Source organism: Mycobacterium sp. SMC-16 (genome assembly GCF_046250085.1).
In the GTDB taxonomy this organism is placed as follows: Bacteria; Actinomycetota; Actinomycetes; order Mycobacteriales; family Mycobacteriaceae; genus Mycobacterium; species Mycobacterium phocaicum.
Map to the genome: position 1 here is coordinate 1,761,667 of NZ_CP176427.1, position 57,671 is coordinate 1,819,337.

General features: G+C 67.6%; 50 protein-coding genes (2 of these 50 only partly in view). 29 read left to right on the forward strand and 21 right to left on the reverse strand.

The features are described from left to right. The 3 genes in view from ACJEIK_RS08520 to ACJEIK_RS08530 are tightly spaced (at most 30 nt apart) and all read left to right on the forward strand, a layout consistent with a single transcriptional unit that may run on beyond the window. A protein-coding gene (locus tag ACJEIK_RS08520) for a ComEA family DNA-binding protein (protein WP_061009371.1) crosses the window boundary here: on the forward strand, positions 1-316 show its 3' end. It extends 503 nt beyond the left edge of the window; 316 of the gene's 819 nt are visible here — the last part of the coding sequence; its start codon lies off the left edge, out of view; the stop codon is at positions 314-316. Next, a complete protein-coding gene (locus tag ACJEIK_RS08525; RefSeq protein ID WP_061009369.1) occupies positions 313-1,782 on the forward strand; it encodes a ComEC/Rec2 family competence protein in 1,470 nt (489 codons plus the stop codon). The genes ACJEIK_RS08520 and ACJEIK_RS08525 overlap by 4 nt, the downstream gene beginning before the upstream one ends. 30 nt (positions 1,783-1,812) lie before the next feature. After that, on the forward strand, positions 1,813-3,168 hold the full coding sequence (locus ACJEIK_RS08530) for a glutamine synthetase family protein (protein WP_060999241.1): 1,356 nt from the start codon (positions 1,813-1,815) through the stop codon (positions 3,166-3,168). Positions 3,169-3,263: 95 nt separating this feature from the next. On the opposite strand, the gene ACJEIK_RS08535 is transcribed toward ACJEIK_RS08530, so the two are convergent. The 4 genes from ACJEIK_RS08535 to ACJEIK_RS08550 form a co-directional block, all read right to left on the reverse strand. After that, positions 3,264-4,577 (reverse strand): IS256 family transposase, encoded by a 1,314-nt coding sequence (locus ACJEIK_RS08535; RefSeq protein WP_052536990.1) that lies wholly within the window; start codon positions 4,575-4,577, stop codon positions 3,264-3,266. 141 nt (positions 4,578-4,718) lie between these two features. Next, positions 4,719-5,087 (reverse strand): hypothetical protein, encoded by a 369-nt coding sequence (locus tag ACJEIK_RS08540; protein ID WP_131808811.1) that lies wholly within the window; start codon positions 5,085-5,087, stop codon positions 4,719-4,721. Between the two features lie 219 nt (positions 5,088-5,306). Continuing rightward, the gene (locus ACJEIK_RS08545) at positions 5,307-6,020 is read right to left on the reverse strand and encodes a hypothetical protein (RefSeq protein ID WP_060999240.1); all 714 of its coding nucleotides are present in this window, start codon (positions 6,018-6,020) and stop codon (positions 5,307-5,309) included. A 23-nt stretch (positions 6,021-6,043) separates the two neighbouring features. Beyond that, on the reverse strand, positions 6,044-6,937 hold the full coding sequence (locus tag ACJEIK_RS08550) for a hypothetical protein (RefSeq protein WP_060999238.1): 894 nt from the start codon (positions 6,935-6,937) through the stop codon (positions 6,044-6,046). Positions 6,938-7,059: 122 nt separating this feature from the next. Here ACJEIK_RS08550 and holA point away from each other — a divergent pair, with 122 nt between their 5' ends. Beyond that, positions 7,060-8,001 carry a DNA polymerase III subunit delta gene (holA, locus tag ACJEIK_RS08555; protein ID WP_409431672.1) on the forward strand — a complete coding sequence of 314 codons (942 nt, stop codon included), beginning with the start codon at positions 7,060-7,062 and terminating at the stop codon, positions 7,999-8,001. Between the two features lie 78 nt (positions 8,002-8,079). Here holA and rpsT read toward each other — a convergent pair whose 3' ends face one another. Next, on the reverse strand, positions 8,080-8,340 hold the full coding sequence (gene rpsT / locus ACJEIK_RS08560; protein WP_020102146.1) for a 30S ribosomal protein S20: 261 nt from the start codon (positions 8,338-8,340) through the stop codon (positions 8,080-8,082). Positions 8,341-8,568: 228 nt separating this feature from the next. On the opposite strand from rpsT, the gene ACJEIK_RS08565 reads away from it, so the two are divergent. From ACJEIK_RS08565 to ACJEIK_RS08585, 5 genes are all read left to right on the forward strand, one after another. Beyond that, complete coding sequence (locus ACJEIK_RS08565; RefSeq protein ID WP_110783675.1) at positions 8,569-10,224, forward strand: circularly permuted type 2 ATP-grasp protein; 1,656 nt, start codon at positions 8,569-8,571, stop codon at positions 10,222-10,224. Next, positions 10,224-11,195 carry an alpha-E domain-containing protein gene (locus ACJEIK_RS08570; protein ID WP_212812280.1) on the forward strand — a complete coding sequence of 324 codons (972 nt, stop codon included), beginning with the start codon at positions 10,224-10,226 and terminating at the stop codon, positions 11,193-11,195. The genes ACJEIK_RS08565 and ACJEIK_RS08570 overlap by 1 nt, the downstream gene beginning before the upstream one ends. A gap of 1 nt (position 11,196) precedes the next feature. Beyond that, positions 11,197-12,036 (forward strand): transglutaminase family protein, encoded by an 840-nt coding sequence (locus tag ACJEIK_RS08575; protein WP_061009367.1) that lies wholly within the window; start codon positions 11,197-11,199, stop codon positions 12,034-12,036. Positions 12,037-12,103: 67 nt separating this feature from the next. Further along, the gene (locus tag ACJEIK_RS08580; RefSeq protein ID WP_060999228.1) at positions 12,104-12,535 is read left to right on the forward strand and encodes a CBS domain-containing protein; all 432 of its coding nucleotides are present in this window, start codon (positions 12,104-12,106) and stop codon (positions 12,533-12,535) included. A 161-nt stretch (positions 12,536-12,696) separates the two neighbouring features. Next, entirely contained in the window at positions 12,697-13,305 is a 609-nt protein-coding gene (locus ACJEIK_RS08585; protein ID WP_267325208.1) for a GNAT family N-acetyltransferase, read from the forward strand. A gap of 118 nt (positions 13,306-13,423) precedes the next feature. On the opposite strand, the gene ACJEIK_RS08590 is transcribed toward ACJEIK_RS08585, so the two are convergent. Next, on the reverse strand, positions 13,424-14,038 hold the full coding sequence (locus tag ACJEIK_RS08590) for a type II toxin-antitoxin system PemK/MazF family toxin (protein ID WP_226521277.1): 615 nt from the start codon (positions 14,036-14,038) through the stop codon (positions 13,424-13,426). Here ACJEIK_RS08590 and lepA point away from each other — a divergent pair. From lepA to ACJEIK_RS08620, 6 genes are all read left to right on the forward strand, one after another. Continuing rightward, positions 14,025-15,992, forward strand: a complete 1,968-nt coding sequence (gene lepA, locus ACJEIK_RS08595) for a translation elongation factor 4 (RefSeq protein WP_234785356.1) — start codon at positions 14,025-14,027, stop codon at positions 15,990-15,992. The two genes, ACJEIK_RS08590 and lepA, sit on opposite strands and share 14 nt — an antisense overlap. 137 nt (positions 15,993-16,129) lie before the next feature. Then, the gene (locus tag ACJEIK_RS08600) at positions 16,130-17,452 is read left to right on the forward strand and encodes an NtaA/DmoA family FMN-dependent monooxygenase (protein ID WP_061006478.1); all 1,323 of its coding nucleotides are present in this window, start codon (positions 16,130-16,132) and stop codon (positions 17,450-17,452) included. Further along, the gene (locus ACJEIK_RS08605; protein WP_061006477.1) at positions 17,449-18,828 is read left to right on the forward strand and encodes an LLM class flavin-dependent oxidoreductase; all 1,380 of its coding nucleotides are present in this window, start codon (positions 17,449-17,451) and stop codon (positions 18,826-18,828) included. Before ACJEIK_RS08600 ends, ACJEIK_RS08605 begins: the two co-directional genes overlap by 4 nt. Before the next feature lie 111 nt (positions 18,829-18,939). Continuing rightward, a complete protein-coding gene (locus tag ACJEIK_RS08610; protein WP_061006476.1) occupies positions 18,940-20,517 on the forward strand; it encodes an APC family permease in 1,578 nt (525 codons plus the stop codon). Continuing rightward, on the forward strand, positions 20,514-21,509 hold the full coding sequence (locus ACJEIK_RS08615) for an N-acetyltransferase (protein WP_267325207.1): 996 nt from the start codon (positions 20,514-20,516) through the stop codon (positions 21,507-21,509). Before ACJEIK_RS08610 ends, ACJEIK_RS08615 begins: the two co-directional genes overlap by 4 nt. Continuing rightward, a complete protein-coding gene (locus ACJEIK_RS08620; RefSeq protein WP_409431337.1) occupies positions 21,506-22,726 on the forward strand; it encodes an acyl-CoA dehydrogenase family protein in 1,221 nt (406 codons plus the stop codon). The genes ACJEIK_RS08615 and ACJEIK_RS08620 overlap by 4 nt, the downstream gene beginning before the upstream one ends. Before the next feature lie 19 nt (positions 22,727-22,745). Here the strand turns inward: ACJEIK_RS08620 and mddA are convergent, their stop codons facing one another. From mddA to ACJEIK_RS08635, 3 genes are all read right to left on the reverse strand, one after another. After that, positions 22,746-23,507: a methanethiol S-methyltransferase gene (gene mddA / locus ACJEIK_RS08625; RefSeq protein WP_409431338.1), complete on the reverse strand. Its 762-nt coding sequence runs from the start codon at positions 23,505-23,507 to the stop codon at positions 22,746-22,748. A 267-nt stretch (positions 23,508-23,774) separates the two neighbouring features. Further along, the gene (locus ACJEIK_RS08630; RefSeq protein ID WP_409431339.1) at positions 23,775-25,580 is read right to left on the reverse strand and encodes a family 2A encapsulin nanocompartment cargo protein cysteine desulfurase; all 1,806 of its coding nucleotides are present in this window, start codon (positions 25,578-25,580) and stop codon (positions 23,775-23,777) included. Then, a complete protein-coding gene (locus ACJEIK_RS08635) occupies positions 25,567-26,490 on the reverse strand; it encodes a family 2A encapsulin nanocompartment shell protein (protein WP_064860926.1) in 924 nt (307 codons plus the stop codon). Before ACJEIK_RS08635 ends, ACJEIK_RS08630 begins: the two co-directional genes overlap by 14 nt. Before the next feature lie 316 nt (positions 26,491-26,806). Between ACJEIK_RS08635 and ACJEIK_RS08640 the strand changes: the two genes are divergently transcribed. Then, positions 26,807-28,048 carry a thioester domain-containing protein gene (locus ACJEIK_RS08640; protein WP_409431340.1) on the forward strand — a complete coding sequence of 414 codons (1,242 nt, stop codon included), beginning with the start codon at positions 26,807-26,809 and terminating at the stop codon, positions 28,046-28,048. A gap of 61 nt (positions 28,049-28,109) precedes the next feature. Here ACJEIK_RS08640 and ACJEIK_RS08645 read toward each other — a convergent pair whose 3' ends face one another. Next, positions 28,110-30,146, reverse strand: coding sequence for a glycoside hydrolase family 15 protein (locus ACJEIK_RS08645; RefSeq protein ID WP_110767782.1), 2,037 nt, complete (start codon positions 30,144-30,146; stop codon positions 28,110-28,112). Between the two features lie 111 nt (positions 30,147-30,257). Between ACJEIK_RS08645 and ACJEIK_RS08650 the strand changes: the two genes are divergently transcribed. The 6 genes from ACJEIK_RS08650 (at position 30,258) to ACJEIK_RS08675 (ending at position 34,630) form a co-directional block, all read left to right on the forward strand. After that, positions 30,258-30,452 (forward strand): hypothetical protein, encoded by a 195-nt coding sequence (locus ACJEIK_RS08650; RefSeq protein WP_020102126.1) that lies wholly within the window; start codon positions 30,258-30,260, stop codon positions 30,450-30,452. Positions 30,453-30,573: 121 nt separating this feature from the next. Continuing rightward, positions 30,574-30,666: an Ms4533A family Cys-rich leader peptide gene (locus ACJEIK_RS08655; RefSeq protein ID WP_353651654.1), complete on the forward strand. Its 93-nt coding sequence runs from the start codon at positions 30,574-30,576 to the stop codon at positions 30,664-30,666. Positions 30,667-30,785: 119 nt separating this feature from the next. Then, positions 30,786-31,826, forward strand: a complete 1,041-nt coding sequence (locus ACJEIK_RS08660) for a sulfate ABC transporter substrate-binding protein (RefSeq protein ID WP_061006468.1) — start codon at positions 30,786-30,788, stop codon at positions 31,824-31,826. Beyond that, the gene (gene cysT / locus ACJEIK_RS08665; RefSeq protein ID WP_064860924.1) at positions 31,823-32,701 is read left to right on the forward strand and encodes a sulfate ABC transporter permease subunit CysT; all 879 of its coding nucleotides are present in this window, start codon (positions 31,823-31,825) and stop codon (positions 32,699-32,701) included. Before ACJEIK_RS08660 ends, cysT begins: the two co-directional genes overlap by 4 nt. Before the next feature lie 31 nt (positions 32,702-32,732). Continuing rightward, complete coding sequence (gene cysW / locus ACJEIK_RS08670) at positions 32,733-33,545, forward strand: sulfate ABC transporter permease subunit CysW (protein ID WP_061006466.1); 813 nt, start codon at positions 32,733-32,735, stop codon at positions 33,543-33,545. Positions 33,546-33,568: 23 nt separating this feature from the next. Further along, a complete protein-coding gene (locus ACJEIK_RS08675; protein ID WP_061006465.1) occupies positions 33,569-34,630 on the forward strand; it encodes a sulfate/molybdate ABC transporter ATP-binding protein in 1,062 nt (353 codons plus the stop codon). Between the two features lie 151 nt (positions 34,631-34,781). Here the strand turns inward: ACJEIK_RS08675 and epsC are convergent, their stop codons facing one another. The 7 genes from epsC to ACJEIK_RS08710 form a co-directional block, all read right to left on the reverse strand. Next, positions 34,782-35,378 carry a serine O-acetyltransferase EpsC gene (epsC, locus tag ACJEIK_RS08680; RefSeq protein WP_064860923.1) on the reverse strand — a complete coding sequence of 199 codons (597 nt, stop codon included), beginning with the start codon at positions 35,376-35,378 and terminating at the stop codon, positions 34,782-34,784. 34 nt (positions 35,379-35,412) lie between these two features. Next, positions 35,413-36,348 carry a cysteine synthase A gene (cysK, locus tag ACJEIK_RS08685; RefSeq protein WP_409431341.1) on the reverse strand — a complete coding sequence of 312 codons (936 nt, stop codon included), beginning with the start codon at positions 36,346-36,348 and terminating at the stop codon, positions 35,413-35,415. A gap of 150 nt (positions 36,349-36,498) precedes the next feature. Continuing rightward, positions 36,499-38,415, reverse strand: coding sequence for a potassium transporter Kup (locus tag ACJEIK_RS08690; RefSeq protein WP_064860931.1), 1,917 nt, complete (start codon positions 38,413-38,415; stop codon positions 36,499-36,501). 302 nt (positions 38,416-38,717) lie between these two features. Next, a complete protein-coding gene (locus ACJEIK_RS08695) occupies positions 38,718-39,419 on the reverse strand; it encodes a sirohydrochlorin chelatase (protein ID WP_409431342.1) in 702 nt (233 codons plus the stop codon). Positions 39,420-39,426: 7 nt separating this feature from the next. Continuing rightward, the gene (locus tag ACJEIK_RS08700) at positions 39,427-40,128 is read right to left on the reverse strand and encodes a phosphoadenylyl-sulfate reductase (protein WP_409431343.1); all 702 of its coding nucleotides are present in this window, start codon (positions 40,126-40,128) and stop codon (positions 39,427-39,429) included. A gap of 8 nt (positions 40,129-40,136) precedes the next feature. Further along, positions 40,137-41,801 (reverse strand): nitrite/sulfite reductase, encoded by a 1,665-nt coding sequence (locus ACJEIK_RS08705; protein WP_135355820.1) that lies wholly within the window; start codon positions 41,799-41,801, stop codon positions 40,137-40,139. Between the two features lie 123 nt (positions 41,802-41,924). After that, positions 41,925-42,161, reverse strand: coding sequence for an Ms4527A family Cys-rich leader peptide (locus ACJEIK_RS08710; protein WP_409347417.1), 237 nt, complete (start codon positions 42,159-42,161; stop codon positions 41,925-41,927). Here ACJEIK_RS08710 and hemW point away from each other — a divergent pair. From hemW to ACJEIK_RS08730, 4 genes are all read left to right on the forward strand, one after another. Then, positions 42,121-43,263, forward strand: coding sequence for a radical SAM family heme chaperone HemW (gene hemW / locus ACJEIK_RS08715; protein ID WP_267325196.1), 1,143 nt, complete (start codon positions 42,121-42,123; stop codon positions 43,261-43,263). The two genes, ACJEIK_RS08710 and hemW, sit on opposite strands and share 41 nt — an antisense overlap. A gap of 95 nt (positions 43,264-43,358) precedes the next feature. Then, positions 43,359-45,161 carry an ABC transporter ATP-binding protein gene (locus ACJEIK_RS08720; protein WP_267325195.1) on the forward strand — a complete coding sequence of 601 codons (1,803 nt, stop codon included), beginning with the start codon at positions 43,359-43,361 and terminating at the stop codon, positions 45,159-45,161. Between the two features lie 2 nt (positions 45,162-45,163). Next, positions 45,164-46,918, forward strand: coding sequence for an ABC transporter ATP-binding protein (locus tag ACJEIK_RS08725; RefSeq protein ID WP_064860918.1), 1,755 nt, complete (start codon positions 45,164-45,166; stop codon positions 46,916-46,918). Positions 46,919-46,970: 52 nt separating this feature from the next. After that, positions 46,971-48,314 carry a salicylate synthase gene (locus ACJEIK_RS08730; protein ID WP_061010458.1) on the forward strand — a complete coding sequence of 448 codons (1,344 nt, stop codon included), beginning with the start codon at positions 46,971-46,973 and terminating at the stop codon, positions 48,312-48,314. A 1-nt stretch (position 48,315) separates the two neighbouring features. Here ACJEIK_RS08730 and ACJEIK_RS08735 read toward each other — a convergent pair whose 3' ends face one another. Then, on the reverse strand, positions 48,316-48,804 hold the full coding sequence (locus ACJEIK_RS08735) for a MarR family winged helix-turn-helix transcriptional regulator (RefSeq protein ID WP_061003796.1): 489 nt from the start codon (positions 48,802-48,804) through the stop codon (positions 48,316-48,318). 92 nt (positions 48,805-48,896) lie between these two features. On the opposite strand from ACJEIK_RS08735, the gene ACJEIK_RS08740 reads away from it, so the two are divergent. Then, on the forward strand, positions 48,897-49,610 hold the full coding sequence (locus tag ACJEIK_RS08740) for a hypothetical protein (protein WP_226521291.1): 714 nt from the start codon (positions 48,897-48,899) through the stop codon (positions 49,608-49,610). Here the strand turns inward: ACJEIK_RS08740 and ACJEIK_RS08745 are convergent. Genes ACJEIK_RS08745 through ACJEIK_RS08755 form a run of 3 tightly spaced genes read right to left on the reverse strand, consistent with a single transcriptional unit; the run spans position 49,597 to position 53,341 of the window. Next, positions 49,597-50,937: an acyltransferase family protein gene (locus ACJEIK_RS08745; protein WP_061010460.1), complete on the reverse strand. Its 1,341-nt coding sequence runs from the start codon at positions 50,935-50,937 to the stop codon at positions 49,597-49,599. The two genes, ACJEIK_RS08740 and ACJEIK_RS08745, sit on opposite strands and share 14 nt — an antisense overlap. Positions 50,938-50,980: 43 nt before the next feature. Then, a complete protein-coding gene (locus ACJEIK_RS08750; protein ID WP_133427301.1) occupies positions 50,981-51,643 on the reverse strand; it encodes a VC0807 family protein in 663 nt (220 codons plus the stop codon). 51 nt (positions 51,644-51,694) lie between these two features. Beyond that, positions 51,695-53,341 carry a (2,3-dihydroxybenzoyl)adenylate synthase gene (locus ACJEIK_RS08755; RefSeq protein WP_133427262.1) on the reverse strand — a complete coding sequence of 549 codons (1,647 nt, stop codon included), beginning with the start codon at positions 53,339-53,341 and terminating at the stop codon, positions 51,695-51,697. A 96-nt stretch (positions 53,342-53,437) separates the two neighbouring features. On the opposite strand from ACJEIK_RS08755, the gene ACJEIK_RS08760 reads away from it, so the two are divergent. Continuing rightward, positions 53,438-56,926, forward strand: a complete 3,489-nt coding sequence (locus ACJEIK_RS08760; RefSeq protein ID WP_133427263.1) for a non-ribosomal peptide synthetase — start codon at positions 53,438-53,440, stop codon at positions 56,924-56,926. Continuing rightward, on the forward strand, positions 56,923-57,671 hold the 5' portion of the coding sequence (locus ACJEIK_RS08765) for a thioesterase II family protein (RefSeq protein ID WP_409431344.1). 10 nt of this gene lie beyond the right edge of the window; only the first 749 of its 759 coding nucleotides appear in the window; it begins with the start codon at positions 56,923-56,925; the stop codon falls past the right edge of the window. The genes ACJEIK_RS08760 and ACJEIK_RS08765 overlap by 4 nt, the downstream gene beginning before the upstream one ends.

Below are 57,671 nucleotides of genomic sequence, written 5' to 3' on the forward strand. Positions count from 1 at the left end.
GCAGATTCTGGTCGGCATCACCGCACCGTTGGGCGCGCCCGCGGTGATGCGCAGTTCGGCCGGTGCGACGTCCGGGCCGCCGGAGAAGGGGCCGCCCGGCGACGGGAAAGGTGCTGGAGCACAGGGGCCCGTTGATCTGAACACCGCGACGGAGGAGCAGCTCGACGGCCTGCCCGGCATCGGACCGGTGATGGCGAAAGCGATCGTGGCGTGGCGGGAGGCCAACGGCCGGTTCGCGAGCGTCGACCAGTTGGGCGAGGTCGACGGCATCGGGCCGAGCCGGCTGGAGAAGCTGCGTGCCCTGGTCAAGGTGTGACGGCCAGTCCCGCGCCGGATGCGCCCGGTATCGACTTGCGGTTGGTACCGGCCGCCGTGACGTGCTGGACGGTGACGGCGGTCGGCGTGTGGTGGGGGCCGTGGGCAGCGCTGGCATCGGTGTTGATCGCGGTCGCGGCCGTCGTGGGTGTCGGGCTACGGGTGGGCTCGGTGCGCTGGCCCGCAGTGCTCGCGGTGGCGGCGGTGGGAGCGGCGTTCGCGATCGTCGCGACGGTGCGTGTGCACGCGGTCGACACCCATCCGCTGGCGTCACGCTTCGGCACGACGGTGGCGGTGACGGTCACGCCCACCGAGTCGCCCAGGACGATCCAAGGCGGCCGGCTGATGTTCACGGCGTCGCTGCAGAGGCTGGGGAATGCCGAATCATCCGGGAGGGTCATGGTTTTCGCGCCGGCCGTCGGATACTCAGAGGTCGGCGTGGGCCGCCCGATGGCGTTCCGGGCCCGGGTCACCCGGCCGAAGCGGCGCGATCTGTCGGTGGCCGTGCTGGCCGCTGTGGGCACACCCCGGTTCGGAACCGCCTCGACCGGGCAGCGCGCGGCGGCACACGTGCGCGCCGAATTCGGTGCGGCCGCTCGACTCGCGTTGCCGCCCGATCAGGCTGCGATGCTCCCGGGACTGGTGCTCGGCGATGTGTCGGCGGTCGAGTCGGATACGACGGCCGCCTTCCGCCGGGCGGGGTTGACGCATCTTACGGCGGTGTCTGGCGCGAACGTGACCATCGTGTGCGGCGCGGTGCTGCTCAGCGCGGCGGTGGTGGGACCGCGGATCGCCGTGGCGCTGGCGGCAGTGACGCTGTTCGCGTTCGTCGTCATCGTCCAGCCCTCGCCGAGCGTATTACGCGCTGCGGCAATGGGTTCGGTGATGTTGATGGGCATGCTGGTGCATCGGCGGCGGCAGGCGATCCCCGCGTTGGCGGCGAGCGTGCTGGTGCTCATGGTGATCTCCCCGGTGCTCGCGGTGGACGCCGGTTTCGCGCTGTCGGTGGTGGCGACGGCCGGGCTCGTGGTGATCGCGCCAGGGTGGTCGCGCCGACTGGTGAACCGCGGCTGGCCGAAGTTGATCGCTGACGCCGTGTGTGTGGCCGTTGCCGCGCAACTCGTGACGGCGCCGTTGGTGGCTGCGATCTCGGGCAGCCTGAGTCTGGTCGCGGTAGCGGCCAATCTGCTTGTCGCTCCGGTGATTCCACCAATCACGATCCTCGGCACCGCGGCTGCCGCGGTGGCGTGGTGCTGGCCCGCGGCGGCGCAACTGCTCATCCGGTTCACCGGACCTGAGCTGTGGTGGCTGTTGCACGTCGCACGGTGGAGTGCCGCGGTTCCGGGCGCGGCGGTCCGCGTCCCGTCGGGCTGGGGCGGCGCGTTGCTGCTCGGCGGGGTGACGGTTGCAGGGGCGCTACTGCTGGCCGTGTGGCGCCGACGACGAGGAAATGCGATCCGGCCATGAACTCGCGCGTCGAGTTGCAGAATTATTGACGTGAATGACGAACCGGCCGGGTCCGCAGCGAAGGTGGCGGCGCTCGAAGCGGCCGGCGTCCGGACCCTGATCGGCACTGTCGTCAATGCCGCAGGCCTGACGCAGGTCAAAGTGGTATCGCTCGATCGGGTGGCGGTGTTCGCCGACCATGGGCTGGGTACCAGCCCGACGTGGCATGTCTTCGCCATCGATCAGGCGGGCATCGTGGTGAGCGATGAGATCGGTGTGGTCGGGGACCGGCGGGTGTGCGCCGACCTGGCGGGTGTGGCCCTACTCGGTGACGGGGTCGCCTGGGCGCCATGCTCGTTCTTCACTCAGGACGGTAACCCGGACCCGCACTGCGGTCGCGGTGTGCTGCAACGGGTTACGCAGCGATTGGCCGCCGCCGGCCTGACGGCCGTCGTCGGGCACGAGGTGGAGTTCGTGCTCGTCGGCCCGGACGGCGCGCGATTGCCGTCCGATCTGTGGGCGCAGTATGGCCTGGCCGGCGTGCTGGAATTCGAGGGGTTCGTCCGGGACGTGATGGAGGCGTCCGCAGCTGCAGGGGTGTCCATCGAACAGTTCCATCCCGAGTACGGGGCCAACCAATTCGAATTCTCGCTCATGCCCCGCGATCCGGTCACCGCCGCGGACCAGCTGGTGCTCGCGCGAATCATCATCAGCCGGGTCGCCCGCCGCCATGGGCTGCGCGTCAGCCTGTCTCCGGTGCCGTTCGCGGGCAGCGTGGGTTCCGGCGCGCATCAACACTTTTCACTGAGTCGCGACGGCGCGCCGGTGTTCTCCGGTGGCTTAGGAGAGCGCGGTATGACCGAGGCCGGCGCGTCGGCCATCGCGGGGCTGCTGGCCGGTCTGCCTGGCGCACAGGGCGTGTTGTGCGGCTCGATCGTCTCCGGGCTGCGCATCCAGCCGGGAAGCTGGTCCGGCGCCAACGTCTGCTGGGGCACCGAGAACCGGGAGGCCGCCGTCCGCTTCGTCAGCGCGGCATCCGGAAATCCATACGGCGCCAACGTCGAGGTCAAGATCGTCGACCCGTCGGCCAACCCATACCTGGCGTCGGCGACCATCCTCGGCCTGGCACTTGACGGCATCAGCCGGGAACTGTCGCTGCCGCCCGAAGTCACCGTCGACCCGGTATCCCTGACGCTCGCCCAACGCGAGCATGCCGGAGTGGTGACACTGCCGTCGAAGCAAGCCGAGGTGCTCGACGCGTTACGCCACAGCGCTGTGGTCCGCGACATCCTCGGGGACGCGCCGGTCGACGCCGTGCTGGGTGTGCGCGGCTACGAACAGCAGAACTACGGCGGCCTGTCCGACACCGAACTGGCCGAGAAGTTCCGGCTGGCGTGGAGCGTGTGACGGGTTAGGCTGCGGAACCTCTTGCTCCCGTGGGTATTCGAGCGCTTCCGGCAAGTCAGGACGAGGAATTGTCAATACCTGTGGATCGGCTTGTTTCAGGCGACCTCCGTTCCAGTTGATTCGGTCGGTGCCGAGTCCGCCGACGGGGTGATGTCGGTGGGTCGCTCGAGCAGTTTGCCTTTGTGGAAGATCGCGCCGGCCCGGACCAGAGCGACCAGGTGCGGTGCGTTGACGGCTCGCCAGCGGGCTTGCGCGGCGTCGATCAGCTTGTAAGCCATGGCCATTCCGGCGACGCGTGAACCCGGCCCCTTGGTCACCTTGGTCCTCAAACGTACCGTGGCAAACGTTGATTCGATCGGGTTGGTAGTGCGCAGATGGACCCAGTGCTCGGCCGGGTACTTATAGAACTCCAGCAGCACATCGGCGTCATCGACGATCTTGGCGACCGCCTTGGGGTACTTGGCGCCGTAGTCCACCTCGAACGCCTTGATCGCCACCTGCGCGTGGTCGATATCCTCGGCGTTGTAGATCTCCCGCATCGCCGCGATCGCCCCCGGATGAGCCGACTTTGGCAGGCAGGCAAGAACATTGGCCTGCTTGTGAAACCAGCACCGCTGCTCGCCGGTGGCCGGGAACACCTCACGCACGGCCTTCCAGAACCCCAGGGCCCCATCGCCGACGGCCAGCACCGGTGCGGTCATCCCGCGACGTCGGCACGACCGCAACAGATCAGCCCACGACTCGGCCGACTCCCGGTACCCGTCGGTGAGCGCGACCAGCTCCTTGCGGCCGTCAGCGCGCACACCGATCATCACCAGCAAACAGAGCTTCTCCTGCTCCAGGCGCACCTTGAGATGGATGCCGTCGACCCACAGGTAGACGTAGTCGGTGCCCGACAGATCACGGGCCTCGAAGGCCTTGGCCTCGTCCTGCCACTGCGTGGTGAGTCGGGTGATCGTCGTGGCCGACAAGCCGGCACCCGAGCCCAGGAACTGCTCCAACGCCGGACCGAAATCACTGGTCGACAAGCCATGCAGATACAGCAACGGCAACACCTCGGTCATCTGCGGCGACTTGCGCACCCACGCCGGCAGGATCGCCGAGGAAAACCGTTGCCGCTCACCAGTGTCCGGGTCAACACGTTTGTCATTGACCCGCGGCGCGGTCACACTCACCGCGCCCGCCGCGGTGAGCACCTCGCGCTCGCGGTGATAGCCATTGCGCACCACCAGCCGGTGCCCGTTCTCATCAAGCTCACCGGCATGAGCCTCGATGTAGGCGGCGACCTCAGCCCGCAACGCTGCGGCCAGCATCTGGCGGGCACCGTCGCGGACAATCTCATCGAGCAACGACCGCGACGAGCCAGCATCCTCGTTGGATGAATCCGCATCGTGAACTACCGTGAGCATGGGCGTACCTTCCCGAACCAGCGCGCCAACGCCGGCTCTTGATCAGACCTTCGACATTCAGATCATCCTCGGGAAGGTGCGCCCTTTCCTACGCCGCCTCGCCGAGGCTCATCCACAGGTTCTGATCATTGCTCGTCAGGACTAACTGGGGTTACAGAGCTTCCATGTCCTGTTTTCGCGCTTTAGTTTGAGGGTCACCATGGCGGAGGGAGGCCGGGTGACCTCAACGGTAGCCGTATTGTCCTTGACATTGATGGCACCGATATTCACTGGTTGGCGTGTTGCGGGCGCGATGGGACCGTCGTTCGGTTGGCCTTCGAAGCCGTCGACGAATTGAGCTCTTTCTTCTTCGCACATCATCGAAGCCAGTTTTGTTGTGTCAGCCGTGTCGGATGCTTCAGCGAACGCCTCCACAGTGTTTCGGATACTGGCGAGCTGTTGTTTGCTCTGATACCGGCTGTACCCCCAGTACCCCAATCCGCCGATGCCTACGGCAATGGCCAACAGCACAGGCAGCAGCCATGTTCGCGGTGCACGCCTCGGCTCGTGGGGCTGCCACCCGTAGGGTGGCAAGTTCGGGGGTATTGGAGGTCCGCCCCAGCTAGACGGTGCGCCAGCCCAATTGGGTTGCGGTGGCCCGCCCCACTGCGGCTGCGGGCCAGGCACCCACTGCGCTGGCGGCATTGGACGGTTGGGCTGCGGCGGCCACGGTCCGGGGTTAGTCATGGCTCAGTTATCCAACGGCCGGGTGATGAAGTCGTCCAACGCTTCACCAAATGGTGCGATTTCGAAGTCGGGTTCGTAGTAGGTAATTGCTTGTCCTGCCGGGAGATCCGGAGAGAAATACAAGGCAGTTTCGTCGTTGACGCCGGTGACGAACATCAAACGTTGGGTGCCGGGGAACGGCAGGTCTTCGAACCATTCGATGATCTCGTTGGTGTCTGGATCGCCCCACCGAGCGGCGAGGGTAGTCATGTTGGCAGGCGTGGCCAACCCGTATGTTTCATCATCGAAGGTGGTGTAGCCGGCGTGTACCTGCCTCAGAAAGGTCTGCACCGGTGTGGGTAGGGCAGCGAAGAAGGGGGGTTCGGCATTGTCGAAGGTGCGCGGGTCCTCGCCCGCCCAGACGCAGAGTCCGCCCTCATCGGTGCGTAGCACGTAATCGAGTGAGGCCGTGGTCAGGTGTCCATGCCTTGCGACCCGAACGTCAACCAAGCTTGTTTGCAGCGCGTGGGCGTAACGGGGGATCAAGGCGAGGAAGTCGGCGTTCCACAGTGCCAATGCGGCGTGTTTACGTTCTTCGGGATCAGTGGATTCAGCTACGGGCCACCAATTTTCGGGGATGATGGCTCGCGTTTGTGAACTTGGTTCGAGGATGGTCACATCTTTGACCAGCCAGTCGTCGACTGCCGCGGTCAGAGCCTGTTGATCGATTTCGGCCATCGATGTTGTCGTCCTTGCGTGAGTTAGCGAACCTGGCTGTCAGCCAGTTGGGCGATCAAGTCTGTGAGTTCTTTGCGCTTCCGGTCTTGCAATGCGATCTGTTCCTGCTGCCAGTCCGAGTCGACGCCCTTCATGTCTTCGGCTGATTTGGAGTTTTTGTTCTGCGCGTTGACCTCTGACGGCAGCCACTGCAAATTTATTGGCGCATTGAGCACTTCCCACTGATTTTCGGGTGTCAACTCCAGAAATCTAGGCAGATACAGGATTTCGACTTTCGGGACGATATGGTCAGGTGAGATCGCGGGCACATTTTCGCCCTTGACCACTCTGGTCCCCACTTCGTAGCCGGAAGCGTGTTTTGCGTCGGGCTTCGGCGGCTGCTCGCCTTGTAGTGGAACTAGAGGGTAGTCGGCCATCGGATTCTGCAGCTTCTTGACGATGTCCCATAGTGGCCGCAGCGGATGATTCCGGGGAATCGTCACTCGTCCGTCGGACATCTTGACCGGCGGAGTTGGGTTCTGCCATCTTGGCCGTGCAGCTGCGGTGGCCCGTGCCATGGCCTGAGAGTTTTTCTCACTCAAAGGTTTCGGTGCAGGACCATTGTCGCGCAGCTTGTCGACTACCGCTTCGCATCGCGCGAGGCTTGCGAGCAGCCCGTCCTTCTCTGCGTTGAGTTGGTCAGCTTCCCTGTTGACGGGGCCCGCTACCTCGGGCGGCGCGACGCCGCTCGGCGGTAGGAGCTTGTTGTGGGCGGCGATCTTGGCCTGGTTTGCATCCAGCGCTGCCACCTGTGCCGGGCACGCAGCGGCATCGGCATAGGCGATCGCCGACGACGGCAATGCCAGCAATAACGTCGAGAGAAGCAGTACCAGTACTGCGAGTAGCCCCCGTACGCGCATGTCCCGCCCCACGGTCATGGGCCCCCTCCCCGGCATCACCAATCGCGCATTGCAACCCTAACCCGGTATTCGCAACCCGCACTGCGCTGATTGTCTGCCCGCCATGAAACGATCAACAGGTGAGTGGATCGACCGAGGCGTTGCATCTGGTGCTGGGCGACGAGGAACTGCTGGTCGAGCGTGCAGTCGCAGACGTACTGCGGAACGCGCGCAAGCTGGCCGGCAACGACAACGTCCCCGTCGACCGGCTGCGGGCCGGTGATGTGTCCACCAGCGAGCTCGCCGAACTGCTGAGTCCGTCGTTGTTCGCCGAGGAACGTGTGGTGGTCCTCGAGTCTGCCGCCGAAGCCGGCAAGGATGCCGTCGCCCTCATCGCCGACGCGGCGGCCGACCTGCCTGGCGGCACCATGCTCGTCGTCGTGCACTCCGGCGGTGGCCGGGCGAAGGCCCTGGCCGATCAGCTGAAAAAGCTTGGCGCCGAGGTGCATCCGTGCGCGAAGATCACCAAGGCCGCCGAGCGCGCCGACTTCGTGCGCAAGGAATTCCGGTCGCTGAAGGTGAAGGTCGGCGACGACGCCGTCAACGCCGTCCTCGATTCCGTCGGCTCGGATATCCGCGAGTTGGCGGCGGCGTGCTCGCAGCTGGTGGCCGACACGGGCGGTCAGATCGATGCGGCGGCCGTGCGTCGCTACCACTCCGGCAAGGCCGAGGTGAACGGCTTCGACATCGCCGACAAGGCCGTCTCAGGTGACGTCAGTGGCGTCGCCGAAGCGCTGCGCTGGGCCATGGCCGGCGGTGTCCCGCACGTGGTGCTGGCCGATGCACTGGCCGAGGCCGTGCATTCGATCGCGCGGGTCGGTGGTCAGTCGGGTGATCCGTACCGGTTGGCGGGGGAGTTGGGGATGCCGCCGTGGCGGGTCCAGAAAGCGCAGAAGCAGGCCCGGCGCTGGTCCCGGGACACCGTGGCCGAGGCGCTGCGGGTGGTCGCGGCGCTGAACGCCGACGTCAAGGGTGCCGCAGCCAATGCCGACTACGCGCTGGAGTCGGCCGTGCGTCGGGTTGCCGAGCTGGCCGACAGCTGAGCCGCCAGCTATTCACGCACACAACAAAACCGCGGCCCGATCATCGGGCCGCGGTTTCGCGAAAACTACCGGCTCAGATCAGAGCTTGTTGAAGGCCAGGGTCAGCGCCGACTTCTTGTTGGCGGCCTGGTTCTTGTGGATGACACCCTTGGTGGCGGCCTTGTCCAGCTTGCGGTTGGTGGCGACGAGCAGCTCGCCGGCCTTTTCCTTCTCGCCCGCCTCGACGGCCTCACGGAACCCGCGGATGGCCGTACGCAGCGCCGACTTCACCGACTGGTTGCGCAGACGTGCACGCTCGTTGGTGCGGATGCGCTTTTCCTGCGACTTGATGTTGGCCACGCGTGTCGTTCCTTCTAAATCTCAATTTGGGCATGCTCTGAGGCGAGCGTGCTCGGTCTTAAGTCTGTGCTCTTCGCCCGTCAACGGGCAGCGACTGTTCAGGTTACCAGCGTCCATGCGAAATCCCCAAAGCGCGGCATACGCGCGCTGGCCGGCGACGACCCCGAGCATATCCGTGAATGCCAAGTTGCCCTGCCGAAACTGCCAGGTTGATGCAGCATGTCTGCCATGAGCCCACGGACATCGCACAGTGGCCCCGCGCGGACGCGGCCCACCTCCCCAGGGAATCGCTATGACGGTGTTTTCAACGGCTATGACGACGTCGACAGTTATGCCGCCGCGTACGACGAGATGTTCGACGCCCAGGGCGCCGTGCGGGGTCTCTACAAGGGCGTCTTCGCCGAGTTGGCGCCGTCGGACACGTCCGAGCTGGCGGCCCGGTCCGAAGCGCTCGGCCGCGCGTTCACCGACCAGGGCATCACGTTCTCGCTGTCGGGCCAGGAACGGCCGTTTCCGCTGGATCTGGTGCCCCGGGTCATCTCGGCCGCCGAGTGGTCGAAGCTGGAAAAGGGCATCAAGCAGCGGGTCAAGGCGCTCGAGATGTACCTCGACGACGTCTACGGCGATCAGGAGATCCTGCGCGACGGGGTCATCCCGCGCCGGCTGGTGACCTCGTGCGAGCACTTCCACCGCGAGGCGGCCGGCATCGTCCCACCCAACGGCGTCCGCATCCACGTCGCGGGCATCGACCTGATCCGGGACGACAAGGGCGACTTCCGCGTGCTCGAGGACAACCTGCGCTCGCCGTCCGGGGTGTCCTACGTCATGGAGAACCGGCGCACCATGGCCCGCGTCTTCCCCAACCTCTTCGCGACGCACCGGGTGCGGGCGGTCGGTGACTACTCGTCGCACCTGCTGCGGGCACTGCGCAACGCCGCGGCATCGAACGAAGCGGACCCGACCGTGGTGGTGCTCACCCCGGGCGTCTACAACTCGGCCTACTTCGAGCACTCCCTGCTGGCCCGGCAGATGGGCGTCGAACTGGTCGAGGGCCGCGACCTGTTCTGTCGCGACAACGTCGTCTACATGCGGACCACCGAGGGCGAGCGCCAGGTGGACGTCATCTACCGCCGGATCGACGACATGTTCCTCGACCCCATGCAGTTCCGGCCCGACACCGTGCTGGGCGTCGCCGGCCTGCTCAACGCGGCCCGCGCAGGCAACGTCGTCATCTCCAGCGCGGTGGGCAACGGCGTCGGTGACGACAAGCTCGTCTACACCTACGTGCCGACCATCATCGAGTACTACCTCGGCGAGAAGCCGCTGCTGGCGAACGTCGACACCTACCGCTGTTGGCTCGAGGACGAATGCGAGGAAGTACTCGACCGCATCCGCGAGCTCGTCATCAAGCCGGTCGAGGGCTCGGGCGGCTACGGCATCGTCTTCGGGCCGGACGCCTCCGAGAAGGAGATCGCGGCGATCTCGAAGAAGGTGCGCGCCGACCCGCGCGGGTGGATCGCCCAACCGGTGGTGCAACTGTCGACGGTGCCGACGCGGATCGGCGACAAGCTGGCCCCGCGGCACGTCGATCTGCGGCCGTTCGCGGTCAACGACGGTGACGACGTGTGGGTGCTGCCCGGCGGCCTGACGCGCGTCGCGCTGCCGGAGGGCTCGCTGGTGGTGAACTCCAGCCAGGGCGGGGGATCGAAGGACACCTGGGTGCTGGCGTCGCGGGCCTCGACCGCCGACCACGAGCTGGCGGCCGCCGAAGTCGTGCGCTCGCTGCCGTCGGCCGGCCAGGCCGCCGACGAGGGGCCCCCACAGCAGGCCGTCCAAACTGCCCATCAACAGCAGCAGCAACAGCAACAGGCGGTGATGTACTGATGTTGGCGCGCAACGCGGAATCGCTGTACTGGATCGGCCGCTACGTCGAGCGGGCCGACGACACCGCCCGCATCCTGGACGTCACGGTGCACCAGCTGTTGGAGGACTCGAGCGTCGACCCCGACGTGGCGTCCCGAACGCTGCTGCGGGTCCTGGGGATCGAGCCGCCTGCGGCGCCGCTGGACATGTGGTCGTTGACCGACCTGGTCGCGTTCGGCCGCGGTGATGCGCAGAATTCGATTGTCGAGTCGATCTCGGCGGCTCGCGAGAATGCCCGTGGGGCACGGGAAGTCACGTCCACCGAGATGTGGGAGTGCCTCAACACGACCTACAACGCCCTCTCTGAGCGCGAGCGGGCCGCCAGAAGGCTTGGGCCGCACGAGTTCCTGAGCTTCGTGGAAGGCCGCGCCGCGATGTTCGCGGGCCTGGCCGACTCGACGCTGTCGCGCGACGACGGCTACCGCTTCATGATGCTGGGCCGGGCGATCGAGCGCGTCGACATGACGGTGCGCCTGCTGCTGGCCCGCGTCGGTGACAGTGCGTCGTCGCCGGCGTGGGTGACGGTGCTGCGCTCGGCCGGTGCCCACGACACCTACCTGCGCACCTACCGCGGGGTGCTCGACGCCGGGCGGGTCGTCGAATTCATGTTGCTGGACAGGCTGTTTCCGCGGTCGGTGTTCTATTCGCTGCGGCTGGCCGAGCGGCATCTCGACGAGCTGCACAACCGGCCGCACGACCGCATCGGCGCCACCGGTGAGGCCCAGCGACTCCTCGGCCGCGCGCGCAGTGAGCTGGAGTTCCTGCAGCCGGGCCTGCTGCTGGACTCGCTGGAGGATCGCCTGGCGGGCTTGCAGCGCAGCTGCCGGGAAATCGGAGAAGCGTTGGCGCTGGAGTACTTTCACGCGGCGCCGTGGGTCGCCTGGACGGACGCGGGCCACGCGGTGTCGGTTATCGAAGAAGGTGAGATCTGATATGTGGCGGCTCAGAGTTGTCCATGCCACCGGGTATGCCTACAAGTCGGCGGTGACGGCGTCGTTCAACGAGGCCAGGTTGACGCCGCGCTCGGACTCGCGGCAGAACGTCGTCCTCAACCGTGTCGAGACGACGCCGGCCACCCGGTCGTACCGGTACATCGACTACTGGGGCACCGCGGTGACGGCCTTCGATCTGCATGCGCCGCACACCGAGTTGGAGGTGACGTCGTCCTCGGTCGTCGAGACCGACAAGGGCGAGATGCCCGCGGAACTGGTCACCTGGGACGACCTGGCGGGTGCCGGCGTGCGCGACCGGTTCGACGAACTGCTCGTCCCGACCGGCTACACGCCGGTCAGCAAGCGGCTGCAGCGCGTCGGCCAGCGGATCATGAAGTACTACGACCCGCAGGAAGCCGTGATCGCCGCGGCGAACTGGGTCAACACCGAACTCGACTACGTGCCCGGCACCACCGGTGTGCACTCGTCCGGGCTGGATGCGCTGCGCGAAGGCAAGGGTGTCTGTCAGGACTTCGCGCACCTGACGCTGATCTTGTTGCGCAGCATGGGGATTCCGGCCCGGTACGTGTCCGGCTACCTGCACCCGCAGCGCCGGGCCGAGGTCGGTGACACCATCGAAGGCCAGAGCCACGCCTGGGTGCAGGCCTGGACCGGCGGCTGGTGGGACTACGACCCGACCAACGACGTCGAGATCAACGAGCAGTACGTGACGGTCGCGGTGGGGCGGGACTATTCGGACGTCACCCCGCTGAAGGGCATCTACTCGGGCGAGGGTTCCACCGACCTGGATGTCGTCGTGGAAATCACCCGGCTCGCTTGACTTTCGCCGCGCACTGTCCGCCGCCGACTACCATGGATGTGAGGTGGATCACGATCGGAGGCGGGCGATGCGGATCGCGGACGTACTGAGCAACAAGGGTGCGGCGGTAGCGACCATCGCCCCGGAGACCACGGTGTCGCAACTACTGGCCAGCCTCGCCGCGCTGAACATCGGTGCCATGGTGGTCGTCGGGGCCGACGGATTGGCCGGCATCGTGTCCGAGCGCGACGTCGTGCGCGAGCTGCACAAGCGCGGCGGTGGCCTACTGGGCCAGCCGGTTTCGGAGATCATGACCACCGTTCTGGCGACCTGTACGCCGCAGGACACCGTCGACCACCTCGTGGTGCTGATGACCCAGAACCGGGTCCGGCACGTGCCCGTCCTCGACGACGGCCGGCTGGCCGGCATCGTCAGCATCGGCGACGTGGTCAAGACCCGGATGGAAGAGCTCGAGACCGAGCAGCAGCACCTGCAGGACTACATCACCCAGGGCGGTTAATTTCCCGCGAGCCGGCCTGGGGGCACCTCCCGCTTGCGGGGGAGTTTGTACCGCGACACGCCGGTATCCGCGTGCAATTTAGGGCCGCTCGTCAGCGCCGAGCGGCCGCAGACTGTTCGGAGATCCGGGCGGGGCGTGGCAGTTCACGGCAAGCTGGCGGCATGCGTGAAATTCAGACCCGGGCGGCCACGCGTGCCGACATCGGCGACTTGTCGCAGACCCTTGCCCGCGCCTTCGCCGACGACCCGGTGATGAAGTGGATGATGCCCGACGCTCAGGCGCGCCGCCGCCGGCTGCCGCGCCTCTTCGCGGCCCTCACCAAGCACCAGCATCTGGACCGCGGCGGTGTCGAGATCGCCTCGTCGGCGGACGGTATCGGGGCCGCGGCGTTGTGGGATCCGCCGGGCAAGTGGCAGCAGACGCGCGGCGACGAGCTGCGGACCGGGCCGATCATGCTGTGGACATTGGGCACCGCCGTGTTGCGCGGACAGGCGGCCGCGGAGTTGATGAAGAAGCACCATCCAGAGGAGCCACACTGGTACCTCGCCGTTATCGGTAGCGACCCGACGGTGCGCGGCGGCGGGTTCGGGCAAGCGCTGATGCGGTCCCGGCTGGACCGCGTCGACGCGGAACACGCCCCGGCCTATCTGGAGTCGAGCAACCCGGTGAACGTGCCCTACTACGAGCGGTTCGGGTTCGAGGTCACCGGCGAGATGGTGCTGCCGAACGGCGGGCCGAGCCTGATTCCGATGTGGCGGCAGCCGCGGTAGGTGCGCGTTCAACGCCCGCTCGTCGGGCGCGAGCGGCCCCGAAGTGCACGCAAGAAGCGGCGTGTTGCCGTACAAACACGGCCGCTCGCGGGAAGTGGGGGCTAGCGGGAAGTGGGAGCTAGCGCCAGGAGTAGGTGGCGCGGAGGCGGGCGGCGATGATCTCGAACTTCTCGCGCTCGAGGATCGCGCCTTCGCGGCGGATGCCTTCCTCCGGCACGTCGAGCACGCGGTCGAGGCGCACCCAGCTGGCGCGTCCCTCGTAGTCCCAGCTGCCTGATCCGATGCCCACCCAGTCGGGGTCGCCCTGGTGGCGGTCCTGGCTGGACAACATCAGCCCCAGCAAGGTGTTGCGATCGCGGCCGACGACCAGCACCGGCCGGTCCTTGCCGCGCGTCGGGTCGTCCTCGTAGACGACCCAGGTCCAGACGATCTCGCCCGGGTCGGCCTGGCCGTCCAGGTCAGGCGAGTAGACGATGCGACGGGCGCGGTGTGCGGTGGGGACGATGTTCTCGGTGACCGGGCGACCGGCGGTGATGGCCGCCTGCTGCTCCGCCGGAACCGCACCGAGCGCCGTCAGGCCCACCTCGATGCCGAACCGGATGCCCTGCTGGATGGTCCGCTGCAGCCCGTCAGGCTGCTGCAAGGTGCGGATGAGCTTGGGCGCCTCGTTGAACACCAGTTGTTCCGCCAGACGCTGGAACGTCCTCCACTGCGACGCCATGCCATCGAGCATAGGGGAGTTTCCGGGCCGCGATTTAGTCGCCGGGGTCCTGGCTAGATACCCTGGTAGCTGCGCGTCATACGCGCAGACCCATCGTCACCAGGAGATTCCCATCAGCAGTTTCGCCGACAAGACGTTCACTGCGCCGGCGCAGATTCGGAACTTCTGCATCATCGCCCATATCGACCACGGCAAGTCCACCCTGGCCGACCGCATGCTGCAGCTCACCGGCGTCGTCGACGACCGGTCGATGCGCGCGCAGTACCTGGACCGCATGGACATCGAGCGTGAGCGCGGTATCACGATCAAGGCGCAGAATGTCCGTCTGCCTTGGAGTGTCACGGCAGGCGGCTCGACTGAGGACTACGTCCTGCACCTGATCGACACCCCGGGCCACGTCGACTTCACCTACGAGGTGTCGCGCGCGCTGGAGGCCTGTGAGGGCGCCGTGCTGCTGGTCGACGCCGCGCAGGGCATCGAGGCGCAGACCCTGGCCAACCTGTACCTGGCGCTGGACCGCGGACTGACCATCATTCCGGTGCTCAACAAGATCGACCTGCCGGCCGCCGACCCGGACCGCTACGCGGGCGAGATCGCGCACATCATCGGCTGCGAGCCGACCGACGTGTTGCGGGTATCGGGCAAGACCGGTGCAGGTGTGAAGGAACTGCTCGACGAGGTGGTCCGGCTGGTCCCCGCGCCGACCGGCGACCCGGATGCCCCCACCCGCGCGATGATCTTCGACTCGGTCTACGACATCTACCGCGGCGTGGTCACCTACGTCCGCGTCGTGGACGGCAAGATCGTCCCGCGCGAGAAGATCGCCATGATGTCCACCGGTGCCACCCACGAACTGCTCGAGGTCGGCATCGTGTCGCCGGAGCCCAAGGCGTCGGAGGGATTGGGCGTCGGCGAGGTGGGCTACCTCATCACCGGTGTGAAGGACGTCCGTCAGTCCAAGGTCGGTGACACGGTGACGACGGCCCGCAAGGGCGCCACCGAAGCGCTGACGGGCTACCGCGAGCCGAAGCCGATGGTCTATTCGGGCCTGTACCCGGTGGACGGCTCGGACTACCCCAACCTGCGCGAGGCGCTCGACAAGCTTCAGCTCAACGACGCCGCGCTGACCTACGAGCCGGAAACGTCTGTGGCCCTTGGCTTCGGCTTCCGTTGTGGCTTCCTGGGCCTGCTCCACATGGAGATCACCCGCGAGCGCCTGGAGCGCGAGTTCAACCTGGACCTGATCTCGACCTCGCCCAACGTGGTGTACCGGGTGGAGAAGGAAGACAACACCGAGCTGATCGTCACCAACCCGTCGATCTGGCCCGAGGGCAAGGTCCGCGCCGTTCATGAGCCCATCGTGAAGACGACGGTGATCGCGCCCAGCGAGTTCATCGGCACCATCATGGAGCTGTGCCAGTCCCGCCGCGGTGAGCTGCAGGGCATGGATTATCTGTCGCCGGAACGCGTCGAATTGCGGTACATCATGCCGCTCGGCGAGATCATCTTCGACTTCTTCGACTCGCTGAAGTCGCGCACCCGTGGCTACGCGTCGCTGGATTACGAAGAGGCCGGCGAGCAGGAAGCCGACCTGGTGAAGGTCGACATCCTGCTGCAGGGCGAGGCTGTCGACGCGTTCAGTGCCATCGTGCACAAGGACGGCGCGTCGGCCTACGGCAACAAGATGACGACCAAGCTCAAGGAGCTGATCCCGCGTCAGCAGTTCGAGGTGCCCGTGCAGGCTGCCATCGGCTCGAGAATCATTGCGCGCGAGAACATTCGGGCCATCCGCAAGGACGTGCTCTCCAAGTGCTACGGCGGTGACATCACCCGTAAGCGCAAGCTGCTCGAGAAGCAGAAGGAGGGCAAGAAGCGCATGAAAACCATTGGCCGGGTTGAGGTTCCGCAGGAGGCCTTCGTCGCCGCACTGTCGACCGACGCGGCGGGTGACAAGCCTAAGAAGTAGGGATTTGTGCACGATTTTCCGCGCCGGCCGCGGAAAATCGTGCACAAATCGCGCGTTGCGCCTGCGGATTTGTTCCCATTGCATCGTTCTGAGCGCAACGCTATGTACCGGGCACGCCGAGTCCTACCTTGCTCGGTGTGTCGAAAGAACTTCACCTCCTCGCCTTCGGCAACACCCGATCCGCCGGACCATGGCGGCACCCTGACGCGGACAACAGCACCGCCGGCGTGCGTCGCCGGCTCATCGAGCACGCGCAGCTGGCGGAGGCGGGGACCTTCGACGCGCTGTTCTTCGCTGACGGGCTGAACTACGGGCCACCGGCCACGTGGGCCTACAAGATTCCCGAGGACTTCGAACCGCTGACCGCGACGGCCGCGCTGTCGTCGGTGACCGACCACATCGGTCTGGTGGTCACCGGCTCGGCGACGCTGCAGCATCCTTTTCACCTTGCGCGGCAACTGCTTTCGCTCGATCACCTCAGTGGTGGGCGGGCCGGCTGGAACCTGGTGACCAGCTTTGCCCGGGCGGCTGCCGACAACTTCAGCGCGCAGGGCGTGGTCGATCACGACGAGCGCTACGCGATCGCCGAAGAGGCGCTCGATGTGGTTCGCAAGCTGTGGGATGGCTGGGGCGAGGACACGATCGTCGAGGACCGGACCGCGGGAGTGTTCCACGACGTCACCAAGATTCGCCCCGCAGACCATCACGGTAAGTACTTCGACGTGACGGGCCCGCTCGGTGCCTCCCGCTCGGCGCAGGGGCAGCCGGTCATCTTCCAGGCCGGAGCTTCAACCACCGGAAGGACTTTCGCCGCCGAGCACGCCGAGGTGATCTTCACCAGTCACGGCAACCGCGCCAGGGCGCAGGAGTTCTATCGCCAGATCCACCAGGAGGCGCAGCGTCTCGGACGTGGCACGCCACCGTTGATCACCCCGTCGTTCCGCTATGTCATCGGCTCGACCGACGACGAGGCGCGCCGCGCCGAACGTGATGAGTACGAGTACTTCAGTCCCGAATATCAGGCCGCCTGGTTGCTCGAGGTCGAAGTCGACGTCACCGGCGCCGACCTCGATGGGCCGGTACCCGCATCGGCATTTCCCGATTCCACCGAGACCCATCAGACCGCGCTGGCCGGATATCGCGCTCTGGCCGCGGAAAGCCCGACGGTGCGGGACTTCTTGTATCGCACCGTCAACGGCTGGGGCGCGGGGGTGGTAGGCACACCGGAACAGATCGCCGACGAGATCGAGGAATGGTTCACGCAAGGCGCCGCAGACGGTTTCGTCCTTCGTGATTCGGGATTGCCCGGTCAGGCCGAGTTGTTCGTCGATCAGGTGGTGCCGGTGCTGCGCAAGCGCGGCCTGTTCCGCCACGAATACGCGGGCACGACGTTGCGATCACACCTCGGTCTGGAGGTCCCGAGTCGTGCCCCGGCGCAGCTGTCATCGGAGGCCCGATGACAGAGCCCTTCGTCCTGGCCGGTTTCACGATGTCGACGGTGTCGCACGGCAACTTCGGGATGTGGCGGCACCCGCAGGATCAGACGTCGCGGTATACCGACCTCCGGTATTGGGTGGAACTCGCGCAGCTGCTGGATGTCGGTGGCTTCGACCTGCTTTTCATCGCGGATGCGGTCGGCCAGCTGGATGTCTTCGGCGGCAGCGCGGAGGCGGCCCTGACCGGCGCGGTGCAGACGCCCGTCACCGATCCCTTGCTTGCGGTGTCGGCGATGGCGGCCGCCACCGAACATCTCGGGTTCGGTATCACCGTGTCCACCACGTACGAGAGTCCGTACCTGCTGGCGCGCAAGTTCAGTACGCTCGACCACCTCACGGGTGGCCGGATCGGGTGGAACATCGTCACCTCGCTGCTGGACAGCGCCGCCCGCAGCATCATCGGACGCGACCGCCAGATTCCGCACGACGAGCGGTACGCCATGGCTCAAGAATTCCTCGAGGTCACCTACAAGTTGTGGGAGGGGTCTTGGGAGCCCGGAGCGGTGCTGCGCGACCGTGACCGCGGCGTCTACACCGACGCCGGCAAGGTCCATCCCATCGGGCATCAGGGCCGCTACTTCAGCGTGCCGGGCGCCCATCTGGTCGAACCGTCCCCGCAACGGACTCCCGTCCTGTTCCAGGCTGGAACATCGCCGGCGGGAAGGGAATTCGCGGCACGTAATGCCGAGTTGGTGTTCGCCAGCGATCCCAGACCGGATGTGCTGCGCGCCAACATCGCCGACATCCGGCGCCGCGCAGTGCAATACGGGCGGCGTCCGGACGCCATCAAGTTTCTGACCTCGGTCGAGGTCGTCACCGACAGCACCGATGCCGCCGCACGGGCGAAGGCCGACGAACTGGCGGGCTATCACGATCTCGAAGCTGGTCTGGTGCTGCTGTCAGCGCTGTCGGGTGTCGACTGGTCCGGCTACGGCGTGGACCGGCCGATCGAACAGTTCGATACCGACGCGAGCCGGTCGATCCTGGCTGCCGTCGCCGATCCCGGTGCCCGCCAACGTCTTACGTTGCGCGACTACGCCGGTGGGCTCGGCGGTTTCGGCGGCGCACTGTTCGTCGGCTCGGGCCGAACCGTCGCCGACGACCTGGAGCAGTACGCGGAGCGCGCCGGCGTCGACGGGTTCAACATCGCGTATCACGTCACGCCGGGCAGCTTCGCCGATGTTGCCGAATACCTCATTCCCGAACTGCGCAAGCGTGGACGGGCGCGGGAAGCCGGTCAGTCGGGCACATTGCGGCAACAGATCTTCGGCGGTTCCGCGCTCCTGCCCGACGATCATCCGGGCGCCGCCTTCCGCCGTCAAAGAATCCCGTCGATTTGATCGCTGCCGGTTCGAGTGCTCATCCGGCAAGGTGAACAACAACAAAATCATCCGGTAAAGAACTGTGCGGCAAAGCATTACGCGATCCGTACGGTGGAAAGGCGGGCGCTCGTGTCCACACCGAATCGCATAGAGCTGGCCGGTCGCGGGCTGGCCTCCGCACAAGGCCATGGGCTGCAGAGCGACGCATTGGGATTCTGGGGGGTCTTCGCGCAGGGCTTGGCCGCCGCGGCGCCCAGCGTCGCGCTGGCATCCGTCCCGTTCGCGCTGTTCGTGGCCGCCGGTAAGGGCGCGACGTGGGCAGTGCTCGTCGGCCTGGGCATCACCGTGCTGATCGCAACGACCATCAGTTTCCAGGCCAAGCGCACGGTGTCCTCCGGGTCGCTGGGCACCTATGCCGGTAACGGACTCGGACCCGGCTTCGCGTATGCCGCCGGATTCAGCCTGCTGATCGGTTACATCGGTTTCGCCACCACGGGAACCCTCGGCGGTGTCGTCTACCTCGACTCGTTCCTGGAATCAATCGGATTGGGTTCGCAGGCAACGTGGTTCCGTCTCCTGCTGGTGGTGATCATCGTCGGCGTGGCGACCTATCTGCCCTTCCGTGGCGTCTCGATCGCCGCGAAGTACGAGCTGGTTTTTGAACTGATCGCGATCGCGTCGATTCTGGTGATCATCGTCGCCGCGTACGTGGGCTACGGTTTCCGCGTCGATTGGGAGCAGTGGAACCCGGCACACCTTGGCAGCAGCACCACCTTCATCGCCGCGGTATCCGCCGTCGGTTCATACGCCGGCTTCGAGAGTGTCGCGTCTCTCGGCGCGGAAGCCAAAGACGCACACCGCAATATCGCCCGCTCGCTGCTGCGGGTGGTGCTGCTGCTGGGCGTGCTCTACGTTGTGTCGACCTATCCGCAGATCCTGCACTTCAACTCGATCGACGGTGACAAGGCGATCCTGCCGCAGCTCGCGGACTCTACCGGCGTGCACTGGGTGAACCAGATTGTCAGCGGAACCGTGGCGATCGCGTTCGTCGTATTCGTCACCGCCGTGACCACCGCCGCGGCGCGGTCGCTGTTCACCTTCGCCCACGAGGGTGCGCTGCCGGCCGCATTGACCAAGGTGCATCCCAGGTACAAGACGCCGTGGGTCGGCATCGCCTTCATCGGCGTGCTGTCCTTCGTCTTCTCCGTCGTGGCCACCGTGAGCTCGGCCGGCCGCGTGGTGTTCGACGTCTACGGCGCTTTCGTGGCCAACTGGGGCTTCCTCGTCAGCTATCTGCTGGTCGTCGTCGCAACGCCGATCTGGCTGTACAAGATTCGGGCGCTGACGCCACTGCGACTGGCCGTCTCGGTGGCCGCGGCGCTGGCCATCGGATACGTCATCTTCAGCAATTTCTATCCCGCGCCCAAGTTCCCGTTCAACATCCTGCCACTGATCTACGGGGGCATCCTGCTGGCCGGGCTGGCCTGGTACTGGTATCTCAAGCGTGCCAAGCCAGAGGTCGCACGCCGGATCGGCAGCATTCAGACGCTGTCCGAAGCCGAGCAGCAGCGGCTTATCGACGCGGGCATCCTCGAGGTGCTCGATCACGGGGCCCCGCAGCCGAGTGCCGATGAGGCGAAGACCGATGAGGAAAGTGCCGACAAGGACACTGAGGCCCAACGAGACAAGGAGCCCGTCGCACCATGACACTGGCCGCAGAACGCGACGTCACCAGCTGGACGGTGACGCCGGCGACACCTATCGATCACGCACTGATCGCCGACTTTCTGGCCACCACCGTCGGCATCGCCGGCCGGAAGTTCGCGGCCGACTCCCGCGATGTCGCCGAACAATTCGACGACACTCTTCCCGACGCGCTGCTGGTCGTGCGCGACGAAGCGCAGCACGTACGGGGCTACGCGGCGCTGCATGAGCCGCACGGGCAGGCGCCGGAGTTCCTGGCCGACTTCGTCTTCGACCCGGCCACAGCACGGCCCATCGTCGACGACACCGTTGCGGCGGTGGTCGCCAGGTTCGCACGGGAATCCGCCGGGGTACCGAAAGCGTTCCTGCGCAGCTTCATCGGGCCCACGCAGCGGACCGCCCTCGAAGCCCTCATCCGGCTCGGCGCCACCGAGGAAGGCCGCTTCATCAGGACCCGCAAGCCCCTCGATGCCGAAGACATCGACGATCTGCAGGCGCTGACGTTGCCCGGCCTCACGTTGTTGAGCTGGCCGGAGGTGATCGAGCTGGGCCTGACCGAGCAGGTGCGCACCCTGCAGTTCGACACGTTCCTCGAACACTTCGGCAACATGTCGAAGACGCCGGAAGCCTTTGCCCATCACATCGAGAGCCGTTCCTTCACACCGGATTTCAGTAGCGCGGTGGTCGACGACGCGGGCGAGGTGGTCGGGTATGTGCTGGGGTCGACCTACACCCACCTGACCGGCGGCGGTGAGGAGCGCAGCGCGCACACCGACTACATCGGCGTGCGCGCGGATCAACGCAAACGCGGTATCGGTGAGTTCCTGCTCCGCAAGAGCTGGCTCGCTGCGCTGCGGCGCGGGCTGTCGATCGCGTCATTGGGCACCGACATCAACAACGCGAGCAACGCGCATCTGCTGTATGCCCGACTGGGGTACGTCGCGGTCGAACACCAGCCCGCGTACCGCATCGACGCCGAAGGGGGCGCCAAATGAACTCCGCCACAACCTATCTGCAGACCGCCACCGCCGACCTCGGCGAACTGCGGGCGCACTTCGCACCGGCCTTCGCCAAGATCGCCGAGGCCAACCTGGAACGCGAACGCACCCGTACCTTCCCGCACGAGCAGGTGAGCCTGCTCAACGAGGCGGGGTTCGGCACGTTGCGAATCCCGGTGGACCGCGGCGGTTTCGGGGCCTCACTGCAGCAGGTCTTCCTGCTCCTCGCCGACCTCGGTGAGGCCGATGCCAACGTCGCGCACATCTGGCGCAACCATCTGGCCTTCGTCGAAGACCGCCTGAACGCACCGGTTTCGGACACCAACGACGTCTGGATCAATCGGTTCCGGGCCGGCGAGTTCGTCGGCGGCGGCTGGACGGAAGCCAACAACGTCACGCTCGCCAACCTGGTCTCCACCGTCGTCACCGAAGCGGATCACTACCGGGTGACGGGCACGAAGTTCTACGCCACCGGCAGTCTTTACGCCGACTGGCTCGATGTGCTCGGCCGCGGTGACGACGGCGAACTGCTCACCGCACTGGTGCGCGCCGACGGTCCGGGGGTCACTCTGGTCGACAATTGGGACGGATTCGGCCAGCGCACCACGGCCAGCGGGACCGCCCGTTATGAGCGGGTGCGGGCCGAACGCGGCGACGTGTTCCCGGCCACCGAGCGGTTCGCCTATCAAGGGCACTTCTACCAGACGGCGATGTTGTCGGTGCTGACCGGAATCACCCGGGCGGCGCTGCGGGACGGGTCGGCGGCGCTGATCGGCCGCAAGCGCAACTACCCCCAGGGGCTGACCGCGGTGCCCTCCGACGACGCCCAGCTGCTCGCCGTCATCGGCGAGGTGTCCGCTGACGCGTTCGCCGCGGAGGCCGCGCTCGCCAAGGCCGCCGAGGCGCTGGACCGGATCGCCGGCGATGACGACGGCGCCCGACGGCGGCTGATCGCGGCCGAAGTCGCTGTGTCCCAGGCACAACTCGTGATCATCGCGGCCGCCCTGCGCGCCACCACGACGATCTTCGACGCGCTCGGCGCATCCGGGGTGTCCGAAGAGCGGGGGCTGGACCGGCATTGGCGCAACGCCCGCACGCTGGCCTCACACAACCCGCGGGTGTACAAGGCGCGCATCCTCGGCGATCACCTCATCAACGGCACCGACCCGGTGCCCGATTTCGCCGCGCTGGGTCGTGGGGGACAAGGCAATTAGGCGGCCCGTCGCCGTGGGGTCAGACCGCGTGGCGCGGTCCTGCCGAGTGCTGGTGCGGGTGCAGCCCCGGGATCAGCATCGGCACCTCGGCACGGTAGTCCTGATACGGGGCTCCGAGGCCGGCGACCAGGTCGTGCTCCTCGAGCTGGATCGCGATCAGGATGTACCCGGTCGTGGCGAGCGCGAACATCAAGTGCCCCGCAGTCATCGTCGGCGTGGCCCAGAACGCCACGATGAAGCCGACCATGATCGGATGCCGGACCACGCGGTAGAACAGCGTGGTCCGAAATGCCAAGTCGCGGTAGGGCTCTCCGCGCCACGCGAGATACACCTGCCGCAGCCCGAACAGATCGAAGTGGCTGATCATGAACGTCGACATCAGCACGATCGCCCAGCCGGCCCAGAACAGTGTCAGTAACGCGTAGCGGCCGGCCGGTGCGGTGACGTGCCAGACGACCTGTGGCATGGTCCGCCATTGCCAGTACAGCAAGCCCAGCAGCAGGCTCGACATCAGCACGTAGGTGCTGCGCTCGATGGCCTGCGGCACAAAGCGCGTCCACATCCGCTTGAACGCCGGCCGCGCCATCACACTGTGCTGCACGGCAAACAGGCCGAGCAGGATCAGGTTGACCACCACGGCCTCGCCGATCGATGCGCTGATGCCGCGGTCGACGGTGCGGGCCACCACGATGTTGCCCACGAAGCCGATGGCGTAGAGGAACGAGACCAGGAACACCGCGTAACACAGCACGCCGTAACCAAATGTCAGAAAGCGCTTCATCCTGCCCTCCGATTCTCGGAAATGTTCCGGTGACGACGTCCGCACCGGTCGACTCGCACGCAGCGTCGGGGACGGCCCTAGGCGCGGCCTGGATGTCGGGAACGAGTGGGCCCAACGAGAGGGGAGGGGCCGGCAGACCGCCGGTCCGTGACGTCACACCTGGTGCCGCAGCCCCTGGTCACTCTTCCAATATATTCCTGGCCGGAGATGCGCGAAAACCCCCAGTTTCCGCGGAAAACTGGGGGTTTTCGTGTCTGGTCGTGAGGGTTAGGGCGAGCCCTCCGCGATGCGGCGGACCGCATCGATGAACACGTCGATCTCGTCGAACGTGTTGTAGAACGCGAACGACGGACGCACCGTCGCCTCAAGTCCCAGGCGCCGCAGGATGGGCTGGGCACAGTGATGCCCGGCCCGCACCGCGATGCCTTCGGCGTTGAGCGCCTTGCCCACCTCGAGTGGTTCGTGCCCGGCCAACACGAAGGACAGCACGCTGGCCTTCTCGTCGGCCGTGCCGACCAGCCGCACCCCCGGAACGGCCGCCAACCGCGGGGTGGCGTATTCCAGCAGAGCCTGCTCGTAGGCCGCAATCCGTTCGATGCCAATGCGTTCCACGTACCGGATGGCCTCACCGAGCCCGACGGCATCGGCGATGTTGCCGGTGCCGGCCTCGAACTTGTTCGGCGGCCCCTGGAACACCGAGCGCTCCAGCGTCACGTCGGCGATCATGTTGCCGCCACCCTGCCAGGGCGGGGTTTCGGCCAGCACGTCCTCGCGCCCGTACAACACCCCGATGCCCGTCGGCCCGAAGATCTTGTGCCCGGAGAACACGAAGAAATCCGCACCGAGTTCGGCGACGTCGATCGGGATGTGCGGGACGGACTGCGCACCGTCGATCAGCACCCGCGCCCCGTAACGGTGGCCCAGTTCGACGATCGTCTTGACCGGCGTCACCGTGCCCAGAGCATTCGAAACCTGCGTCGCCGCAACCAGTTTCGTCCGCGGACCGAGCAGGTCCTCGAACTCACCGAGCAGCAGGTTACCGGCATCGTCGACGGGTGCGACCTTGATGACCGCGCCCGTCTGCTTGGCGATCAGCTGCCACGGCACGATGTTGGCGTGGTGCTCCAGGTGGGTGATGACGATCTCGTCACCCGGGCCCAGGTGCTTGCCACCCCACGAGTGCGCCACCAGGTTGATGGCCTCGGTCGTGCCGCGAACGAAGATGATCTCTTCGGTCTTCGACGCGCCGAGGAACCGCCGGACCGCCTCGCGGGCATCCTCGTAGGCATCCGTGGCCCGCGCCGCCAGCTCATGCGCGGCCCGGTGGATGTTCGAGTTCTCGTGGGCGTAGAAGTACGCCAGCCGGTCGATGACCGACTGCGGCTTCTGCGTCGTCGCCGCGTTGTCGAACCAGATCAGCGGCTTGCCGTTGACCGTCTCCTTGAGGATCGGGAAATCGGCGCGGATCGCGTGGACGTCGAAGACCTCGTGGTCGTCCTGGATGGACGGCACCGGTTCGACAGGCTCGGGAGCAACGGCCGGAGACTGCAGGAAGTAGTAGTTCCCGGCATCCTCTGACGACGGCGCCGGCGCACCGCTCCAATTCAGCTGCGGCACCGTGGGGACGGCGCCCGGCCACGTCGGAGCGCTGCCGCGCGGAGCCGGGGGAGCTGACGGCGGAGCCGACGCCAGTACCCCCGGCACCGTCGGGACCAGACCCGACGGCACCGCGAACGCCTCCAAGCCGCCGAACGGTGCGACCGGGCTCACCGCGTTACCCCGCGGCGCGACCGGCGCCGTGCCCGGCGGAATCCCTTCCGGCCCAGGCGAAGTCGGGGCCGGCGCGAAAAGCTCTGGCACCGAGACGAACTCGCCCGGCGTGCCCGGGTGGGCCAGACCGGCCGCGGTGGCGGCCGCCGACGTCCCGGTGGTTGCATCCGGAGCCACCCCGCGCGGCGCCACCTGGGTGGTCACCGGCGGGCTGTCCGGACCGGGGCGAAGGCTGGTGGCGTAGATCTGGCTGGCCAGCGCCGACAGGTCGTCCTCGCTCAGCGGCAGATCACTTGTACTCATGGAAGTGGTCCACTCCGACGTCCTCGAGGACCGCCAGCGCGTCGTCGGTGAGCACGGCCAGCGACGAGTACAGCGTGACCAGGTAGGACGCGATGGCCGACCGGTTGATGCCGGTGAAGCGGACCGACAGGCCCGGGGCCTGCTCGCCGACCAGACCCGGCTGGAACAGGCCGACCACGCCCTGTCGCTCCTCGCCGGTGCGGACCAGGATGAACTTGGTCTTGCCGTCCACGACCGGCACCTTGTCCGACGGGATGATCGGGATGCCGCGCCAGGTGATGAACTGGGCGCCGAACAGGCTGACCACTGGTGGCGGCACGCCGCGGCGGGTCGCTTCCCGGCCGAACGCCGCCACACCGAGCGGGTTGGTCAGGAAGAACGCGGGGGTCTTCCACACCTTGGTGATCAGGGAGTCGAGGTCATCGGGGGTCGGGGTGCCGCGCAGCGTCTGGATGGTCTGCTCGGGGGTGACCTGCGACAGCAACCCGTACTCCGGGTTGTTGATCAGCTCGGACTCCTGGCGTTCCTTGATGGTCTCGATGGTCAGGCGCAGCTGCTGGGCGACCTGGTCATGCGGGCTGGAGTAGAGGTCAGACACCCGGGTGTGCACGTCGAGCAGCGTCGAGATGGACCGCAGCGTGTACTCGCGCGGGCTGGTCTCGTAGTCGACGTAGGTCTCGGGCAGCGGATCCTCGGTGCCCGAACCCTGCTCGGCAGCGATGGCGACCTGTTCGGGGTTGACGACGCGGTTGACGCGGTAGATACCTGCCTCGACCGGCACCCAGCTCAGCAGATGCAGCAGGAATCGCGGCGTGATGGTCGACAGTTGCGGAACTGTCTTGGTGGCATTGGCTAGCTGCCTTGCGGCGAGATCGCCGAGGGCCTGCGATTCGTTCTGCGCAGACGTCATGGGGGCTACCTCCGACGGGTCGTGGTGGGGATGCGGCGGCCACGATACGGCTTTATGGGGGCCTCCACAGGGTTAGCGCGCAGCGTGGTTGAAAAGGATTTGCTGTGACGAATTCGGCCGTGGCTTTTCTGCGTGAGTGCCGTATGGTAGGCGGCGTGACCCACGACGGAGAACTGCGCATGCCCATGCGGCGCTGCTTCGTCGTGCCGTGTTGTTGTTGTTGATTTTCTGACGCCGGCCCTCTGCGTTCTGCCCGCCCATCTTCTGGCGGTGCACGTAAACGCGCTGTTCACAGCCTCCAGAAAGCAACACCGCAATGCCCTCCTCCTCTCTGCTCGCACCCACCCGCACTGCCGTCACGGTCCGCCGGACCGTGCGCCGGGACGCCGAGATCACCCGGATGACCCGCTACCGCGGCGGCACCTATTCGCCGACCGTCGACACCGTGGTGTTCACCGACGGGACGACGGCGCGCACCGACCTGATCCGGCTCAACCCGAACATCGATGCGTACTCGCTGGACTTCCTCGGCGTGGCCCCCACCCGGCCGTCGCAGTACCGGCCCGCGAACTGGTCGGCGGTCCCCAACGTGGCGGCGCGCGCCTTCGAGGCCGAGGTCGACTGGATCATCCGCAACTCGTACCCCACGCTGGGCACCGTCGAGTTGAGCCGCCGGGTACGTGGAGCGGGCCACCTGAGCGGTGACGCGCACCTGGCCGAGCACGAGGCCATCGCCGCGACGCAGGCTGCGATCTGGCATTTCACCAACGGCCTGCGCCTGGACAACCGTCCCCTCAACGTGCCGGTCGCGGTCACCACGGAACCAGGTGCCATCACCTTCGAGTTCGACGGCGAGCCCCAATTGGGCAGCTACACGGTCGAACTGACGAGTGACGCCGCCGTCTCGCTGGTGCTGCAGAAATCGGTCGACGGGACGTCGTGGCGCGATGTCGCCGCGTCGGGCCTCAACGTCGCGGCCGGTTACGGGCGCCACCGCCGGGGCATCGGGGTCGGGGCCACCGCCTCGGACAGTCGGCCGGGCCGCCAGCACCGCGGTTACCGCTTCTACCGGTTGCAGATTCTCGCCGACAGCGGAGCATTCGTCGACATCGAGGACGTGACCTTCACGCTCCATGGGTCCGGCCACTACCGCAACGCCGAACGCGTTGTCGCGCTGTACAACTACCTTGTGGCCGGTGCCCAGGCGGCGCGGAGTCTGACGGTGGTGCCGCGGCTCATCGCGGACCGCGCAGTGGTCGCCGATGTGGTGGGTCCGTTCCGATTCGAGGCCACCGACGCCGCGACGCTCACCGCCGTGGGTGGCAGCCTCGTCGACGCGGCAGGCGAGCCGATCACCACTCCGGTGCTTCCCGGGAGCGACGTCTACCTGCGGCCCGCGACGGCGACGCGCCGGGCGACGATCACCGCGAGTGTGCCTGCGGCACAGAACGGTTTCGGCGGCCGCGTGATCACCGGGGTGGCGCACGACAGCAGACTGACGCCCGTCGCCCTCGCGGTGCCGACGCCGACCGTCATCGACTTCGAGCTGACCTTCTAGCCCGTGGGATTTGTGCACGATTTTCCGCGCGGTCCGCGGAAAATCGTGCACAAATCACTTGTCACATAGGCGCGTTGGCGGGCTGGAACACCCCGCTGCTGTCGGCTTCCTCTTCGGCGCGGATGACGTGCACGACGGCGTTGATCAACGCCAGGTGCGTGAACGCCTGCGGGAAGTTGCCCAGGTGCCGGCCCGTGCGCGGCTCGATCTCCTCGGCGTACAGGTGCAGCGGGCTGGCGAACGACAGCAGTTTCTCGCACAGGTGCCGGGCCCGGCTCACCTCGCCGATCTCGACCAGCGCCGACACCAGCCAGAACGAGCAGATGGTGAAAGTGCCTTCCTCGCCGGACAATCCGTCGTCGGTCTCCTCGGTGCGGTAGCGCAGCACCAGACCTTCCTCGGTGAGCTCTTCGGCGATGGCCATCACCGTCGCGCGCACCCGGGGGTCGTCGGCCGGCAGGAACCGGGTGAGGATTGCCAGCAGCAGTGAGGCATCGAGGGCGTCGTCGCCGTACCGCTGGGTCAGCACACCGCGCTTGTCGACACCGTGCGCCAGGACGTCGGCCTTGATCTCGTCGGCGATGGCACGCCATTGCTGCGCGTACGACTTTTCCCCTTGCAGCTCAGCGAGTTTCGAGCCGCGATCCAACGCCACCCAGCACATGATCTTGCTGGAGGTGAAGTGCTGCGGCTCGCCGCGCACCTCCCAGATGCCGCGGTCGGGTTCCTTCCAGTGCTTGATCGCTTCTTCCACTTGGTTTTTCAGCACCGGCCACAGCATCTCGGGAATCTGCTCACGGGACTTGGCGTGCAGGTACACCGAATCGAGCATGGTGCCCCAGATGTCGTGCTGCATCTGGTTGTAGGCGCCGTTGCCGATCCGGACCGGCCGCGAGTAGTCGTAGCCGGACAGGTGGTGCAGTTCTTCCTCGACCAGGCTCCGTTCGCCGCCGACGCCGTACATCACCTGAAGGGGATGGCGCTCACCGTTGTTGGCGCCGGACACGTCGGCGATGAACGAGAAGAAGTCGTCGGCCTCGCGGTCCAGCCCCAGGGTGTACAGACCCCACAGTGCGAATGTGGAGTCCCGGATCCATGAGTACCGGTAATCCCAGTTCCGTTCGCCGTGAGGGGTTTCCGGCAGCGACGTCGTGCTCGCGGCCAGCAGCGCACCGGTCGGGGAGTAGGTCAGGCCCTTGAGCGTCAGCGCGCTGCGCTGCAGGTACGACCGCCACGGATGGTCCGGGAAGTCGCCGACGTTGATCCACTGCCGCCAGGCCTCGCTGGTCTTCCACATCTTGTCGGAGGCCTCGTCGAAGGTCTGCGGCGACGGGTGCTTGGACCACGACAGCGCGACGAAAACCTTGTCGCCCTCGGTCAGCCGCGTCCGGGCCCGCGCTTCGTGGCCCTCCAGGCCGATCCGCAGGTTCGTGGTCAGCCGCAGAGTCGGGTGCGCCTCCGGGTTCTTGCCGGCCCGCGCGATCGCCTCGCCGTAGGCCGCGGCCGAGTACTCCCACGTCGCGCTCTCGCGGTGGTAATCGAACGACGGCTCGCAGCTCATGACGAACTCGACGGTGCCGCTGACGCAGCGGACGGTGCGCAGCAGGATGTGCTCGGCGTCCCAGTCCATCGGGGTGCGACGGTGCGTGCGGGACCGGGTCTCGATGTCGTGCCACGGGCCCATCACGAGGGCGTCGCGCACGATGGCCCAGCCCGTGTGCGTCTGCCAGGTGGTCTCCAGGATCAATGAGCCCGGCAGGTAGCGCCGCGCCGACGGCACCGTCACCCCGTAGGGCGCCAGGCGGAAGTGGCCGGCACCGCGGTCCAGGATCGAACCGAAGACGCTGGGGGAGTCCGGCCGCGGCACGCACATCCACTCCACCGAGCCCGCGGACGAGATCAGGCAGGTGTTCTCGCAGTCGGACAGGAAGGCGTAATCCGCGATCGGCGGAAACGGCGTGCGGACCGCGGTCGAGATCGCACCGCCGGTCAGTGAATCGTCGCCCGCTGCGGCGAGGTGAGGAATCCCGTGGCCGTTCGCCAGGATGTGGCCTGGGTCGCTGGATTGGCCCGACTTGTCCGTTTGTGGCAGCACCATTCGCACATCATCGACTGCATCTGCGGTTGCCGTCCACCGAAAGCCCTGACGGGGCCCGGCGGATTCGACCCAGCGCGATTCGAAAGGGCACACACCGTAGGCTGAGAATCGATGAACGGCATTCTGAATTGGTGGGACGGCGTCGAACTGTGGCTGTCCGGTCTGTCGTTCGTGGTGCAGACGATCATCGTGATGCCCGTGGTGCTGGCACTCGCATATGGCCTGGCAGTGCTGCTCGACGTGGCGCTGGGCTACTCCATCACGCTGCTGCACCGGGCCCGCCACGTCGAGGAGGACGCACTGTGAACGGACTGCCGCAGTCACGGGTGACGCTGATCCTGGTGCTGCTGGTGGTGCTCGTCATCGTCACGTGGCTGCTGACTCGCTGAGCAGTGGCTACGAGCCGGCCTCTGATATTCTTCCGGCCATGTACGCAGCGTCCGGCACAACCGAGGGCCACATCCTGGCCCTCATTGCCGTGGGTACCCGCGCTGTTGCTGACGTCGCCTGTTGTCGCTGACCCCGTTTCCGTCCGCGGTTTCCGGGATCGGCGTCGGCTTCTGCTATGCCCACGTGCTGATCGATCACCTTGCCGTGTGACGGGTAGTCCATCCGTAAACCAGCAAGGAAGGCCCATCAATGCACAAGATCATCAAGAACTGGCGGCCCGCCACCGCGGTCGCTGCCGTCGTGGCCAGCACCACGGTGCTCGCCGCTTGCGGTGGCGGAGCGAGTGACGTCGCCGGCGGTGGCGGTGCACAGTCGGGTGCCAACACCACCCTGACCCTGGTGGCCTACGCCGTGCCGGAGCCCGGCTGGAGCAAGATCATCCCGGCATTCGCCGCCACCCCTGAGGGCAAGGGTGTCGCTGTGACCACGTCGTACGGTGCCTCCGGTGATCAGTCGCGCAAGGTCGAGTCCGGTGCCCCCGCCGACATCGTCAACTTCTCGGTGGAGCCCGACGTCACCCGCCTGGTGAAGGCCGGCAAGGTCAGCAAGGACTGGAACGCCGACGCCACGAAGGGCATCCCGTTCGGTTCGGTGGTGTCGCTGGTCGTGCGCAAGGGCAACCCCAAGGGCATCAAGGACTGGGACGACCTGCTCAAGCCGGGCGTCGAGGTCGTCACGCCCAGTCCGCTGAGCTCGGGTTCGGCCAAGTGGAACCTGCTGGCGCCGTACGCCGTGAAGAGCAACGGCGGCAAGGACGCCCAGGCCGGCATCGACTTCGTGCGGCAGCTGGTCGTCGAGCACATCAAGACCCGTCCGGGTTCGGGCCGGGAAGCCACCGACCTCTTCCTGCACGGCACCGGTGACGTGCTGATCAGCTACGAGAACGAAGCCATCAACGTCGAGCGGCAGGGCAAGGACGTCGAGCACATCAACCCGCCGCAGACCTTCAAGATCGAGAACCCGGTGGCTGTCGTGACGTCGGGCCCGCACCAGGACAAGGCCAACGCGCTGAAGAACTTCCTCTACACCGCGGACGGCCAGAAGCTGTGGGCGCAGGCCGGGTTCCGCCCGGTCGATCCGGCCGTGACCGCTGAGTTCGCCAAGGACTTCCCGACGCCGGAGAAGCTGTGGACCATCGCTGACCTGGGTGGATGGAAGACCGTCGATCCGGCGTTGTTCGACAAGGAAAACGGCAGCATCACCAAGATCTACAAGCAGGCCACTGGATGACAAGCACTGTTCAGTTCGACGGCGTCCCGGCCCGGCCCGAGTCCAATGGTGACTCGGCCGGGCCGGGCCCCGGCGTGAGGAACGCATTGGGCACGACGTCGTTGCGCGTGGGCGCGGCGAGCATCTGGCTGTCCGTCATCGTGCTGCTGCCGCTCGCCGCGATCCTGGTCCAATCCGCCCGCGGCGGCTGGGGGTACTTCTGGTCCGCGGTCACATCGAATTCAGCACTCGCCTCGTTCCGGGTGACGCTCGAGGTGTCGGCGGCCGTCGCGCTCATCAACCTGGTCTTCGGGTTGTTGGTGGCGTGGGTGCTGACGCGCGACGACTTCGTCGGTAAGCGACTGGTGGACGCCGTCATCGACCTGCCGTTCGCGCTGCCCACGATCGTGGCCAGCCTCGTGATGCTCGCGCTCTACGGTCCGGCCAGCCCGGTGAACCTGCATCTGCAGCACACCAAGTGGGGCATCGGCGTCGCGCTACTGTTCGTCACGCTGCCGTTCGTGGTGCGGTCGGTGCAGCCGGTCCTGCTCGAACTCGACCAGGAGACCGAAGAGGCGGCCGCGTCGCTCGGCGCCAACAACTTTGTCATCTTCACCAAGGTGGTGCTACCGGCGCTGCTGCCGTCACTGCTGTCGGGCGCGGGTCTGGCCTTCTCCCGCGCCATCGGCGAATTCGGTTCGGTGGTGCTGATCGGCGGCGCGGTGCCCGGCGAGACCGAGGTGTCGTCGCAGTGGATCCGCACCCTGATCGAGAACGACGACCGTACCGGTGCGGCCGCGATCTCGATTGTGCTGCTGGTGATTTCGTTCGTCGTGCTGTTCGTGCTGCGGGCCATCGGGTCGCGGGCGGCCAAGCGTCAGGAACTGGCCGCATGACGGCAGACGAGAAGCCGAAGGCGGATCGCGCATGACATTGTCACCGGTGGTTCGCTACCTGGCCCGGTACGTGGCGCTGGCCTACATCACGGTGCTCGTCATCGTGCCCGTCGGCCTGATCCTGTGGCGGACGTTCCAACCCGGCCTCGGCGAGTTCTTCACCCAGATCACTACGCCGGCAGCCATTTCCGCGCTGCAGCTCTCGCTGCTCGTCGTCGCCATCGTGGTGCCGCTCAACGTGCTGTTCGGGGTGCCGACCGCACTGGTGTTGGCCCGCAACCGGTTCCGCGGCAAGAGCGTCCTGCAGGCTGTGATCGACCTGCCGTTCGCGGTGTCGCCCGTCGTGGTCGGTGTGGCCCTGATCCTGCTGTGGGGCTCGGCCGGACTGCTCGGCTTCGTCGAGCACAGTTGGGGATTCAAGATCATCTTCGGCTTCCCCGGCATCGTGCTGGCGAGCATCTTCGTCACGGTTCCCTTCGTGATCCGCGAAGTCGAACCGGTGCTGCACGAGCTCGGCACCGACCAGGAAGAAGCGGCCTCCACCCTGGGTGCGCAGTGGTGGCAGACGTTCTGGCGGATCACGCTGCCGTCCATCCGCTGGGGCCTGACCTACGGCGTCGTGCTGACCGTCGCGCGCACGCTGGGAGAGTACGGCGCCGTCATCATGGTGTCCTCCAACCTGCCCGGCCAATCCCAGACCCTGACCCTGCTGGTGTCCGACCGGTACAGCCGCGGCGCCGAATACGGCGCCTACGCCATGTCCACAGTGCTGATGGCCGTCGCGGTGATCGTGCTGATCGTGCAGGTAATCCTCGACGCCCGGCGTGCCCGGGCGGCACAATAGCTTTTCGATAGGAAGAACCGATCATGAGTGACGAGCAGAAGCAGGGCAGCCCGCCCGCCATCACGGTGCGCGGTGCCAACAAGCACTACGGCGACTTCGCGGCCCTCGACAACGTCGACTTCGACGTGCCCGAGGGCTCGCTGACCGCGCTGCTGGGCCCCAGTGGGTCGGGTAAGTCCACGCTGTTGCGGGCCATCGCCGGACTCGACACCCCGGACACCGGCACGATCACCATCAAGGGCAACGACGTCACCGGGGTGCCGCCGCAGCGGCGCGGCATCGGTTTCGTCTTCCAGCACTATGCGGCGTTCAAACACCTCACCGTCCGCGAGAACGTCGCGTTCGGCCTGAAGATCCGCAAGAAGCCCAAAGCCGAGGTCAAGGCCAAGGTCGATGATCTGCTGGAAGTGGTGGGGCTCAGCGGTTTCCAGACGCGCTACCCCAGCCAGCTCTCCGGCGGTCAGCGTCAGCGCATGGCGCTGGCCCGGGCCCTCGCGGTCGACCCGCAGGTGCTGCTGCTCGATGAGCCGTTCGGCGCCCTCGACGCCAAGGTCCGCGACGACCTGCGCAGCTGGCTGCGCCGCCTGCACGACGAGGTGCACGTGACCACCGTGCTCGTCACGCACGACCAGGCCGAGGCGCTCGACGTCGCCGACCGGATCGCGGTGCTCAACAAGGGTCGCATCGAGCAGGTCGGGTCGCCGACCGAGGTCTACGACAGCCCGGCCAACCCGTTCGTGATGTCGTTCCTGGGTGCGGTGTCGACGCTGAACGGGACGCTGGTGCGGCCCCACGACATCCGCGTGGGCCGCAACCCCGACATGGCCATCTCCCAGGCCGACGGCGACGTCGCGGCCACCGGAGTGCTGCGGGCCAAGGTCGACCGCGTGGTCGTCCTTGGCTTCGAGGTTCGCGTCGAGCTGACGACCGCGGCGGACCACACGCCGTTCACCGCACAGATCACCCGCGGCGACGCCGAAGCGCTGCAGCTCCTCGAGGGCGACACCGTGTACGTACGGGCCACGCGCATCCCTCCGATCGCGGGACAGACGCAAGAGGTTGAGGCGGTCCTCGCCGGGGCCTGAGCCACAAGGGATCACGCACCGCGGCCGCGCAACCGGACTGGTTGCGCGGCCGCGGTGTTTTGCGTTGAGCCTGTAACCAGGGCGTAGAAGCGCGCGTGGCGTTGACCCTGGTTACCGGGTCAACGCCACTGGGCCGAATACCAGCCGAAGCTCAGATGTACATCGCGGGGTCGATGTAGGTCGTCGGGTCGACGGCGGGCTCGCGCTGCTTCTCGGTGCGCGGGCGCACGATCGCCGGAATGCCGGTGGCAATGGAGTCCGCCGGAACATCGTGTGTCACAACGGCGTTCGCGCCTACGGCAGAGTCGTCGCCGATGAGGATGGGGCCGAGCACCTTGGCGCCGGCGCCGACGGTCACGCGGTTGCCGATGGTGGGGTGGCGCTTGCCCTTGTTGAGGCTGCGACCGCCCAGTGTCACGCCGTGGTAGAGCATGACGTCGTCGCCGATCTCGGTGGTCTCGCCGATCACCACGCCCATGCCGTGGTCGATGAAGAACCGCCGGCCGATGGTGGCCCCCGGGTGAATCTCGATGCCGGTGAGGAAACGGGTCACCTGTGCCAGCACCCGCGCCGGCCCGCGCCAGGCCGGCCTGGCCCACAGCCGGTGGGCCAGGCGGTGCGACCAGATGGCATGCAGGCCCGAGTACACCAGGGCGTTCTCGAAGTCTCCGCGTCCTGCTGGGTCGTGGCTGCGTGCGTTGTCCAGGTCCTCACGGAGGGTCGAAAGAGCCCCGGCGAACAGCGTCATTCTTGTTTCTTTTCCCGTCGCTTCGCTCGTCCGGTCAGTCCCGGATGTGCTCGTACAGCGCCGTGGAGACGTACCGCTCGCCGAAGTCGGGGACGATGACGACGATGAGCTTGCCGGCGTTCTCGGGGCGCTTGGCCAGCTGCAGCGCTGCCCAAACGTTGGCACCCGCAGAGATGCCGCCGAGGATGCCCTCATCGGTGCCCAGCGCCCGCGCCACGTCGATGGCGTCCGGGAAGGCCACGTCGATGATCTCGTCGTACACGGAGCGGTCCAGCACCTCGGGGACGAAGTTCGCGCCGAGGCCCTGAATCTTGTGCGGGCCGGCCTGGCCGCCGGTGAGGATGGGGGAGTCGACGGGTTCGACACCGACGATCTTCACGTCGGTCTTGCGCTCCTTCAAGACGTGCCCGACACCGGTCAGGGTGCCGCCGGTCCCGATGCCGGCGACGAAGATGTCGACCTCACCGTCGGTGTCGGCCCAGACCTCCTCGGCCGTGGTCTTCTCGTGGATTGCGGGGTTGGCCGGGTTGGCGAACTGATCGGCAGCGACCGAGTTGGGGGTGTCGGCGAGGATCTGCTTGGCCTTGGCGACCGCGCCGGCCATACCTTCGGAACCCGGCGTCAGCACGATCTCGGCGCCGAACGCGCGCAGCATGACGCGCCGCTCCAGGGACATGGTCTCCGGCATGGTCAGGATGACCTTGTAGCCACGGGCCGCGCCCACCAGCGCCAGCGCGATGCCCGTGTTGCCGCTCGTGGCCTCCACGATGGTGCCACCGGGCTTGAGTTCACCGGACTGCTCCGCGGCGTCGACGATCGCCACACCGATGCGGTCCTTCACGCTGTTCGCCGGGTTGTAGAACTCCAGCTTCGCGACGACCTGCGCGCCGGCGCCCTCGGTCAACCGATTGAGCCGGACCAGCGGCGTGCGCCCGACCAATTCGGTGACATTGGCGTAGATCTTGCCCATCGGTGACCTCTCGTCGGCGCTAGCTTGGTGAAATTGTGGTGCCCGCGCAGGCACCTGCCGAATCTGCTGAATCGCAGGTGCTCCGTCAAGGGTTTCATTCATCACAAAATCTATCTGCTTGGGACAACGCGTGCCCCACGGGTCGGTATTTCACACCTCGATGCGGGAGCCCAGGATCACCGTGCGGTCGGACGGCAGCTGGAAATAGGCCGCGGCGTCGGACGTGATGTATGACGTCCCGATGAAAAGCCTTGTCCGCCAGGGTGCCATCGACGGTTCCTTGCCCATCACCAGATCGACCTTCGACAGGAAATAGGTCGCGCCCGCCAGGTCCAGCGGCCCCTCGGTTTGGGCTGAGTTCAGCTGCGCCAGGGCGGCGGGGACGTCGGGCCGGTCCATGTATCCGTAGGTGGCGGTGACGTGGATGATGCCGTCGTCGCGGTAGCCCAGGTCGTCGACCGCCAGCCGGGCGCCGTCGGCGACCCTCGGCACCGTCGCGGTCTCGAGCGACAGCACCACCACATGCTCGTGCAGCATCCGGTTGTACTTCACGTTGGCGCGCATGGCCAGCGGGGCGGTCTCGATGCCGCGGTTGAGAAACACCGCGGTCCCCGGCACCCGGGTCAGCGGCGGCTCGCTCGTGACGATCGATTCGACGAACTGCCGCAGGGGGCCTTCGACGGCGTCGCGGGCCCGCGTCACCACCGCACGGCCGTCCTGCCACGTGGTCATCACCGTGAACGCGATCAACCCGATCAGCAACGGCAGCCAGGCGCCGTGTACCAGCTTGGTGAGGTTGGCGGCGAGGAACAGCAGGTCCACGGTGAGCAGCGGCGCGCCGATCGCGACGACGGACCACAGCGGCCAGTTCCACCGGGCGCGCGCGATGTTGAGGAACAACAGCGTGGTGATGGTGATGGTCCCGGTGACCGCCATGCCGTAGGCGTAGCCGAGTGCCGCGGAGCTGCGGAAGGCGAAGACCAGGGTCAGCACGGCGATCAGCAGCATGCTGTTGATCCACGGCACGTAAATCTGGCCCATCGTGGACGCCGACGTGTGCAGGATCCGCAGCCGCGGCAGGTAGCCGAGGTGCGCGGCCTGGGCCGCTACAGAGAACGCCCCGGTGATGACCGCCTGCGACGCGATCACGGTCGCCGCGGTGGCCAGCAGGACCATCGGCAGCCGGCCCCATTCGGGCGTCAGCAGGAAGAACGGGGCGTCGTGGACGTTCGGATTCTGCAGCAGCAGCGCGCCCTGCCCGAAGTAGCTCAGCATGCACGCCGGGAACACCAGCAGCAGCCACGCGAAAGTGATCGGTTTGCGGCCGAAATGCCCCATGTCGGCGTACAGGGCCTCGGCGCCGGTCACCGACAGCACCACGGCGGCCAGCGCGAAGAACGCGATGTGGAAGTGTCCGGCCATGAAACTCAGCGCGTACAGCGGATTCAGCGCGCGCAGGATCTCGGGGTCTCTGATGATGCCGCCGACACCGCAGGCGCCGATCACGGTGAACCACACGATCATCACCGGACCGAAGAACCGGCCGACGACCGCGGTGCCGCGGTGCTGCACGCTGAACAACGCGATGATGATCACCGCGGTGATGGGCACCACCCAGTCCGAAAGGCCGGGGTCGATGGTTTTCGAGCCTTCGACGGCCGACAGCACCGAGATCGCCGGGGTGATCATCGAGTCACCGAAAAACAGTGCGGCACCCAGGATTCCGAGCGCGGCGAGGAAGGACGCGGTGCGCCTGCCGAGCTTGTTCGACGACTGCTTCACCAGGGTGATCAGCGCCATGACGCCGCCCTCACCGTCGTTGTCGGCGCGCATCACCAAGCTGACGTAGGTGATGGTGACGATCAGCATCACCGACCAGAACACCAGGGAGACGACGCCGTAGATGTTGTCGTGGCTGATCGGCACCGGATGTGGATCATCGGGATTGAACAGCGTCTGCATGGTGTAGATCGGGCTGGTGCCGATGTCGCCGAAGACGACGCCCAGGGCGCTGATGGCCAGGCCCGCTCCCAGCCCCTTCCGACCGGTGTCGGGGTGTGTGCCCACGCGCGGTGTCTCCTTCGTCCGGATCGTTGGCCGACCGTCCGGATCGTAGGCGACGTAGCCGTGACGTGTGATCAGGTTCGAATTGCACCCGACGGCGGGTTGCGGCGGTTGACCCGCCGGCACAGCAGGAGGACCGATGCCGGCAGCGCCATCATGGACAGCAATTGCAGCAGGTCAGACATCAGCGGTCCCGAATATTTGCATGACTGCGAGTCAACCGGCGGCGGCGCCGCGGTGCCACGATCTATACGCAATCCATACGGCAGCGGCCGCGGTCTTGCCGGGATTCAGACGGTCTTCGATCAGGCGGCGCGCGGAACCGCGGCGACCTCGTCGAAGCGGTCCAGCACGGTTTCGGCGACGAGCCGGTGTGCGCCCAGGGGCTGTGCCATCGGAATCCGTTGGGCAGCAGCGAATTTGGCGACCCGGTCGGTGATCGTGCCGTGGGCGAGGAACCAGGGTGCGATGACCAGGCGCGTCGCACCCTGATCCAGCAGCAGCTCGGCGGCTTCGGCCAGGTTGGCGTGCGGACCGGTGGCGAAAGCCGTCGTGGCGCGCCAGTGGGTGCCCGCGACCAGCCCGGTGGCCACGGTGGCGGTGCGCGCGTTGGCCGCGGCCGACGACGATCCGACGGCCGTCACCAGCACGCCGACGCTCGAGTCCAGCCGGGACACCCCGGAATGCGTGAGCCGTTGGCTCAGCACGTGAATCAGCCGGTCATCCTCGCCGAGGACATCGGCCTGCCGCACGGCCGGATTGGCGTCGGCGATCATCTCGGGGATGTCGATGCGGGCGTGATAGGCGTCGGCCAACAGCAGCGGGACCACCACGCCGCCGGCGGGGGAGTCGGCCAGCACATCCCGGAGATTCGGCGAATTCTGTTCGCAGAAAGCCACTTTGACATCGACGTCGCGCCGCAGGGCGGCCACGGTTCGGGCCACCTCGCGGGCGTTCGCCGCAGACCGCGGGTCGGCACTGCCGTGCGCGGTGAGGATCAGTTGCACGACTACCTCAGGATGCGTGCAGACCGCATTCGGTCTTGGCCAGACCGGCCCAGCGACCGCTGCGGGGGTCGGCACCCTCGACCGGCTTCTGGGTGCACGGGGCGCAGCCGATGGACGGATAACCTTCGTCCACAAGCGGATTCACCAGAATGCCGTTGGCTTCGATGTACGCCTGCATCTGCTCGTCGCTCCACGCGGCGATCGGGTTGATCTTCACCAGACCGAACGCCTCGTCGAAACTGATCAGGGGGGCGTTGGCGCGCGTCGGCGCCTCCACCCGGCGGATGCCGGTCACCCAGGCAGAGTAGCCCTTGAGCGCCTTGGACAGTGGCTGTACCTTGCGCAGGTTGCAGCACCGGGCGGCGTCGCTCGCGAACAGGTCCTTGCCGACCAGCTCGTCCTGTTCGGCGACGGTCTGCTCGGGGGTCACGTTCACGATGTTGACGCCGTACACGGCCTCGACGGCGTCACGGGTGCCGATGGTCTCGGCGAAGTGGTAACCGGTGTCCAGGAACAGGACGTCGACGCCGGGACGGACCTTGGCGGCCATCTCGACCAGGACTGCGTCCTGCATGTTGGACGCCACGACGTACTGGCCGCCGAAGTTCTCGTCGACCCAGCGCAGCAGTTCCTCGGCGCCGGCGTCGGCCAGCTCCGCGGCGCCGCGCTCCGCAAGTGCCCGTAGCTCTGTTTCGGTCACAGTCGTCATGTCAGCGCTCACCTCAAGTCGGCTTCGTCGGCCCGAACGGCCCACTGGGCGAAACGCTCGCCGGCCTCGCGTTGTTTCACGAAGTTGCGCACGACACGATCGATGTACTCCGGCAGCTCGGTGGCCAGCACCTTGTGCTGACGCAGCTTGCGTCCGAAACCGCTGTCCAGGCCGAGGCTGCCGCCCAGGTGCACCTGGAAACCTTCCTCGGGGCCGTTGCCGTCGTCGACCATCTGACCCTTGAAGCCGATGTCGGCGACCTGGATGCGGGCGCACGAGTTCGGGCAACCGTTGATGTTGACGGTGACCGGCACGTCCAGCTCGGCGTTGAGGTCGCCGAGACGGGCCTCGAGTTCGGGCACCAGCGTCTGCGCGCGACCACGGGTGTCGGCGAAGCTCAGCTTGCAGTACTCGATGCCGGTGCAGGCCATCAGGTTCTGGCGCCAGTGCGACGGCTGCGACTGCAGGCCGAGGGCATCCAGGCCGGCGCGCAGCTCGTCGAGCTTGTCATCGGCGACGTCGAGGATGATCAGCTTCTGGTAGGCGGTCAGCCTGGCCCGGTCGGTGCCCGCGGCCTCCATGAGGTCGGCCACCTTGGTCAGGATGGTGCCCGAAACGCGACCGGCAATGGCCGAGACGCCGACGGCGTTGAGGCCGTTCTTCAGCTTCTGCACGCCGACGTGGTCGACGGTGTGCGGCACCTGCTCGGGCGCCGGGCCGTCGTGGAGGGGGCGCTTCAGGTATTCCGTTTCGAGAACTTCCCTGAATTTCTCGACACCCCAGTCCTTGATCAGGAACTTCAGCCGCGCCTTCGAACGCAGGCGGCGGTAGCCGTAGTCGCGGAAGATCGAGGTGACGCCCTTCCAGACCTCGGCGACCTCCTCCAGCGGCACCCAGACACCGACGCGCTGCGCCAGCATCGGGTTGGTGGACAGACCGCCGCCGACCCACAGGTCCAGGCCCGGGCCGTGCTCGGGGTGGTTCACCCCGATGAACGACACGTCGTTGATCTCGTGGGCGACGTCCTGCAGGCCCGAGATCGCGGTCTTGAACTTGCGCGGCAGGTTGGAGAACTCGGGGTTGCCGATGTACAGCTCCTCGATCTCCTTGAGCGCCGGAGTCGGGTCCAGGACCTCGACCAGCGAGTCACCCGCGAGCGGGGAGCCGAGCATGCCACGCGGGCAGTCGCCGCAGGCCTCCATGGTCTGCAGGCCGACCTCTTCGAGACGGCGCCAGATCTCGGGGATGTCCTCGATACGCAGCCAGTGGTACTGCAGGTTCTCGCGGTCGGTGATGTCGGCGCTGTCGCGGGCGAAGTCGATCGAAATCTGGCCGAGGGCGCGGACGGCCTGGGCCGACAGGGCCTTGCCGTCGGTGCGCACGCGCATCATGAAGAACTTGGCTTCCAGCAGGTCGGCGTTGTCGTCGCCGGTGAAGGTGCCGTCGTAGCCCTCGGTGCGCTGCGTGTACAGACCCATCCAGCGGAACCGGCCGCGCAGGTCGTCCATCGTGATGGCGTCGAAGCCCTCTTTGGAGTACACGTCGAGGATGCGCTGCCGCACGTTCAGCGCGTCGTCTTCCTGCTTGAACACCTCATTGGCGTTCAGCGGATCGCGGCTGCCCAGCGCCCACTGGCCTTCATCGCGGGTCTTGGCGGGTTTTGCTGTTGTCACGGGGTGATTTCCTTCGTGCAAGAGCAGGCGTTGGATCACGCGTACGCCGGGGGCTGTCCGGCACTGCCGATCCTGTGCCGGCTGAAAGATCTGGTTGTCAGAGCTGGGGCATCAAGGCAGGCATCAAGGCAGACAGCAACAGCTGCATACGCGCTTGAAGTCGACATGCCGCCGCATTACCAATGCGGAACCGAGGGTGCGGTTGAGGCTGGCGGACACCCCGCCATTCTGCCACGAACAGGGCATTCGGCCTAACCGGGCCAGATTCGGAATCTGCGCGAGCAAAAAGTTCGCCGGCGGCGATGGGACACTGGTTGCCATGACCGACGCCCACACCAGCGATACCGGGCCGTTCGGCATCTACATCCACGTGCCGTTCTGTGCGACCCGCTGCGGATACTGCGACTTCAACACCTATACCGCCGGTGAGCTGGGCGGAGCCAACCCAGAGGGCTGGCTGAACGCGCTGCGCACCGAGCTCGCCATGGCCGGCGCGCAGGTCGACCTGCCGGTCGACACGGTGTTCGTCGGCGGCGGTACCCCGTCCCTGCTCGGCGGCGCCGGGCTGCGCGCGGTGCTCGACGCGGTGCGGGATAATTTCCGCCTCGATCCCGGCGCCGAGGTCACGACCGAGTCGAATCCGGAGTCGACCTCGCCCGAGTTCTTCGCCGAGCTGCTGGACGCCGGCTACACGCGGATTTCGCTGGGCATGCAGTCGACGGCGCCGCACGTGCTGGCGGCGCTCGACCGCACCCACTCGGCAGGCCGCGCCCCGGCGGCGGCGCGCGAGGCGCTGGCGGCCGGGTTCGCGCACGTCAACCTCGATCTCATCTACGGGACGCCAGGGGAGTCCGACGACGATCTGCGCCGTTCCGCGGACGCGGCGATCGAAGCCGGTGTCGACCACGTCTCGGCGTACGCGCTGATCGTCGAGGACGGCACCGCACTGGCCCGTAAGGTCCGGCGCGGCGAGATCGCGGCGCCCGACGACGACGTGCTCGCGGCCCGCTACGAGCTGCTGGACACGCACCTGAGCCGGGCCGGCCTGGACTGGTACGAGGTGTCGAACTGGAGCCGTCCCGGCGGCGAATGCCGGCACAACCTGGGCTACTGGGACGGTGGTCAGTGGTGGGGCGCCGGGCCGGGCGCGCACGGTTTCGTCGGGGCCCGGCGGTGGTGGAATGTCAAGCACCCCAACGCTTATGCCGAGGCGCTGGCCGAGGGCAGGCTGCCGGTCGCGGACTTCGAGGAGCTCGACGACGCCACCCGTCACGTCGAGGACGTCATGCTGCGGTTGCGGCTGCGCAGTGGTTTGCCGGTCGCGGTGCTCACCGCGGCCGAGCGCGACCGCGCGCAGGGGGCCGTGGCCGACGGCCTCGTGGCGGTCGCCGACGACCGTCTGGTGCTGACCGAGTCCGGCCGGCTGTTGGCCGACGCCGTGGTACGCACCGTCCTGGACTGAATCCTCGACCGAACCGGAGCGGGCGGGTGCCCGCACCCCACGGCCTGTCGCTATGGTTAGGCAAACCTTAGTCTTCGGGTGGAGTGGGTATTCGTATGACCAACGCAGAACCGTCGCCCCGTGAGCAGCTCAAACAGGCGAAGCTCGCGGCAGCGCAGGACCGCGTCGCGCTCAAGGAGTTGCTGGCCCCGGTGCGGGGCCGCACCGCGCTGGCGCAGCTGTTGCAGCTGATCGCCGCGGCCGCGACCGTGGTGCCGTTCATCGGCATCGTCGAGCTGGGCCGGTACCTGCTGAGTGGTGGTCCGATCGACGCGGCGCGGGTGTGGACCATCGTCGCGGTCTTCGTCGGCGGTGGCCTGGCGGTGCGCACCCTGGCCGGCGGCCTGGCGCTGACGCTCACCCACCACGCCGACGTGCAGTTGCAGGCGGAGTTGCGCCGTCGACTGGTCGCCACGCTCGGGCGGCTGCCGCTGGGCTGGTTCGGCGCGACATCCTCCGGTGAGGTGCGCAAGGCCGTCCAGCACGACGTCGGCGAACTGCACCACCTGGTGGCGCATGCCGCGGTCGAGAAGACCGGAGCGCTCGCCACGCCGGCGTTCGGCCTGGCGTACTGCTGGTACCTCGACTGGCGGCTGGGGCTGCTGGCCATCGGCACCATCCCGATCTACCTCGTGGTCTACGGCGTGCTGATGCGCGGCGCGATGGCCCGCATGGCGCAGATGAACGAGGGCATCGCGCAGATCAGCGCGACCATCGTCGAGTTCATCGCCGGTGTCTCGGTGGTCAAGACGTTCGGGGAAACCGGCAAGGCGCACAAGCGATTCGCCGACGCTGCCGATGAGTTCAACGACGGTTTCGCCGGGTTCGTCGGGCCCATGGTCCGGCTGCGCGCGGTGTCATCGGTGTTCGTCGAGGCGCCGGTGGTGCTGCTGGTGAACCTCGCGGGCGGTCTGTGGTTCATCCGCAACGGCTGGGTGACGCCCATCGAGGTGCTGGGTTCGACGCTCGTCGCCGTCACCATCCCGACCGCGGTGCTGGCCGTCGGGTATTCCGCCGCCGCGAGCCGCCAGGCGGTCGCCGCGGCCGGCCGGCTGACGGCGCTGCTGACCGCCCCCGAGTTGCCGATCGCCGAGAACCCGCAAGTGCCACAGGACAATTCGGTCCACTTCTCGGGCGTCCAATTCTCCTACGACGGCACCAACCCGGTGCTGCACGACATTTCACTGGATCTGCCCGCCGGCAGCATCACGGCGCTGGTCGGGCCGTCCGGCAGTGGCAAGTCCACGCTTGCGACGCTCGTCCCGCGGTTCCATGACGTCACCGCGGGTGAGGTGCGCATCGGCGGCGTGGACGTGCGCCAGATCGATCCGGCGGTGCTGTACCGGCACGTCGGCTTCGTCCTGCAGGACGTGCAGCTGCTCGGCATGAGCGTGGCCGACAACATCCGGCTGGGCCGCGCGGGTGCAGACGACGACGCGGTGCACGCCGCCGCGCGCGCCGCGCACATCCACGACCGGATCATGGCCCTGCCCAACGGATATGACTCGGTGGTGGGGCAGGACGCACACTTCTCCGGCGGCGAGGCGCAGCGCATCAGCATCGCCCGCGCACTGCTCGCCGACACCCCGATCCTGGTGCTCGACGAGGCCACGGCCTTCGCCGACCCGGACTCCGAGGCGCAGATCCAGGCCGCGCTGTCGACCCTGATCGAAGGCCGGACGGTGCTGGTGATCGCACACCGGTTGGGTTCGATCGTGGGCGCCGACAACATCGTCGTCCTGGGCGACGGGCGCATCGTCGAACAGGGACGGCACGACGAATTGCTCTCCCGGGAAGGTGCTTTCGCACGGATGTGGCAGACCTACACGGCCACCGGTGAGTTGGAGGCGGCGCGATGACGATGATCAACGGGTTCCTGCGCATCCTCGGCCCCGAGCGCGGGCGGATGTACGGCTTCCTGGCCTGGGCCGTCGGTTACGGCCTGCTGCACGGGCTTTCGATGACGCTGCTGGTGCCGATCTCGCTGGCCCTGTTCGACGGTGACTATGCCGCCGCGGCCCGCTGGCTCGTCGTGCTGGCGGTGGTGGTGCTGCTCAGCGCCGTCGCGCACTACGTGCAGGCGGCACAGTCGATGCGGATGGCCCTGACCACCATGCGGCTGCTGCACCACCGACTCGGCGACCACATGGTCACCCTGCCGCTGGGCTGGTTCACCCGCGAGCGGGTCGGCCAGGTGTCCCAGATCGCCGTCAAGGGCACGACTTTCGTCGGTACGAGCAGTGCGCACCTGGTGACGCCGCTGGTGGTCAACACCACCAGTGCGCTGACCGTGGTGGCCGGGCTGTTCGTCTTCGACTGGCGGATCGGTGTCGCCGCGCTGGCGGGTGGCGTGGTCCTGATCCTCGCCACGCGGGCCTCGGCCGCATTGATCGCGTCGGCCGAGGCGCGCACCCATGCCGCCGAGATCGAGGTGAACTCCCGGGTCATCGAGTTCGCGCGCTGCCAGCCGGTGTTGCGGGCGTTCGGGCGGACCGGGGCCGAATTCGATCCGCTGACAGGGGCTTTGGCCGAGCAGGAGCAGGTCGGCAAGCGCGCACTGTGGGCCTCGGTGGCCGGCATGATGCTGAGCGGCGTGGGCGTGCAGGCGGTGCTGGGCGGCCTCATCACCGTGGGCGTCTGGCTGGCCGTCGGCGGCGAGATCAACCCGGTGACGCTGGTGGCCATCCTCGGTCTGGCGGCGCGGTTCACCTCGCCGCTGTCGGAACTGGCCGAATACGGCTCCGCGATGCGGATGGCCGGTGCCGAACTGGACCGGATCACGTCGGTACTCGACACCCCGGCGCTTCCGGAACCCGCTGCACCGCAATCGGTTTCGAAGGCCGGGCAGGTCGAACTGGACGGCGTCGCCTTCAGCTATCCGGGGCGCCGCGTGCTCGAGGACGTCAGCTTCGTCGCGGCGCCGGGCACCATGACCGCGCTGGTCGGTCCGTCGGGCTCGGGCAAGACCACCATCACCCGTCTGCTGGCGCGCTTCTACGACGTGGACGCCGGCGTGGTCCGGGTGGGTGGCGTCGATGTGCGGGACCAGAGCACGGCAGAGCTGATGGCCCAGCTGTCGCTCGTGTTCCAGGACGTGTACCTGTTCGACGACACGCTGTGGGAGAACGTGCGGATCGGTGCGCCGAACGCTTCCGACGACGACATCCGGGAAGCGGCCCGCACCGCCGGCCTGCAGTCCGTCGTGGACCGGCTGCCGGCCGGCTGGCAGACGCGGGTCGGCGAAGGGGGGTCGGCGTTGTCCGGCGGTGAACGCCAACGCGTCTCGATCGCGCGCGCATTGCTGAAAAACGCTCCCGTGGTGCTGTTCGACGAGGCCACCAGCGCGCTGGACCCCGAGAACGAACGCCACGTCGCCGCGTCCATCCGCGAGCTGGCGGACCGCAGCACCGTCATCGTGATCGCGCACAAACTGTCGACGGTGACCGCCGCCGACAACATCGTCGTGCTGTCCGACCGCGGCACCGTGGACGACACCGCCACGCATGACCAGCTGATGGCGCGCGGCGGCCGCTACGCCGATTTCTGGGCGCAGCGGACGTCGGCCAGTGGGTGGACGGTCGCGAAGCGCGCGGCGAAAGCCGACGCTGGGGCCTGAATCACAGGGGCGGGCAGTGTTTTTTTGGTGAGGTTAGGCTAAATTAACTTTCGTGACTGCTGAAGCTATCGACGCGGCGTCGGTGACGCGCATTGCTTTGCCCGCCGACGTCGCCCCGGCCGATCTGATCGCGCAACTGGCAGCCGAGCTGCCGGAGCGCTCCGGCGACGACTATGTCGGCTACGAGCATTCGGGCGAGTGGGTGCTGGCCATCGGCGTGCGCACCGCCATCGAATTCGACAGCGACGAACTGCGGATCGTCGACGCCGGCGGCGCAGTCGCCCGCCGGTCGTGGAGTGGCCGGCCCGGAGAGGTGCTCGGCGACGCGGTCGACCGGCTGCTCCTGGAGACGGACCGGCTGTTCGGTTGGGTCGCTTTCGAATTCGGCGCCTACCGGTTCGGGCTGGCGCAGCGCCTGCCGGCGGCGACCCCGCTGGCGCGGGTCTTCAGCGCGCAGACGCAGGTGGTCGTCGCCGACGGCGAGGTACGTGTGTCGGGCGACGGCGACGTGGTCGCCGAGACCCTGAATCGGCTACTGCAGTCGGGTATTCCGGCAGCCGGTGCCACCCGCGCCGTCGACGTGAGCGTCGACGGCAGTGACTACCCGTCGCGGGTGGCCGCCGCCGTCGCCGAGATCGTGGCGGGCGACTACCAGAAGGTGATCCTGTCGCGCCGGTTCGAGGTGCCGTTCGCGGTCGACTTCCCGGCGACATACCGGGTGGGCCGGGCGAACAACACCCCGGTGCGGTCATTCCTGTTGCGGCTGGGCGGGATTCGCGCCCTCGGCTTCAGCCCCGAGCTCGTCGCCGCGGTGCGCGCCGACGGCACTGTCATCACCGAGCCGCTGGCCGGCACCCGCGCGTTCGGCCGCGGCGAGGATCACGATCGCGCGGCCCGTGAGGACCTCGAATCGAACTCGAAAGAGATTGTCGAGCATGCCATTTCGGTCCGCAGCTCACAGGAGGAGATCGCCGAGGTGGCCAAGCCGGGCACCACGGTCGTCAGTGACTTCATGACGGTGCGCGAACGCGGCAGCGTGCAGCACCTGGGTTCGACGGTGTCCGGGCAGCTGTCGGACCAGATGGACCGCATGCATGCGCTGGAGGCGCTCTTCCCGGCGGTGACGGCTTCCGGAATCCCCAAGGCCGAGAGCGTCGACGCCATCATGCGGCTCGACGAGGCGCCGCGCGGGCTGTACTCGGGTGCGGTGGTGATGTTCAGTGCCGACGGCGGCATGGACGCGGCGCTGACGCTGCGCTCGGCCTACGAGGCCGATGGTCAGACCTGGCTGCGCGCCGGCGCCGGCATCATCGCCGAGTCGACTCCGGACCGTGAGTTCGAAGAGACCTGCGAGAAGCTGACGACGCTCGCGCCCTACCTGGTGCCTCGAGCCTGAGCTAGAAGTCCAGGCCGGCCGGGGCGTCGGCAGGCGGTTCGCCACCGGCTTCGGTGAACGCGTGCAGCGCGCGGGCCATGCCCATGCGCTCACGCGGTGGCATGACCTCGACGATGCGGGCGATCTCGGCGCGGCGCCGGGCGCTCACGGTGTCCACGACGGCCCGTCCCCGGCGCGTCAGTTCGACGACGATCTCACGGCCCGAACTCGGGTGTCTGTGCCGGTCGATCAGACCGGCCGTGACCAGGCGGTCGGCCATCCGGCCGATGGTCGAGGGCTGTACATCGAGTTGAGCGGCCAGCGTGGTCAGGTTGGTGGGACCGTGTGACGCCAGCAGTGCGAGCACACGCAACTGGGGAACCGTCAGCGTGTCGTCGACGACCGCCACCGCGCGGGCTGTGATGTCCAGGAGCAGGCGCGATGCGGTGACGAGTGCGTCGGCGATGGTGTCGACCGACGGCTCGGCGGCGGTTCTCGGACGGGCGGTCACCGCGGTTCCTCCTCGGCTGGGTGGTGCAAATTTACCAGTTTGCCAAATTTGAAGCCGTTACCAAACGGTGACCTGCGGGGTATGGTGCACCGGTGGACAAGCCCGAATTAGCTACTGACACGCGCGCCCGGCGCCGTTGGTCGGTGGCTCTTGCGGCGCTCGTCATGCCGGCCGCGGCGTTCGTCACCGCCGGCACCGCGACCCACGCGGTCACCACTGCCAGTGAAGTGGACGTCTGCTGCGCGCAGGTGGTCCTGGCCGAGCCGGCCGCTTCGCATCCCGGTTCGCTGGTCGTCGCCGAGGCGGCCGAGAGTTCCCGCGCCATGGTGCGCACCATCGCTTTGCCGGTGGGTGTCGCCGCCGAACGCGGACTGCAGGTCGACACCATCCTCGCCGAGCGCGCCGTCAGCGCGACGTTCCCGGAAATCCACACCATGACCGGCGTTCGTCCGGACTCGCTGCGCTGGCACCCCGAAGGTCTGGCGCTGGACGTGATGGTGCCCGGCTACGGGTCGTCCGCCGGCAAGGCGCTCGGGGACCGCATCCTGGCCTACGTGCTGGCCAACGCGCAGAAGTTCGATCTGAACCATGTGATCTGGCGGCAGGCGATCTACTTCCCGGACGGCACCGCCCACCGGATGCCGGACTACGGCGGCCCCGACGCCAACCACTACACGCACGTGCACATCTCGACCAACGGCGGCGGCTACCCGACGGGCAACGAGGCCTACGTCATGTCGGCTTCGGGGCCGACGCTGGTCAAGGGCGCACCGACGCCGACCGTGACGTTCGTCAGCGCGCACTGATCCTCGCGTCGGGGCCTGTTCCCGCAGCCTCGCGGCGTGCCGGCGGTCGTCCCGCGCTGATCCGGGCAGCGACGACGGTGACGGTGAACAGTGCCAGCAGCAGCCAGCCCGACGTGGTGCCCAGGCCGTACTTGGCCATCAGCAGGAGCGCGGCCCCGGCGGCACAGATCAGCGCACCGGCGAGGGTCGCCGCCCGTCCCGTCGCCCGGACCCGGGCATCCCACCACCACAGCGGGTTGTGCTCGAGCGGGGACAGCAGCAGGAACATGACCGTCATCACCACCGCGAAGACCAGCGCCCGGATCGCGATGTTGCGCCAGAAGTGCGGGGCCGCAGGGTCATAGGCGTCCAGGCCCACCGCATGCAGGCTGAAGGTTGCGATGGCGATGGCGGCAATGTGCCACAGGTACAGGGTCATCGCCCCGCTGTTGCCGACCACGATCAGGTACCAGACGCGGGGACGCTGGGCCCACCGGCGGACCGCGCCGGCGCAGGCGATGAACAGACTGGACATCCAGATGCACTGCAGGGCAAGCAGAAGCGTGGGCGGGGTGACGTTCGACATGCGTTCGGTGCCGGTGACCACCAGTGACACGTCGTACGGGCCGAACCTGGCAACCAACACCTGGACGGCCAGCGCGCCGGCCGCCACGATCAGTGCTCTGCCGGAAGTGACGAATCGGTGCGCGTAGACCGCACCGATGACCATCGGAATCAGCCAGACCACAACCAGATTCGCCGCGCCCGCCGCCAACGTGTGCGTGCTGATCCGGGCCCAGTCACCGAGCGCCGTGACCACCAGGAGGGCGGCGATGACCAGCGTGGCAGAACGTGCCGACCGCAACCGGGTCAGTGCGGGGACGAATGCGAGCACGATCAGGTAGGTGCCGAGGAACCAGAGCAGTGCCACCGCCTCGTTGCCCAGCGCGGCCGCGGACTCGGCGCCCATGGTGAACCGCACTGCGATCAAGGCGACCGTCCAGGCGGCCAGGTACCACAGCGCCGGCCGGCACAGCCGCTGCGCCCGGGTGAAAAGCCAGGTGCCCCAAGGCGTCCCGTCCCGCCAACTGTGCACGCCCGCCGCGGCCCCGGCGAAGAAGAACAACGGCATGACCTGGAGTACCCAGGTGGCCGGTTGCAGGCGGGGGACCGCGCCCAGCGTGTTGCCGATCTGGACGCCGTCGGCGGTGATGGTGGCGAGCAACAGCGCGCAATGGCCGAACATCACCACCAGCAGTGCACCCAGCCGGGCCACGTCGATGCTCCGGTCCCGGTCGGGCGCGGTGCCGTCGATCACGGCACGGAATTCGGGCAACAGTCTGGGCATGAACTGATGATGCCCGAGCGCCGGGCGGCGCGGATGAGTGTGACTACTCAGACCCGGTGGCGATCACCGCGATGTCGGCGGCAGCGTCGTGCTGCCCGACGAAACGGCGAATGCGGACCACCGCGAAGACGATACAGAGCACCACGAGGGTGGGTCCGGTCGCGACGATGACGAACTGCGAGATGTCGACCGGGTAGTTGAAGATCATGTACAGCGCGAAGACGGGATAGAAACCGCAGAGCAACCCGAGCCCGACGCACAGCTGCGTGTGCAACCGGTGCCAGTCCTGGATGCTCTGTTCGGTCCAGCCGCGTTCGGGCAGGGCGGCTTCGGCGAGGGCGGGGGAGATGACGCCCGCCATCTTCTTCGAATTCGGCTTGCGCACAAGCCCGCTGATGGCGAACGACCAGACCAGCAATGACATCGGGACGAGCTCGAGGGCCTGCACGATGCGCGGGTTCTTGGTGGTGACCGCGATGATCAGCGAGCACGCCGCGCCGACGATCACCACGACGTTCGCGGGCTCGACCTTCCGCTTGCGCACCATGGTCAGCGCGCCCTGCACCGCCGCGGTGATGATGGCGCCGACCAGCGCCAGGTACGGCTCGAAGTCGAACACGCGCAGCACGTAGTACGCGATCAGTGGCGGAATGGTGTTGATCGCGGTGTTGACGATGTACTCGCGCAGGCTCTTGGGCGCGTCCATGCCGGCATCGGCTTGCTGTGACATTCGGTTGCTCCTGGGGTGTTCGGAAGATCAGGCCGGTGCGGCGGCGATCGCTCGGGTGATGGCTTTCTTGTCGACCTTGCCGACCGCGGTCACCGGCAGCGACGTCTGGGCGATCAGGGTGTCGGGCCGGCTGTGGACCGCGACACCGCGGTCGTCGAGGTAGCCGTTGAGGTCGCTGAGGCTGACGGCGGGGCCGCTGAAAACCACCACCGCGCAGATCTTTTCGCCGAGGTACGGGTCGGGCACCGGGACGGCGGCCGCGGCCCGGATCGACGGGTGTGTGAGCAGGTGTTCCTCGAGATCGAGCGCCGAGATGGTCTCGCCGCCGCGGTGGATGACGTCCTTGATGCGTCCGGTGACCTCGAGGTATCCGTCGGCCCGGCGGCGCACCCGGTCGCCGCTGCGGTAGAAGCCGTCGGGGCTGAACGACCGCTCGTTGTCGGACGGGGCCCGGTAGTAGCCGCCCAGCGTGTACGGCCCGCGCACCAGGAGTTCGCCCTCGCCGCCGACGGGCACGTCGGCGCCTTCGTCGTCGACGATGCGCAATTCGTCGTCAGGGCACAGCGGCGCCCCTTGGGTGTGGTCGAGCAGTTCGGGATCGTCGCCGGGGCGGGTGTAGTTGATGAGCCCTTCGGCCATGCCGAAAACCTGTTGCAGGCCGGGTGTGAGCGCGGCGCGGACGGCCGCCGCGTCCGGTGCGGACAGCTTGGCGCCGCCGACCTGGAGCAGCCGCAAGGTGGTGGGCCGCTGCGGTTCCCACTCACAGGCCTGCGTCCACAGGGTGGCCAGCGCGGGCACCAGAGCGCAGACGGTGACGCGGTGCCGGGCGATGGTGGCGAACGCGGACTCCGGGCTGGGGTCGGTGGTGAAGACGGTGTTGGCGCCGACGGACATGGCGCCGAGCATTCCCGGGCAGGACAGCGGGAAGTTGTGCGCTGCCGGCAACACCGTCAGATACACGTCGTCGCCGGTCATTTCGCACAGCGCGGCGCTGGCGGTGGCGTTGTAGTAGTAGTCGTCATGGGTGCGGGGGATGAGCTTCGGTGCCCCGGTGGTGCCGCCGGACACCAGGAGCAGGGCGGGTTCCGCGGTGTCGATCGTCGGCGCGGCTGCCGATCCGTGGCCGAAAAGGGAAGTCCAGCTGGTGAATTCGCCGGCATCGCCGTCGACGACCACCTGCCGGAGGCGCGGGTGCTCGGCGACCAGCTCGCGCGCCATGTCGCGGTAGTCGAAGCCGCCGAACCGGTCGGCGATGACGAGGGCGACGGCGCCGCTGACCGTGGCGAAATGGCTGAGCTCGGCGCGGCGATGGGCGGGCAGGCACATGACGGGCACCGCGCCCGCGCGCAGCAGCCCGAACAGGGCGATGGCGAAGTTCGCGGTATTGGGCATTTGCAGCAGTACCCGGTCACCGGTTCCGATGCCGAGATCGACGAACCCGGCGGCCGCTTCGGATGCCAGCTGATCGAGTTGAGCAAACGTATGTGACGCGGACGGGTCGACGGCGGCGACGCGGTCCGGCCACTGGCGCGCGGCGTCGGAAAGGATGCTGTCCAGCGGTTTGCCGACCCAGTAGCCGGCCTGGCGGTAGCGCTCGGCGCGTTCGTGCGGGAACGGAACGAATCCGTTCAGCAAATGCTGGTCGGCCTCGGCGGAGGCAGTGGTGCGCGTCACGGCGGATCCCTCGGGGTAGGCATGGAGGTAGCAGCAATATAGGGTAGCCTAATCAAAATTAGGACAGCCTGTCTTTAACGTGTTCGGGAGGGTTTTGTGGGCGTCGTGGCAGTGAATTCGCAGGCCATCCGCGAGGAGGTTGCCGAACTGCTGGGTGCGCCCGCCGACACCCTCGACCCTGGCGCCGACCTCATCGGCCAGGGGCTGGACTCGATCAGGATGATGTCGCTCGCCGGGCGCTGGCGGAAGCAGGGCATCGACATCGACTTCGCGGCGCTGGCCGCCGAGCCGACCATCGCGGCCTGGTCCGAACTGCTGTCCGCAGCAGGTGGCCTGCAGCGTGCGGAAGTGGCTGCACCGCAGGTTGATTCGGCACACGATCAGCCGTTCGGCCTCGCACCGATGCAGCACGCCATGTGGATCGGCCGGGAGGACGACCAGCAATTGGGCGGCGTCGCCGGACACCTCTATGTCGAATTCGACGGCCATGGCGTCGATCCCGAGCGATTGACCGCCGCCGCAACGGCTTTGGCCGCGCGGCATCCCATGCTGCGCGTGCAGTTCCTGGCCGACGGCACGCAGCGCATCAAACCCCAGGACGGTGACTTCCCGGTCGCGGTGACCGACCTGCGGGACATGTCGGCGGATCAGATCGCCGAACAGCTCGCCGCCACGCAACGCCGCAAGGCGCATCAACAGTTGACCGATGAGGTCTTCGAACTGAGCCTGACGCTGCTCCCGGACGGTAAGACCCGCCTGCACGTCGATCTGGACATGCAGGCCGCGGACGCCATGAGCTACCGCACCCTGATGGCTGATCTCGCGGCCCTGTACGGCGGTGTCGAGCTGGCGCCGCTGGCCTACACGTACCGCGAATACCGCATGGCCACAGTGCAATCAGCGCAGGAGCCCAATCCTCGAACCGACGCGGATCGGCAGTGGTGGGGCGACCGGCTCCCGGAACTGCCCGATCCGCCGCGCCTGCCACTGGTTCCGGTCGCTGAGCAGGACGACCCGCGGCACACCACCCGGCGCTGGCACTGGCTGGCCCCGGACGTCCGGGACGCGCTGTACGCCGCGGCCCGCCGGCGCGGTATCACGCCCGCGATGGCCCTCGCGGCGTCCTTCTCCGATGCCCTGGCCTGCTGGTCGGCCGGGCAGCGCTTCCTGCTGAATGTGCCGCTGTTCGGGCGCGATCAACGGCACGCCGATGTCGACCGCCTGGTCGGTGACTTCACCTCGTCGCTGCTGCTCGATGTCGACCTCACCGATGCGGCCACCGCGACGGCACGCTGCGGTGTCCTGCAGGACGCATTCCGTGGCGCCGCTGCGCATTCCGAGTATTCCGGCCTCGAGGTGCTGCGTGACCTGAGCCGGCACCGCGGCACCCAGGTACTGGCGCCGGTGGTGTTCACCAGTGCCCTGGGGCTCGGTGAACTGTTCGGCTCGGCCGTGATCGAGGCGTTCGGCACTCCCGGGTGGATCAATTCGCAAGGGCCGCAGGTGATGCTGGACGCCCAGGTCACCGAGCTCAACGGTGGCGTGCTGGTGAACTGGGATGTGCGCGAGGACGCCTTCCCCGACGGCGTCATCGACGCCATGTTCGCCCGGCACATCGCCGAGTTGGAGCGTCTGGCCACCGATGACATGGCGTGGGAGGCGCCCACGCCGGAGCCCATGTCTGCCGCGCAGCGCGCGGTTCGCGATGCGGCCAACAGCCGCACCGCGGCGCCCAGCGGCGCGGCGCTGCACACCGGCTTCTTCGCCGCGGCTGCCGCCCGGCCGGCCGCCACGGCCATGATCGGTGAGGCCCGGCAATGGACGTATACCGAACTGGCCGAGGAAGTTTCGGCTGTCGCATCGGCGCTGCAGATCGCCGGCATCGTGCCGGGGGACACCGTCGCGGTGCTCGGGCCCAAGGGTGCAGAGCAGATCATCGCGCTGCTGGCCATCCTGGCCGCGGGTGGCGTCTACCTACCGATCGGCGTGGACCAGCCCGCCGACCGCACCGAGAAGATCCTGGCCACCGGCGGGGTTCGGATGGCGCTGTACTGCGGTGACCAGGCGCCGTCGTGGAAGCCGTCGCTCACCGTGACGGAGGCGCTGCGCATCGGGCGCCGCGCCGAGGGGCCATTCGTCCCGGCCGCCACCGATCCGCACGAGCTGGCCTATGTGCTGTTCACCTCGGGCTCGACCGGTGAGCCCAAGGGCGTCGAGGTCACCCATGACGCCGCGATGAACACCGCGGAATTCCTGTACGGGCACTTCGGTATCGGACCGGATGACCGCTGCCTGGCGCTCGCGACCCTGGAGTGCGACCTGTCGGTGCTCGACATGTTCGCCACGCTCGCCACCGGCGGCAGCATCGTCGTCGTCGATGAGCCGTACCGGCGCGACCCGGACCGCTGGGCCGCCCTCATCGCCGAGCACGGCGTGACGGTGCTCAACTTCCTGCCGGGCTGGCTGGAGATGCTGGTGGAGGTCGGTGCCGGGCGGCTGGACACCGTGCGGGTGGTGCTCACCGGTGGCGACTGGGTTCGGACCGCCATGGTCCGGCACCTGCAGGCGCAGGCCCCGGGTGTCCGCGTCGCCGGTCTCGGCGGCGCCACCGAAACCGCGATCCACGCAACCATTTTCGAGGCCGGCGAGTTGCCGGACACCTGGTCGGCGGTGCCCTACGGCGTGCCGTTCACCAACAACGCGTGCCGGGTGGTCAACGAGGCGGGCCAGGACTGCCCCGACTGGGTGGCCGGCGAACTGTGGTTCACCGGACGTGGCATCGCCTCGGGCTACCGCGGCCGACCGGACCTGACTGCTGACCGCTTCGTGCGCTACGCGGGCCGAACCTGGTACCGCTCAGGGGACTTGGCGCGCTACCGGCCGGACGGCGTCCTCGAGTTCGTCGGGCGTGCCGACCACCGGGTGAAGATCAGCGGCTACCGGATCGAGCTCGGCGATGTCGAGGCCGCGCTGCAGCGGGTTCCGGGGGTGCGTGCCGCGGTGGCCGGTGTGGTCTCCGGTGGGGAGCGTGGGCACGACGTGCTGGCGGCCCTGGTCTCTGTCGACGACGCGGAGCTGTCCACCGACCGCATCACCTCGGCCGTCGCCGAACTCGTGCCGCCGCACATGATCCCGCGGCAGCTGCAGGTGGTCGCGGCGATTCCGTTCACCGTCGGCGGCAAGACCGACCGGAGGGCCGCGGCGGGACAGCTGGCGGCTCTGGTCTCGTCGGCCGAGGGCGCCGGACGGGCCCTGCCGGAAACGATGCTCGAGCGGGCGCTCGTGGCCATCGTCTCGGAACTCCTGACAGTCGAAGCAGGCGTCGAAGACGACTTCTTCGAACTCGGCGGCGACTCGGTGCTGGCCACCGCCACGGTGGCGCGCATCCGCAAATGGCTGGACACCCCGACCGTCGGCGTGCCCGACATCTTCGCGGCCCGCACCGTGCGGGCGCTGGCGCAGCGGCTCATCGGCCGCGAGGACGGCAGCGGGCGACTGGAGATGGTCGCCGAGCTCTACCTGGAGATAGCTCAGATGAACCACGACGACGTGCTCACCGCGCTGGACCCGGCGGCCGTCTCATGACCGAGATCAATACGGCTTTCGCGCCTGAGTCCACTGGCGCCTTCGCGCCGTGGATCAAGCACTATCCCGGCTCCGGCGACACCGGGGCCGTGGTGGTCTTCCCGCATGCCGGCGGTGCCGCGGTGGCCTACCGGGACCTCGCAACCACGTTGTCGGACAACGGCATCGACACCTATGTCGTGCAGTACCCGCGCCGTGCCGACCGGCTGGCGCATGCGGCGCACCCGACGGTCGAGCAGCTGGCCGCCGACCTGTTCGCCGCGGGTGACTGGGCGGGCGTGGGCCCGCTGCGGCTCGTCGGGCACTGCATGGGCGCGGTGGTGGCATTCGAGTTCGCGCGCGTCGCCGAACAGAGCGGAGCGACCGTGCACAGCCTCTGGGCATCGGCCGGCCAGGCACCGTGCGACGTGGTCGACGCGCCGCCGCTGCCCACCGGACCGCGCGAAATGCTCGCCGAGATGGTCGATCTCGGCGGCACCGACCCCCGGCTGCTCGCCGACGTGGATTTCGTGGAAATGCTGCTGATGGCGGTGGGCGCCGACTACGAAGCGCTCAACCGGTACGTGGGCGGCGGCCGCATCGCCGCCGACATCCATGCCCTCGGCGGCCGCGATGACCATCGCATCGACCGGGACATGCTGAGCCGCTGGGCGAACCACACGTCGGGCGCCTTCACCCTGGCCGAGTTCGACGGCGGCCACTTCTACCTCAACGACCAGCTCGACGCGATCGCGGAAGTGATCAG

What these genes read in the sequence shown, in the direction of transcription:
- ACJEIK_RS08645 (WP_110767782.1), bottom strand. Translation starts at nt 30,146, where the DNA reads ATGGTGCTGCCACAAACGGACAAGTCGGGCCAATCCAGCGACCCAGGC.
- ACJEIK_RS08580 (WP_060999228.1), top strand. Translation starts at nt 12,104, where the DNA reads ATGCGGATCGCGGACGTACTGAGCAACAAGGGTGCGGCGGTAGCGACC.
- ACJEIK_RS08720 (WP_267325195.1), top strand. Translation starts at nt 43,359, where the DNA reads ATGACCAACGCAGAACCGTCGCCCCGTGAGCAGCTCAAACAGGCGAAG.
- ACJEIK_RS08745 (WP_061010460.1), bottom strand. Translation starts at nt 50,937, where the DNA reads ATGCCCAGACTGTTGCCCGAATTCCGTGCCGTGATCGACGGCACCGCG.
- ACJEIK_RS08605 (WP_061006477.1), top strand. Translation starts at nt 17,449, where the DNA reads ATGACAGAGCCCTTCGTCCTGGCCGGTTTCACGATGTCGACGGTGTCG.
- ACJEIK_RS08675 (WP_061006465.1), top strand. Translation starts at nt 33,569, where the DNA reads ATGAGTGACGAGCAGAAGCAGGGCAGCCCGCCCGCCATCACGGTGCGC.
- ACJEIK_RS08585 (WP_267325208.1), top strand. Translation starts at nt 12,697, where the DNA reads ATGCGTGAAATTCAGACCCGGGCGGCCACGCGTGCCGACATCGGCGAC.
- cysW (WP_061006466.1), top strand. Translation starts at nt 32,733, where the DNA reads ATGACATTGTCACCGGTGGTTCGCTACCTGGCCCGGTACGTGGCGCTG.
- ACJEIK_RS08535 (WP_052536990.1), bottom strand. Translation starts at nt 4,577, where the DNA reads ATGCTCACGGTAGTTCACGATGCGGATTCATCCAACGAGGATGCTGGC.
- ACJEIK_RS08635 (WP_064860926.1), bottom strand. Translation starts at nt 26,490, where the DNA reads ATGACGTCTGCGCAGAACGAATCGCAGGCCCTCGGCGATCTCGCCGCA.
- ACJEIK_RS08570 (WP_212812280.1), top strand. Translation starts at nt 10,224, where the DNA reads ATGTTGGCGCGCAACGCGGAATCGCTGTACTGGATCGGCCGCTACGTC.
- mddA (WP_409431338.1), bottom strand. Translation starts at nt 23,507, where the DNA reads ATGAAGCGCTTTCTGACATTTGGTTACGGCGTGCTGTGTTACGCGGTG.
- cysK (WP_409431341.1), bottom strand. Translation starts at nt 36,348, where the DNA reads ATGGGCAAGATCTACGCCAATGTCACCGAATTGGTCGGGCGCACGCCG.
- ACJEIK_RS08710 (WP_409347417.1), bottom strand. Translation starts at nt 42,161, where the DNA reads ATGCCGAACGGCCCGGTATCGCTGGTGTGGGCGTCGGTCATGGCAACC.
- ACJEIK_RS08545 (WP_060999240.1), bottom strand. Translation starts at nt 6,020, where the DNA reads ATGGCCGAAATCGATCAACAGGCTCTGACCGCGGCAGTCGACGACTGG.
- ACJEIK_RS08630 (WP_409431339.1), bottom strand. Translation starts at nt 25,580, where the DNA reads ATGAGTACAAGTGATCTGCCGCTGAGCGAGGACGACCTGTCGGCGCTG.
- ACJEIK_RS08640 (WP_409431340.1), top strand. Translation starts at nt 26,807, where the DNA reads ATGCCCTCCTCCTCTCTGCTCGCACCCACCCGCACTGCCGTCACGGTC.
- ACJEIK_RS08590 (WP_226521277.1), bottom strand. Translation starts at nt 14,038, where the DNA reads ATGCTCGATGGCATGGCGTCGCAGTGGAGGACGTTCCAGCGTCTGGCG.
- ACJEIK_RS08750 (WP_133427301.1), bottom strand. Translation starts at nt 51,643, where the DNA reads ATGGACGCGCCCAAGAGCCTGCGCGAGTACATCGTCAACACCGCGATC.
- lepA (WP_234785356.1), top strand. Translation starts at nt 14,025, where the DNA reads ATGCCATCGAGCATAGGGGAGTTTCCGGGCCGCGATTTAGTCGCCGGG.
- ACJEIK_RS08550 (WP_060999238.1), bottom strand. Translation starts at nt 6,937, where the DNA reads ATGACCGTGGGGCGGGACATGCGCGTACGGGGGCTACTCGCAGTACTG.
- cysT (WP_064860924.1), top strand. Translation starts at nt 31,823, where the DNA reads ATGACAAGCACTGTTCAGTTCGACGGCGTCCCGGCCCGGCCCGAGTCC.
- ACJEIK_RS08660 (WP_061006468.1), top strand. Translation starts at nt 30,786, where the DNA reads ATGCACAAGATCATCAAGAACTGGCGGCCCGCCACCGCGGTCGCTGCC.
- ACJEIK_RS08700 (WP_409431343.1), bottom strand. Translation starts at nt 40,128, where the DNA reads ATGACGACTGTGACCGAAACAGAGCTACGGGCACTTGCGGAGCGCGGC.
- hemW (WP_267325196.1), top strand. Translation starts at nt 42,121, where the DNA reads ATGACCGACGCCCACACCAGCGATACCGGGCCGTTCGGCATCTACATC.
- ACJEIK_RS08650 (WP_020102126.1), top strand. Translation starts at nt 30,258, where the DNA reads ATGAACGGCATTCTGAATTGGTGGGACGGCGTCGAACTGTGGCTGTCC.
- ACJEIK_RS08725 (WP_064860918.1), top strand. Translation starts at nt 45,164, where the DNA reads ATGATCAACGGGTTCCTGCGCATCCTCGGCCCCGAGCGCGGGCGGATG.
- ACJEIK_RS08575 (WP_061009367.1), top strand. Translation starts at nt 11,197, where the DNA reads ATGTGGCGGCTCAGAGTTGTCCATGCCACCGGGTATGCCTACAAGTCG.
- ACJEIK_RS08565 (WP_110783675.1), top strand. Translation starts at nt 8,569, where the DNA reads ATGAGCCCACGGACATCGCACAGTGGCCCCGCGCGGACGCGGCCCACC.
- ACJEIK_RS08655 (WP_353651654.1), top strand. Translation starts at nt 30,574, where the DNA reads ATGTACGCAGCGTCCGGCACAACCGAGGGCCACATCCTGGCCCTCATT.
- ACJEIK_RS08615 (WP_267325207.1), top strand. Translation starts at nt 20,514, where the DNA reads ATGACACTGGCCGCAGAACGCGACGTCACCAGCTGGACGGTGACGCCG.
- epsC (WP_064860923.1), bottom strand. Translation starts at nt 35,378, where the DNA reads ATGACGCTGTTCGCCGGGGCTCTTTCGACCCTCCGTGAGGACCTGGAC.
- ACJEIK_RS08620 (WP_409431337.1), top strand. Translation starts at nt 21,506, where the DNA reads ATGAACTCCGCCACAACCTATCTGCAGACCGCCACCGCCGACCTCGGC.